The sequence below is a fragment of the Shewanella sp. SP2S2-6 genome, assembly GCF_031931965.1.
GTDB classification, from domain to species: Bacteria; Pseudomonadota; Gammaproteobacteria; order Enterobacterales; family Shewanellaceae; genus Shewanella; species Shewanella baltica.
Map to the genome: position 1 here is coordinate 1 of NZ_JAUOEQ010000019.1, position 57,671 is coordinate 57,671.

At 44.1% G+C, this 57,671-nt stretch carries 45 protein-coding genes; 16 read left to right on the forward strand and 29 right to left on the reverse strand.

The annotated features are described in order from the left end of the window. On the forward strand, positions 1–264 hold a 264-nt coding region (locus Q4Q57_RS13600), incomplete at its 5' end, for a transposase (protein WP_311891126.1). A gap of 601 nt (positions 265–865) precedes the next feature. Here Q4Q57_RS13600 and Q4Q57_RS13605 read toward each other — a convergent pair. After that, the gene (locus tag Q4Q57_RS13605) at positions 866–2,362 is read right to left on the reverse strand and encodes an aldehyde dehydrogenase (protein ID WP_311891127.1); all 1,497 of its coding nucleotides are present in this window, start codon (positions 2,360–2,362) and stop codon (positions 866–868) included. 279 nt (positions 2,363–2,641) lie between these two features. Here Q4Q57_RS13605 and Q4Q57_RS13610 point away from each other — a divergent pair, with 279 nt between their 5' ends. The 4 genes from Q4Q57_RS13610 to Q4Q57_RS13625 all read left to right on the forward strand — a co-directional run bounded on the left by Q4Q57_RS13610 (position 2,642) and on the right by Q4Q57_RS13625 (position 6,868). Beyond that, complete coding sequence (locus Q4Q57_RS13610) at positions 2,642–4,006, forward strand: aspartate aminotransferase family protein (protein WP_311891128.1); 1,365 nt, start codon at positions 2,642–2,644, stop codon at positions 4,004–4,006. Positions 4,007–4,075: 69 nt separating this feature from the next. Beyond that, the gene (locus Q4Q57_RS13615; protein WP_259527130.1) at positions 4,076–5,566 is read left to right on the forward strand and encodes a CoA-acylating methylmalonate-semialdehyde dehydrogenase; all 1,491 of its coding nucleotides are present in this window, start codon (positions 4,076–4,078) and stop codon (positions 5,564–5,566) included. Positions 5,567–5,596: 30 nt separating this feature from the next. Next, positions 5,597–5,962 (forward strand): cupin domain-containing protein, encoded by a 366-nt coding sequence (locus Q4Q57_RS13620; protein WP_006085005.1) that lies wholly within the window; start codon positions 5,597–5,599, stop codon positions 5,960–5,962. 183 nt (positions 5,963–6,145) lie between these two features. Next, positions 6,146–6,868 carry a TorF family putative porin gene (locus Q4Q57_RS13625; RefSeq protein ID WP_311891129.1) on the forward strand — a complete coding sequence of 241 codons (723 nt, stop codon included), beginning with the start codon at positions 6,146–6,148 and terminating at the stop codon, positions 6,866–6,868. Between the two features lie 102 nt (positions 6,869–6,970). Here the strand turns inward: Q4Q57_RS13625 and nagP are convergent, their stop codons facing one another. The 8 genes from nagP to Q4Q57_RS13665 form a co-directional block, all read right to left on the reverse strand. Beyond that, positions 6,971–8,269 (reverse strand): N-acetylglucosamine MFS transporter NagP, encoded by a 1,299-nt coding sequence (gene nagP / locus Q4Q57_RS13630; RefSeq protein ID WP_311891158.1) that lies wholly within the window; start codon positions 8,267–8,269, stop codon positions 6,971–6,973. Positions 8,270–8,877: 608 nt separating this feature from the next. Next, entirely contained in the window at positions 8,878–10,032 is a 1,155-nt protein-coding gene (nagX, locus tag Q4Q57_RS13635) for a transmembrane glucosamine N-acetyltransferase NagX (protein WP_311891130.1), read from the reverse strand. A 163-nt stretch (positions 10,033–10,195) separates the two neighbouring features. Then, entirely contained in the window at positions 10,196–11,332 is a 1,137-nt protein-coding gene (nagA, locus tag Q4Q57_RS13640; protein WP_311891131.1) for an N-acetylglucosamine-6-phosphate deacetylase, read from the reverse strand. Positions 11,333–11,507: 175 nt separating this feature from the next. Next, on the reverse strand, positions 11,508–12,506 hold the full coding sequence (nagB-II, locus tag Q4Q57_RS13645; RefSeq protein WP_006084998.1) for a glucosamine-6-phosphate deaminase NagB-II: 999 nt from the start codon (positions 12,504–12,506) through the stop codon (positions 11,508–11,510). A 17-nt stretch (positions 12,507–12,523) separates the two neighbouring features. Beyond that, positions 12,524–13,459: an N-acetylglucosamine kinase gene (gene nagK / locus Q4Q57_RS13650; RefSeq protein ID WP_006084997.1), complete on the reverse strand. Its 936-nt coding sequence runs from the start codon at positions 13,457–13,459 to the stop codon at positions 12,524–12,526. 223 nt (positions 13,460–13,682) lie between these two features. Then, positions 13,683–16,481 carry a family 20 glycosylhydrolase gene (locus Q4Q57_RS13655; protein ID WP_311891132.1) on the reverse strand — a complete coding sequence of 933 codons (2,799 nt, stop codon included), beginning with the start codon at positions 16,479–16,481 and terminating at the stop codon, positions 13,683–13,685. A 28-nt stretch (positions 16,482–16,509) separates the two neighbouring features. Next, positions 16,510–17,997: a methyl-accepting chemotaxis protein gene (locus tag Q4Q57_RS13660; RefSeq protein WP_063883413.1), complete on the reverse strand. Its 1,488-nt coding sequence runs from the start codon at positions 17,995–17,997 to the stop codon at positions 16,510–16,512. Further along, a complete protein-coding gene (locus tag Q4Q57_RS13665; protein ID WP_311891133.1) occupies positions 17,997–19,070 on the reverse strand; it encodes a transporter substrate-binding domain-containing protein in 1,074 nt (357 codons plus the stop codon). Before Q4Q57_RS13665 ends, Q4Q57_RS13660 begins: the two co-directional genes overlap by 1 nt. Before the next feature lie 497 nt (positions 19,071–19,567). Here Q4Q57_RS13665 and Q4Q57_RS13670 point away from each other — a divergent pair, with 497 nt between their 5' ends. Next, positions 19,568–20,485 carry a sulfite exporter TauE/SafE family protein gene (locus Q4Q57_RS13670; protein WP_311891134.1) on the forward strand — a complete coding sequence of 306 codons (918 nt, stop codon included), beginning with the start codon at positions 19,568–19,570 and terminating at the stop codon, positions 20,483–20,485. Between the two features lie 14 nt (positions 20,486–20,499). Continuing rightward, the gene (locus Q4Q57_RS13675; protein WP_311891135.1) at positions 20,500–22,017 is read left to right on the forward strand and encodes a tryptophan halogenase family protein; all 1,518 of its coding nucleotides are present in this window, start codon (positions 20,500–20,502) and stop codon (positions 22,015–22,017) included. Between the two features lie 54 nt (positions 22,018–22,071). On the opposite strand, the gene Q4Q57_RS13680 is transcribed toward Q4Q57_RS13675, so the two are convergent. The 3 genes from Q4Q57_RS13680 to Q4Q57_RS13690 form a co-directional block, all read right to left on the reverse strand. Then, positions 22,072–23,613: a tryptophan halogenase family protein gene (locus Q4Q57_RS13680; protein ID WP_311891136.1), complete on the reverse strand. Its 1,542-nt coding sequence runs from the start codon at positions 23,611–23,613 to the stop codon at positions 22,072–22,074. A 20-nt stretch (positions 23,614–23,633) separates the two neighbouring features. Continuing rightward, positions 23,634–24,338 (reverse strand): SapC family protein, encoded by a 705-nt coding sequence (locus Q4Q57_RS13685; protein WP_311891137.1) that lies wholly within the window; start codon positions 24,336–24,338, stop codon positions 23,634–23,636. Positions 24,339–24,434: 96 nt separating this feature from the next. Further along, entirely contained in the window at positions 24,435–27,113 is a 2,679-nt protein-coding gene (locus tag Q4Q57_RS13690) for a TonB-dependent receptor (RefSeq protein WP_006080652.1), read from the reverse strand. 386 nt (positions 27,114–27,499) lie between these two features. Here Q4Q57_RS13690 and Q4Q57_RS13695 point away from each other — a divergent pair, with 386 nt between their 5' ends. Continuing rightward, on the forward strand, positions 27,500–28,516 hold the full coding sequence (locus tag Q4Q57_RS13695) for a LacI family DNA-binding transcriptional regulator (protein ID WP_283629787.1): 1,017 nt from the start codon (positions 27,500–27,502) through the stop codon (positions 28,514–28,516). A 47-nt stretch (positions 28,517–28,563) separates the two neighbouring features. Here the strand turns inward: Q4Q57_RS13695 and Q4Q57_RS13700 are convergent, their stop codons facing one another. Both Q4Q57_RS13700 and glnB read right to left on the reverse strand, forming a co-directional pair. Continuing rightward, on the reverse strand, positions 28,564–29,853 hold the full coding sequence (locus Q4Q57_RS13700) for an NAD(P)/FAD-dependent oxidoreductase (protein WP_311891138.1): 1,290 nt from the start codon (positions 29,851–29,853) through the stop codon (positions 28,564–28,566). A gap of 185 nt (positions 29,854–30,038) precedes the next feature. Further along, positions 30,039–30,377: a nitrogen regulatory protein P-II gene (gene glnB, locus Q4Q57_RS13705; RefSeq protein WP_012088533.1), complete on the reverse strand. Its 339-nt coding sequence runs from the start codon at positions 30,375–30,377 to the stop codon at positions 30,039–30,041. Positions 30,378–30,614: 237 nt separating this feature from the next. On the opposite strand from glnB, the gene Q4Q57_RS13710 reads away from it, so the two are divergent. Together Q4Q57_RS13710 and Q4Q57_RS13715 are read left to right on the forward strand one after the other, a co-directional pair. Then, the gene (locus Q4Q57_RS13710; RefSeq protein WP_311891139.1) at positions 30,615–31,127 is read left to right on the forward strand and encodes a GspH/FimT family pseudopilin; all 513 of its coding nucleotides are present in this window, start codon (positions 30,615–30,617) and stop codon (positions 31,125–31,127) included. Between the two features lie 180 nt (positions 31,128–31,307). Further along, positions 31,308–31,835: a GspH/FimT family pseudopilin gene (locus Q4Q57_RS13715; protein WP_107946756.1), complete on the forward strand. Its 528-nt coding sequence runs from the start codon at positions 31,308–31,310 to the stop codon at positions 31,833–31,835. Positions 31,836–31,839: 4 nt separating this feature from the next. Here Q4Q57_RS13715 and Q4Q57_RS13720 read toward each other — a convergent pair whose 3' ends face one another. The 12 genes from Q4Q57_RS13720 to murJ all read right to left on the reverse strand — a co-directional run bounded on the left by Q4Q57_RS13720 (position 31,840) and on the right by murJ (position 45,607). After that, positions 31,840–32,139, reverse strand: coding sequence for a TapY2 family type IVa secretion system protein (locus Q4Q57_RS13720; RefSeq protein ID WP_107946755.1), 300 nt, complete (start codon positions 32,137–32,139; stop codon positions 31,840–31,842). Next, the gene (locus Q4Q57_RS13725; RefSeq protein ID WP_107950146.1) at positions 32,136–32,528 is read right to left on the reverse strand and encodes a type IV pilin protein; all 393 of its coding nucleotides are present in this window, start codon (positions 32,526–32,528) and stop codon (positions 32,136–32,138) included. Before Q4Q57_RS13725 ends, Q4Q57_RS13720 begins: the two co-directional genes overlap by 4 nt. 7 nt (positions 32,529–32,535) lie before the next feature. Beyond that, entirely contained in the window at positions 32,536–36,045 is a 3,510-nt protein-coding gene (locus Q4Q57_RS13730) for a PilC/PilY family type IV pilus protein (protein WP_311891140.1), read from the reverse strand. 2 nt (positions 36,046–36,047) lie between these two features. Then, positions 36,048–36,479, reverse strand: coding sequence for a pilus assembly PilX N-terminal domain-containing protein (locus Q4Q57_RS13735; RefSeq protein WP_311891141.1), 432 nt, complete (start codon positions 36,477–36,479; stop codon positions 36,048–36,050). 12 nt (positions 36,480–36,491) lie between these two features. Continuing rightward, complete coding sequence (locus Q4Q57_RS13740) at positions 36,492–37,475, reverse strand: PilW family protein (RefSeq protein WP_106651781.1); 984 nt, start codon at positions 37,473–37,475, stop codon at positions 36,492–36,494. 23 nt (positions 37,476–37,498) lie between these two features. Beyond that, a complete protein-coding gene (pilV, locus tag Q4Q57_RS13745) occupies positions 37,499–38,104 on the reverse strand; it encodes a type IV pilus modification protein PilV (protein WP_199908792.1) in 606 nt (201 codons plus the stop codon). Positions 38,105–38,289: 185 nt separating this feature from the next. Beyond that, positions 38,290–39,219, reverse strand: coding sequence for a 4-hydroxy-3-methylbut-2-enyl diphosphate reductase (gene ispH, locus Q4Q57_RS13750; RefSeq protein WP_170927454.1), 930 nt, complete (start codon positions 39,217–39,219; stop codon positions 38,290–38,292). Between the two features lie 28 nt (positions 39,220–39,247). After that, positions 39,248–39,670: an FKBP-type peptidyl-prolyl cis-trans isomerase gene (gene fkpB / locus Q4Q57_RS13755; protein ID WP_006080638.1), complete on the reverse strand. Its 423-nt coding sequence runs from the start codon at positions 39,668–39,670 to the stop codon at positions 39,248–39,250. Then, positions 39,667–40,182: a signal peptidase II gene (gene lspA, locus Q4Q57_RS13760; RefSeq protein ID WP_106649741.1), complete on the reverse strand. Its 516-nt coding sequence runs from the start codon at positions 40,180–40,182 to the stop codon at positions 39,667–39,669. The genes fkpB and lspA overlap by 4 nt, the downstream gene beginning before the upstream one ends. A gap of 9 nt (positions 40,183–40,191) precedes the next feature. Continuing rightward, positions 40,192–43,014 carry an isoleucine--tRNA ligase gene (gene ileS, locus Q4Q57_RS13765; RefSeq protein WP_311891142.1) on the reverse strand — a complete coding sequence of 941 codons (2,823 nt, stop codon included), beginning with the start codon at positions 43,012–43,014 and terminating at the stop codon, positions 40,192–40,194. A gap of 32 nt (positions 43,015–43,046) precedes the next feature. Beyond that, complete coding sequence (gene ribF / locus Q4Q57_RS13770) at positions 43,047–43,982, reverse strand: bifunctional riboflavin kinase/FAD synthetase (protein ID WP_311891143.1); 936 nt, start codon at positions 43,980–43,982, stop codon at positions 43,047–43,049. Positions 43,983–44,047: 65 nt separating this feature from the next. Then, positions 44,048–45,607, reverse strand: a complete 1,560-nt coding sequence (murJ, locus tag Q4Q57_RS13775) for a murein biosynthesis integral membrane protein MurJ (protein WP_012196768.1) — start codon at positions 45,605–45,607, stop codon at positions 44,048–44,050. 252 nt (positions 45,608–45,859) lie between these two features. Between murJ and rpsT the strand changes: the two genes are divergently transcribed. Next, entirely contained in the window at positions 45,860–46,126 is a 267-nt protein-coding gene (gene rpsT, locus Q4Q57_RS13780) for a 30S ribosomal protein S20 (protein ID WP_006080633.1), read from the forward strand. A gap of 63 nt (positions 46,127–46,189) precedes the next feature. Here rpsT and Q4Q57_RS13785 read toward each other — a convergent pair whose 3' ends face one another. Next, positions 46,190–46,486: an ArsR/SmtB family transcription factor gene (locus tag Q4Q57_RS13785; RefSeq protein ID WP_006084975.1), complete on the reverse strand. Its 297-nt coding sequence runs from the start codon at positions 46,484–46,486 to the stop codon at positions 46,190–46,192. A 136-nt stretch (positions 46,487–46,622) separates the two neighbouring features. Here Q4Q57_RS13785 and Q4Q57_RS13790 point away from each other — a divergent pair, with 136 nt between their 5' ends. Next, the gene (locus tag Q4Q57_RS13790) at positions 46,623–48,029 is read left to right on the forward strand and encodes a M28 family metallopeptidase (RefSeq protein ID WP_311891144.1); all 1,407 of its coding nucleotides are present in this window, start codon (positions 46,623–46,625) and stop codon (positions 48,027–48,029) included. A 70-nt stretch (positions 48,030–48,099) separates the two neighbouring features. On the opposite strand, the gene yaaA is transcribed toward Q4Q57_RS13790, so the two are convergent. Together yaaA and Q4Q57_RS13800 are read right to left on the reverse strand one after the other, a co-directional pair. Continuing rightward, positions 48,100–48,873: a peroxide stress protein YaaA gene (yaaA, locus tag Q4Q57_RS13795; protein WP_311891145.1), complete on the reverse strand. Its 774-nt coding sequence runs from the start codon at positions 48,871–48,873 to the stop codon at positions 48,100–48,102. Between the two features lie 129 nt (positions 48,874–49,002). Beyond that, the gene (locus tag Q4Q57_RS13800) at positions 49,003–50,445 is read right to left on the reverse strand and encodes a sodium:alanine symporter family protein (protein WP_259513075.1); all 1,443 of its coding nucleotides are present in this window, start codon (positions 50,443–50,445) and stop codon (positions 49,003–49,005) included. 433 nt (positions 50,446–50,878) lie between these two features. Between Q4Q57_RS13800 and Q4Q57_RS13805 the strand changes: the two genes are divergently transcribed. From Q4Q57_RS13805 to pgi, 4 genes are all read left to right on the forward strand, one after another. Then, positions 50,879–53,245: a phosphoketolase family protein gene (locus Q4Q57_RS13805; protein WP_311891146.1), complete on the forward strand. Its 2,367-nt coding sequence runs from the start codon at positions 50,879–50,881 to the stop codon at positions 53,243–53,245. A 239-nt stretch (positions 53,246–53,484) separates the two neighbouring features. Then, the gene (locus Q4Q57_RS13810) at positions 53,485–54,594 is read left to right on the forward strand and encodes an OmpA family protein (RefSeq protein WP_311891147.1); all 1,110 of its coding nucleotides are present in this window, start codon (positions 53,485–53,487) and stop codon (positions 54,592–54,594) included. 251 nt (positions 54,595–54,845) lie between these two features. Then, a complete protein-coding gene (gene tal, locus Q4Q57_RS13815; RefSeq protein ID WP_259513070.1) occupies positions 54,846–55,802 on the forward strand; it encodes a transaldolase in 957 nt (318 codons plus the stop codon). A gap of 19 nt (positions 55,803–55,821) precedes the next feature. Beyond that, complete coding sequence (gene pgi / locus Q4Q57_RS13820) at positions 55,822–57,459, forward strand: glucose-6-phosphate isomerase (protein ID WP_220592250.1); 1,638 nt, start codon at positions 55,822–55,824, stop codon at positions 57,457–57,459. Positions 57,460–57,671 lie beyond the last annotated feature (212 nt).

The window sequence follows — 57,671 nt, forward strand, 5'->3', positions numbered from 1 at the left end:
CCCAAACAACACAGCAGCGGAGGTAAAGAAAACCTCCTTGGGATAAGCAAGCGGGGAAATGCGTATTTACGCACCCTGTTCATCCACGGCGCCAGAGCGGTGTTGCAACACAGCCAGAATAAGCAAGATAAGTTTAGTTGCTGGGCAATCCAGTTAGCAGAGCGCCGAGGTTTTAACCGAGCCTGTGTGGCCGTCGCCAATAAGCTCGCGAGAATGGCATGGGTTATCGCGGCACGTAACGAAGAGTATCGGCTTCCAGTATAGAACTGAATTTATTTTTAATGATTAACCAACCAGCAAGTTGCTATAACACTTGATTTGATGATGAGACAGTCAGACTGATCTACTGAAAACCTTACGGAGGCATAGGCTCATTACGAAGCCGCAAGGATGATAAGGACAGTAGAAGCAGATATCCATCAGGGCCAGAGGCATACCTCAATAACAGGCCGAATATATGGGTGCAATGAACTCTTCTCAAAATCGCTATCGAATGTCTTGCAAACCGGATGGGTCCATATATGCCGCCGTCGAGCCTATAGGGATACTCTTTATTTAATAAAGGGGCGGCGAGTCACTGGGAAAGCAATGACAATTAATGTTGCACCTGTGACCTTCTAAAACATGAATGTTTTAGAAGAGCCCTCAGGGATACTTCTTGTGAAATAAAGGGAGGTGCCGAGTCACAGGGAAACAATGGCAATAAATGCAGCACAACTGACGATTCAATAATCTTGCTTTGGGGCAAAACCGCCCTAAAAATAAAAACCTCTTTCCATGTAATATGAAAAGAGGTTTTAGTATTGAGCGAAAGCGGCTCATTCTCTTATATAGACAAAAAAGAGCGGCTATAAAAACAGAACGCTTATAGCACGATCCAAGTCGCTTTTAGTTCTGTGTATTTGTCGAAGGAGTGCAGAGATTTATCTCGGCCATTACCTGACTGTTTATAGCCACCGAATGGCGCTGTCATGTCGCCGCCATCGTAATGGTTGATCCACACCATGCCAGCGCGCAGGGCTTTGGCGGTTTTATGGGCCTTGCTAATATTCGATGTCCACACGCCAGCGGCTAAACCGTAAATAGTATCGTTGGCGATTGATATCGCTTCTTCCATGCCATTAAATTCAATGACAGATAACACAGGGCCGAAGATCTCTTCACTGGCAATCTTCATCTGATTGTTTACGTTAGAGAATACCGTTGGCTGCACATATACACCGCCCGTATCGGCCATGACTTGGCTGCCACCGTGGACTAAGGTCGCGCCTTCATCTTTACCTGCTTTAATGTAACTGAGTACTGTGTCTAACTGTTGTTTATCAACAACGGCGCCGCTCACAGTCGCTGGGTCGAGTGGATGACCCGGATGCCACGAGGCTAGCTCCTCTGCAATAAACGCGATAAGCTCATCTTTCACCCCAGATTCCACCAGCAAACGCGAACCTGCGGTGCAAACTTCACCTTGGTTAAAGGCAATCGCTTCGGCCGCAGCAACAGCAGCGGCTTTCAGATCTGGTGCGTCATTAAAGACGATATTGGGGCTCTTGCCTCCGGCCTCTAACCACACGCGTTTCATGTTCGACTCGCCAGCGTAAATCATTAATTGCTTGGCAATTTTTGTCGAACCTGTGAACACCAGCGTATCCACATCCATATGCAGGGCTAAGGCTTTACCTACGGTATGGCCAAATCCTGGCAATACGTTTAGTACGCCTTGTGGGATCCCAGCTTCGATAGCCAGTTGCGCCATACGGATAGCCGTTAAGGGTGACTTTTCAGAGGGTTTTAATACCACACTGTTACCCGTGGCAAGTGCAGGCCCGAGCTTCCAACACGCCATCAGCATAGGGAAGTTCCACGGCACAATCGCAGCGACAACACCGACTGGTTCACGGGTGATCATGCCTATTTCATTGTGAGCGGTTGGTGCAAGTTCATCGTAAATTTTATCAATCGCTTCGCCAGACCAGCGAATCGCACGGGCGGCGCCCGCCACATCCACCGCTTTAGAGAAACGAATAGGTTTACCCATGTCGAGGGTTTCTAACAATGCGAGTTCATTGGCATTTTCTTCGAGTAATTCGGCGAAACGTATCATCACTTGTTTGCGCTTTACTGGAGACTGCTGCGACCAAACACCGGAATCGAATACGCTGCGGCCATTGGCAACCGCAAGATTGGCATCCGCAAGATCGCAACTCGCCACTTTTACCAGCAAGCGGCCATCGATAGGGCTAATACAATCAAAGGTGTTACCCGAAACGGCATCTTGGTATTCGCCATTGATAAACGCCTTCCCATTAATAGACAGGCTGGCAGCAAGACTTTCCCATTCGCTGCGTTTCTTCGGTGTGCTCATGATGACCTCTTAATAGTTCGCATAGGTGTGGTTTATCGTTCATCGACAAGAAATAGTGATATGTGACGACATTAGCGCAAATGCTACACATCATCACAGTCGTAATCCGAGCTTCAGATTACGCTGTTTGAGCAATAAAATTCAATATTTTTTACAAAAATAGCTTTTTTGCCACAAATAACTGCACACAGCTCTTCCATGTTCATTATTTCTAACATAGCATAGCAAATATTAGCCACCCTAAAACAAGACCTGAAAATACAGGACAAGGTAGACACTATGGCCGATTTGCCGCTCAATTCCTCAAGTGATGCTTCACATCAATCTTCAACTGAGCATCCCTCACTTGAACATTTCTGGATGCCTTTTACCGCCAACCGCCAATTCAAAGCCAACCCGCGGTTACTCACCAAAGCGGAAGGCATGTATTACACGGATATTGATGGCAATAAGGTATTAGATGCTACCGCCGGTTTATGGTGTTGTAACGCAGGCCATGGTCGCAAAGAAATCAGCGAAGCGGTCAGCAAACAAATTAAAGAGATGGATTACGCGCCCTCCTTCCAAATGGGTCACCCTATCGCCTTTGAACTTGCCGAGCGCTTAGTCGAGCTAAGTCCTGAAGGATTAAACAAAGTCTTCTTTACTAACTCAGGTTCTGAGTCAGTCGATACAGCACTTAAGATGGCACTTTGCTATCACAGAGCCAACGGTCAAGCCTCACGCACTCGCTTTATCGGGCGCGAAATGGGTTACCACGGTGTCGGCTTTGGTGGCATCTCTGTGGGAGGGTTAAGTAATAATCGCAAGGCATTTAGCGGCCAATTACTGCAAGGCGTCGATCACTTACCGCACACCTTAGATATCCAAAATGCGGCATTTACCCGTGGACTATCGCACTTTGGCGCAGAAAAAGCCGAGGTATTAGAACAACTAGTGACCCTGCATGGCGCCGAGAATATTGCCGCCGTGATCGTTGAACCAATGTCGGGTTCTGCAGGGGTGATATTGCCGCCACAAGGTTACTTAAAACGTCTGCGTGAAATCACTAAAAAGCATGGCATCCTACTGATTTTTGACGAAGTCATCACCGCTTTTGGCCGCGTTGGCGCCGCCTTTGCGAGTCAGCGTTGGGGCGTTATTCCAGACATTATCACCACGGCTAAAGCCATCAATAACGGCGCGATTCCTATGGGCGCAGTGTTCGTGCAAGATTTTATCCACGACACTTGCATGCAAGGCCCCAATGAACTGATTGAGTTCTTCCACGGCTACACCTATTCCGGTCATCCAGTAGCCGCGGCGGCGGCGCTTGCCACCCTATCGATTTATGAGAATGAGCAATTATTCGAGCGCAGCTTTGAGCTTGAGCGCTACTTTGAAGACGCCGTGCACAGCCTCAAAGGATTGCCGAATGTGATTGATATTCGTAACACTGGGCTAGTCGCTGGGATTCAATTCTCCCCTAACGCTCAAGGCGCGGGTAAACGGGGTTACGGCGTGTTTGAACACTGCTTCCACCACGGCACTTTAGTGCGAGCCACGGGCGACATTATTGCTATGTCACCACCACTGATTGTCGATAAACGCGAGATAGACCAAATGGTTAATAGCCTAAGCGATGCCATTAACGCCGTTGGATAATAGCGCCAGTTGTTTGCTCCACTCTCACATTTAACACCCCGCTGCGGCGGGGAACATCAAAGGTTAACTATGCTCAAGATCACTCACTTTGTTAATGGTCAGCACACTCCTGCCAGTACCAGAACCCAAGATATTTTTGAACCCGCCACGGGTGAACTACGTGGCCAGGTCTCACTGGCAAGCGAAACTGAAGTCGGTGAAGCCATCGCAATCGCTAAAACCGCCTTTGAAACATGGTCACAAGTCACGCCGCTCAACCGTGCTCGAGTGCTATTTAAATTCAAAGCCTTAGTTGAGCAGAACCTAGATGAAATGGCGCAGCTTATCACCCGCGAGCACGGCAAAGTGATCGACGATGCTAAGGGCGAGTTAATCCGTGGTCTCGAAGTGGTCGAATTTGCCTGTGGTATTCCGCACTTGCTAAAAGGTGAACACACCCAGCAAGTCGGTGGCGGCGTCGATTCTTGGTCAGTTAATCAAGCTTTAGGTGTTGTCGCAGGCATAGCGCCCTTTAACTTCCCCGTGATGGTTCCCATGTGGATGTTCCCAATCGCGATTGCCTGCGGTAACACCTTTATTATGAAACCCTCGGAAAAAGACCCAAGCTCGGTGATGCGTATTGCCGAGCTGCTTAAAGAAGCGGGTCTTCCCGATGGGGTGTTTAACGTGATTAACGGCGACAAAGAAGCCGTCGATACCTTACTCACCCATAAAGATGTGCAAGCGGTGAGCTTTGTGGGCTCTACTCCGATTGCCGAATACATCTACAGCACAGCCTCTAAACATGGCAAACGCGTGCAAGCCTTAGGCGGCGCGAAAAACCATATGTTACTCATGCCAGATGCGGATTTAGATCAAGCCGTTAGCGCCTTAATGGGCGCAGCTTATGGCAGTGCTGGCGAGCGTTGTATGGCGATTTCAGTCGTACTAGCGGTAGGCGATGTGGGCGACGCGTTAGTGGAAAAACTGCTACCGCAAATCCAAAGCTTAAAAGTCGGCAACGGCCTGACGCCAGAGATGGAAATGGGTCCGCTGATCTCAAAACAGCACCTTGCCAAGGTCACCCAATATGTTGAAGCCGGTGTGCAAGAAGGCGCAGCGCTGCTGGTCGATGGCCGTAAACTGAGTGTTGAAGATCATCAACAGGGCTATTTCCTTGGCGCCTGTTTGTTCGACCACGTCACGCCTGAAATGAGCATCTACCGCGAAGAAATCTTTGGCCCAGTGCTGGCGATTGTGCGCGTGAAAGATTACCCGACGGCGCTTGAGCTGATTAACCAACACGAATTTGGCAATGGCACGGCGATTTTCACCCAAAGTGGTGAAGCGGCGCGGCATTTCTGCCACCACGTACAAGTTGGTATGGTTGGGGTGAACGTGCCGATCCCGGTACCAATGGCGTTCCACAGTTTTGGCGGTTGGAAGCGTTCATTGTTTGGGCCGCTGCATATGCATGGTCCAGATGGCGTGCGTTTTTATACCAAGCGTAAGGCAATTACTGCCCGCTGGCCCGTGGGTAAACAGACTCAAGCCGAGTTTGTAATGCCTACGATGAAATAGCCGAATGTCAGCTCAACAAGGAAATCGCAAATGACTGTGAGTATCAACGCCATTATTCGGTTTGCTACGGCGCAAACACCCATCGAAACCTATCAGTTACCGACGGAAAAGTTGTTAGCAGGCAATCCGACTCAAGGGCTAGAGAATCATTATTCTAGTCCTTGTGATCAATTTCACAGTGGAATTTGGCAAAGTGAATCAGGCGCTTGGAAAATAAACTACACTGAATACGAGTACTGCGAAATCCTCGAAGGGATAAGTGTTATCACTGATCTTCAAGGTCAATCGCAGACGTTCACTGTGGGTGACAGGTTTATTATACCCGCGGGTTTTCAAGGCACTTGGGAAGTTGTGGAACCCTGCCGCAAGGTTTACGTCATTTTCGAACAAAAGTGAGATCAACGAGGCTGATGTTAGCCTCAAAAAAGCTAAGTTATCTTAGCAATAACTCGCCATGAGGTCACAGCAACGGGTTTTCCTAGGCTGTTGTTTGGCAAACCAACGGATGCACTGGCGCGATTGAATAATCATAGCCGCCAGTAACACGTCCGAGTCAACAAAGAAAATGGGAGAAATACCGTGTATAACAATCTGAATAAAAAACGGCTGGTACAGCTTGTCGGACTCGCGCTAACCACGACCCTATTCTCCGGCATGGCCGCCGCCGAAGTAACAGGGGAAATTAGTCTCACTAACGACTATCGTTTCCGCGGCGTTTCACAAACCGCTGGCGATCCTGCCCTGCAAGGCGGTATTGATTGGAGCTTCGACTCAGGTTTCTCTGTCGGCGCTTGGGCAAGTAACGTGGATTTTGATGAGCCAGGTTATAACGGCCCTGCGATCGAATACGATTTCTATGTCGCCTATGGCGGTGAGATCAACGAAGATCTGACCTACGACATTACCCTTAACCGTTATAACTACTCAGGCGAAAGTGACATTGGCTATTTTGAAGTTACAGCTGGCATGGATTATAAAGGCTTTCGCGCTGCTTACTGGTACACCAATGACTACGGCGGTAGTGATTTAGACTATCACTATGTTGAGCTTAACTATTCCTATGAATTTGTTGAGAACTGGAGTCTCGATCTGCACTACGGCTACAACGTTGGTGATGCTTTGGATGACGGTGAAGGCTTTGATAGCTACTCAGATTACTCTGTTGGCGTATCGACTGAACTGTCAGGCTTTGGGCTTTCTCTCGCTTGGTTAGGCACAGATCTTAGCGGCGACCAAAAGGTCTCTGATGGTGCATTCAAAACCTCAGATACCGTGCTTGCGAGCGTAAGTTACGCGTTCTAATTTGGCCTTAGTATAAAGTTCGTAACAACCGCTTAGATAAACTAAGAAACAAAAAAGCCCTCATCATCGAGGGCTTCTTTTTAGCAACTCAAGCTTACTTGTCTACCAACTACGCATCTTATGACCTTTCACCGCGTAGAACAGGATGAACAGATAACAGGGCAACATCACAATATAACCACCCTGCATGCCCATATCAGTCGCCGAGCTCATTAAGCCCCAAGACACTGGACCAAAGGCGCCACCAGCAATCCCCATGATGAGAAGCGCTGAACCTGTACTGGTCAATTTGCCCATACCAGACAAGGCTAGCGGCCATACTGCTGGCCAAACGATCGCATTGGCTAAACCAAGTAAGGCAATCATCAACAGGGTGTCAGGCAGCGCAACGCCACCAAAAGGCACTAACACAACATTGGCGATAGCGTAGGAGTTATTGTCGCCGAACAAAATCCCGCATGTCAGTAACAAACCCAGAATAGCCGACACCATCAAAGCCTTAGGCTGTGAAATAAAGCGAGGAATTAATAGGATACCGAGCGTGTAACCTAGCACCATACACACCATAGTATAGGAGGTCATCACCCCGTAATGTTCAACCCCGAGTGATAACGCAAAAGTGCCGATAGTGTCACCGGCGATCACTTCCACCGCCACATAAACAAACAGTGCCAACACGCCAAAGGCTAAGTTAGGGTGAGACAGCGCCGCTTTAAGTTGGCCTTTATCGGTATTTTCAACAGCTTCATCTTCATTGGATAATTCTGGTAATGGGGATTTTTTTACCGCTAACGCCAAAATGCCGATAAAAATCGCCATGCCTAAATACGGCAATACTAAACCGTCTGCCATTTCATCAATTTGAATTTGAGTCAGCTCAGTACCGATACGGTCTTTAAAGCTGTCTAAAATCAGTGCAGAGAACACCACAGGCGCAATCACACCCGCACCTTTGTTCAAAATGCCCATCACGCTCACACGGGCAGCGGCGGATTCTTCAGGGCCTAAACGCACCACATAAGGGTTAACCGCAGTTTGTAATAGGGTTTGGCCTGCACCCATCACTAATTGGGCCAATAGGAACAAGGCAAATATTTGGGTTTCCGCGGCGGGGATAAACAGTAAACCCGCCAGCATCATCACGCCCATGCCGATCGCCATGCCATTCTTATAGCCGACTTTGCGAATAAGCCAAGCGGATGGCAAGGCAGTAAAGGTCACTGCGATATAAAAAGAAAACAGGATCAACGACGCTTGAAAGGGATTGAGTTGCAATATTTGTTTTAAATAAGGCATCAAAGAACCATTCAACCAAGTGGCGAATCCGAGGATGAAAAAGAGAGCGGCCACTATGGCCATGGGGAGAAAGCTGCTTTTTTGCTGGCTTTTATCGAGTGTCATTTCCATAAACCTGCTTCTTATAGTAATTAATTATTGAGGTGATAACGGGGTTTAAATTAATGCCTAAGTTCCCGAATATCCGTATCGCGACTCGTCCGCAATGGCTAATGTTATCATCCAAACGCACCATTGTTTCAGTGATGTTAAAACAAATAACACAAAAAGACAACGCTGTCATTTAATAAATTCTCGCGAATATTCCCTCGTAATCATCAATTGTCCGATAGCTAGTAGTCATACCAATCACATTAAATATCTAATCAGGTTCAGAGCCTCACAGGCATCTCAATCCAAGGCGCATTGACGCAGAAATGGTTATTCCCTTTTAAGTCAATGCAACACCGGAGTGGGATGCCTGTGTGGCTCCCGAAGGGCGACTGAAGTTAACGGCATGGCAACGCGTTTTATACTGCGTTTAAGGCTTTCGACAGAGCACCGCTATGTCTTCAAGCCTTCGCCTTGTCTAAAGCGCGTTGAACTCCCGCTGAATGAACAGATATTTAATACGATTGGTATAAGTAAGTGATGACTCACATCCATAAAATAATGTAAAAAAAGCCGCAGACACTGAGTGCGTGCGGCTGATCTCAAGCGATTAAGCCAACTGACTAAATTCTGACAAAAATATTGCGGCGATACATCCAATATAAAACCAGCCACTGCACCGCAAGCAAGCTGATAACCGCAGCTAACGCTTGAGCGCTTTCAGGCAAGGCCAGCACTAAGCCGCCAAACACGCTTTGAGCGATATATTTCCAATCCACTAAGCTCGACGCTAAGTAAATAATGATGGCGTTCGTGCCTATCACCACGAAGAAAAATGCGGATTTTTGCCACTTAAGCACATCGACTAAGGCATAGAATACCGCCAGCAGTATCATGCTCCAGCCCGACGTCACCAGCACAAATGAACTGGTCCACAGCTCTTTATTGACCGGAATAACAAGATCTAACAGCCAACCTAAGACTAAGAAAATGCCACCCGCAGCAGCGAGCACCCCCACTTTAGCCCACTCACCTTTAGGATGGGATTTAACAATAAAGTGGCCGACAAACACACCCGTTAACGCATTGACTATGGCGGGAATAGTCGACAGTAATCCCTCTGGATCGGGCGTGCGTCCCTGATAGCTAACGCCGGGTAATAAAATCGAATCGACATAGGCATTGATGGATTCCGTTGGCGAGAGCACGCCGGCCTGTCCACCAGGGAAAGGCAACCAAAGTTGCATTGCGCCATAACCGAGCAAAATGCCCAAGGCGACGATAATTTGGGTTCGTAGACTCGTGTGCCACACCAATAATGCGGCAAAAAACCATGCAAAGGCGATTCGACCTAACACACTGGCATAGCGAATTTTTTCAGGATCGGCAGGCGCGCCAGTTCCCCAACCGTGATTGTATAAAATGCCTAGTAACAGCAATAAAAAGAGTCGTTTAATCCCGTGACGATACACAGGTAATCGCTCACTCATGGGTAATTTATCTAAACGTTTGGGAGATAAACCTAAGGCCACACCAGAGAGGAAAATAAACAGCGGAAAAATCAAATCGTAGAAGTTAAAACCATGCCATTGGCTATGGTGCATTTGTTCATCACCCCATTGCCAACCAGCCCAGCCCGTTAGAATAAGCAAGCCACCAAACAGAGCCTCACCGCCCAAAATCCAAAACATATCGAAGCCGCGCAGTGCATCCAGCGACATCAACCTAGGTTTATTCACCTTTACTGGCGCAATTGCGTTTGTCTGTGTCGTCCCCATGCCATCATCCTTTATTATTGTTATTAAAAGCTTTTATAAAAGTTGAGCAAAACTAATACTGTTTAAAATTAGTGCTGTACAATAAAAAAACTTAGCCCCTGTCATCAAAATACGACAAGGGCCAGATGTTAAAAATCACCTAAACTGCAAATGTAAATGCAATTTAAGGGTGTGTATAAACGGCTTGTCCCGCAATGTAGTTTGCCTGCACTTTGTTCTGCACATCGAGCAAGACAAAGTCAGCCCTGTGTCCCAGTGCTAAACGGCCAGCCTTATGGTCAATCCCGAGGAACTGTGCGGGATATAACGCCGCCATTCTCAAGGCTTCCGCCAAAGGTAAACCCAACAAGTTCACAGTATTATTGACCGCAGTTGCCATATCGAGCACACAGCCCGCCAGCTCACCTGTCACAGCATTTAATCTGTCGCCGACTCTTAACACTCGAGTACCAAAGAGCTCGAAGCTAGTCTCATCGTCCATACCAACTGGCGGCATAGCATCCGTGACTAACATCATCTTGCCCCTAGGTTTTGCCCGTAGTGCAACCTTTGCCGCAGCGGGATGCACATGGTGACCATCGACAATCAAACCACACCAAGCGGTTTCACTCTCAATCGCCGCGCCAACCATGCCCGGCTCACGGGAACCGAGTGGTGACATTGCATTATAAAGATGGGTAAAGCCCGTCGCGCCTGCCGCTAATGCCGCAACAACAGTATCGTAGTCAGCATTAGAGTGGCCCAAACACACCTTCACGCCCGCCGCGACGAGCGTGCGGATCACCTCTGGCGACACATTCTCAGGCGCAAGCGTGACAACTTTAATACCCAGATCTTGGCGACAAAATACTGCGAGTTCAGCATCGGTTATTTCACGAATAAAACCCTGCGGATGTACACCTTTTTTAGGCACAGATAAATGTGGTCCTTCAAAATGCACCCCTAAAACGCCAGCGCTACCTTTGACTAAAGCCTCGGCCACTGCATCGGCCGCATTGGCCATCACGCTGACATTATCGGTGATAAGCGTAGGTAAAAATCCGGTCGTGCCAAATCGCGCATGGGCACGGCCGATAGTTTCAATGCAATTAACACTCGGATCGGCATTGAATAACGCCCCGCCGCCACCGTTCACTTGTACATCGATAAAACCTGGCACCAGCGTTCCGACTTGGCGGATTTCCTTCGCGCCAACAACCGTATCAAACGCCAGAATGTGCCCGTCTTCAACAGTTACAGGCACATCTTGATGGAAATATTCACCATCAAAAATACGCTCGGCGATCAAGGTAATTTTCATCGCAAACCTCTTTCAATAAATAACACGAGTGACTTAGGTCTTAAATTAAGTTACTGCGCGGGCTTAGCTGAACAGGTTTAATCATGCAGCTGCTTAATCGTGCAGCTAAAAGTCCGCTAAGTCTAATCCGCAGCACCTAAACCTCTAAAACGTTGGCCGCTTAAAGCTCGGCGGCTTAGAGCGTTTGGGTCACTTTTTTAAGGCCAGCAGGTTGATCGGGATCAATACCGCGGGCAATCGCAACCGCAGCCACATCGATATAGAAACGTTGTAATAACGCTAACGGCGCCACACGTGGGTGAATGTCCGTCGAGGTTTGATTCAGATGCACTAAATCGGCGCCGCGTTGGCTCACGTTTTCAATCTGTTCTATGTGGCTAGCGTAGGATTCATCGCCAATACACACATCAACGATAGTGAGTTTTTTCTCAACTAAGGTCACAGGACCGTGGAGGAACTCGGCGCTACTGAATGCTTCAGCATGGATTGAACACACTTCTTTTAACTTAAGCGCGATTTCCTTAGATACCGCATAACCTAAACCACGGCCAAGTACGACTAAGTTCTTCACGTCGGCAACGGATTCTGGCGTGAGTTGTGGCTCAGCGTCCACCGCCGTTTGCAGCGCTTGGGGTAAAGAAGCGACGGCGCTAGCAAGCGATTCGCTTTGAGTCCAAGCGGCGGCAAGCTGTAAAATCGCTGACAACGTTGCGAGGTAACTCTTAGTCGCGGCAACCGCCTTTTCTTCGCCGGCACGTAAAGGTACAACAACATCGACGATATCTTTAATCGGTGCGGTTTCATCATTGACTAAGGCAACACAGAAAGCGCCGGCATTTTTTGCCATACGCGCCTGCGCCAAAATATCAGGGCTACGGCCAGATTGCGAAATCACAATCACTAATGCGCCTTCGAGTTTCAAGGTCTTACCATACACACTCGCCACTGAAGGGGCGGCGGCAAACGTCGGTACGCCCGCTTCGATTTCAAATAAGTACTTAGCAAAAACACCCGCATGATCCGATGAACCACGACCAACGATCATTACAAAACGGGGATCGAAGGCGCGCAGCTTTTCACCTAACTGCTGCATGATTTCAGCGTTAGCTTCTAACTGGCCAGCGATTTTTTGCGGTGCGGTGCGAGCTTCTTGCTCCATAATAGTGTTTGTCATGTCTTTTACCTTCACGTTCAAATACAGGATTTGGCTTCAGTGCCTATTTGCACTGACAACGACTTATTAAATTCTTGCTGGGCGAAATACATAGCACCGAGTTCGGGTGGTGCTAAGGTTTCTGAAATTTTGGCGACCACATCGGCACCGAGCCAGGCTTGTAAAGGCTCTGCAAGGCCACCGATCATCGAAAAACGCACCGGATTTAGGCTAAATAGCTTACGCGCCATGTCGCTAATATAATCTGCGCCTTCTTGCACTATGGCCGTCGCGACCGCGTCACCTTCATTGGCGCAATCGAGTACGCTTCTGGCTAATGCGGCATAGCAACTTGATGATTTACCGGCTAGATTTTCGACAATGCCGAGCGCATCGGTGACGTTAAAGTAGCTCAGTAGCATATCGGTTAATCGGGTTGGTACGGCAAAGCCATCGAGTGCTAACAACACGTGTTCGGCGGCTTTTAATCCCAGCCAAGCACCGCTGCCCTTATCACCTAATGCAAAACCATAACCGCCAATACTCAAGCTGGTATCACCAACATGGGCATAACCGCAAGAACCTGTGCCCGTGATGATCACAGCACCATCGGCACCGCGGTGTGCACCAATACAAGCGGTATGCAGATCTGTGGTGACATACATGGCCGCAAAAGGATGCTGCCAGTTGATCACGTCTTGATATAACCTAGGGACATTTACGCCAGCAAGACCAAGACCCGCCACCAGCAAGTGACTATCGCTCTCGTTCATGCCCGCATCCAGCAACGCCAGGCGAGTCGATGCTTCAATGGATTCAAATGTTTGTGTGAGACCATGCAGTGGATTTGCACGTCCTGCAACACCTGTCCCTAAAACGGTACCGTCTGCGCAGTAGATGGTGGCTCGACATTTACTGCCGCCGCCATCTACACCTATAAACAGTTGTTGATCTTTTGTCTGGACTAACCCCATGACACCCCTCTTCACCTATCAATGCAGCGCTACCGTTGCTTATTATTTGCCGTTAATACAGCGCTCAACTTTAGTTAACTCAATGTTACAGCAAAAATGACAGCGTTGTCATTTACTTTTTTAAGTGATTTATGATCTAAAATCAAATTTAGGCCATCATTGACACAGAAAAACAAAAAGGCTGTATTTTATCTTTAAAATACAGCCAGATATAAAAACTGATTTAGTTAACGATTAAACTTCGGCCTTTACGAATACCATCGGCAGCTATGGCACGGACCTCAATCGGTGCAGTGACCGCCTGCCCCGCTTGATAAGCTTGCCATTGGCCATTTAGGCTTCGGTATTCCAGTTTGAGTCCGGGATAGGCGATATTAGCAAACAGTTTACCCTCACGGATCTCGGCGCCGACCGTCGGTACGCGATAATCAATCCCCGCTTTATCTAACTTAATAAACTCTTTGTGGCCAAAAGTATTCGCAAGTTGTTGCCAATCCTTTGCCTGTGCATCACGCATGGTCAAAGTAAAAGCACCCGAGCTTTGGTTATACACAGCGCCTTGATATTGATAAGGCACTTCCCACGCGGCTTGATGCCAAGCACGCTCGGCCAACATCAACAAACGCGGGAACACCATGTATTCAATCGTATCGTCACTGCGAATCGACTCACTCCAAACCTGCCCTTGCAAGCCAGTAAAAGGTTTGCCTTTCTCCCTTGGACCCGAGATTTTGTTACCCGCCTCATCAAGTTTTATTCTGTCGTCCGCTTCGAACGGCTGATTTTGAATATCGGTCCATTGCTCGGCATTGGCGGCCAAGTTATCTGGCATAAAGCTAAAGACTTTATGGCTGTTGGTCGCGCGACTCGCCCAGTAATAGCCATGCTCCTTAGGATCGGCCTCATAGGGGAAATCAAAGTACAACACCTCAGGATTAGAGAGCACGGTTTCCCAACCAAGATTCGCCTGCTGATTGGCGCGCTCATAGCCTTTATGGGCAATCACATCCCAAATATTAGACTGCACTTTAGCGGGCATATTCTCAGGGCGAACATGGCTCATGCCATCGCTCCACCCCGCAGCTTCAATGCCTTTGGCCGCTAACATAGTCGAAATTCGTTCAATAAAATAAGCGCCTAAGTCATCTATCGACTTAACGCCTTTATCGTTATTGGCAACAAATGCTAAACACTGGGGTGATTGTTTCCAAGCTCCCGCCGTTTCATCGGCACCAATGTGGTAACGCGTCAATGGTTGACCCGCGGCTTGGTGTAACTTGGCAATTTCATCAATCACTTTATCGACAAAGTGATAAGTCGACTCCATACACACGTTAAGCGTATTGTCGTCGTAATATTGCACTGAAGAATAAACCGTTTTGTCGTTTGCATCGGATAACAAATATTGCTCAGCTGCAGTGGTTTTCCCTTCAGCTTGTAATTGACGAGCGCCCGCATCTAACGCTTTTACCGCTGTGCTAGCTTGATTTGCCGCTTCCTGCACAGGGACAACCTGCACTTTGCCCGTATTTTGCAGCTCTACGTCTTCAGCCTGTAATCGACGAAAACGCGCATCCATCGCTTTAATCGCGGCGCGGCTATGACCCGGCATATCCATCGACGGGATCACCTGAATTTGACGCGCCTCGGCATATTTCACTATGTCGATATAATCTTGTTTGGTGTAATAGCCATTAACACTAGTATCGCCAAACGGCCCACTGCCTAACTGCGGTAATAAGCAGGTATTTTCATCTAAATCATGACAACGTTTACTACCGATGTCAGTCAGCTCTGGTAGACCATCGATTTCTAAACGCCAACCTTCATCGTCAGCCATGTGTAAATGCAGTTTATTGAGCTTATAAGCCGCCATTTGGTCGAGCAAATCCAGCAACAATTGTTTGCTGTGGAAATTACGTGCCACATCAATGTGCATACCACGGAACGGATAACGTGGGGTGTCTGCAATGGTCATGGCATTCACTTTCAGCGAATTCACATCCACAAGGCTTGCTAATGATGACAAACCGTAAGAGAAGCCCGCCGCATCATTGGCAGCGATCACAATTTCAGTTGGCTGAATATCTAAGCGATAACTGCCCTCATCCCCTTTTTGGCTGGCAAATTTCACCGTAATGCCACTCGCAGATTCAGCCACACCCAGGCGAGCTAAACGTGCCACCGCCGCCGCAACTTGACTCTTTTGCTCTGGGTTATCTTGCTGATATTCGAGCTTAATACCACCAGCAAGGGATACTGGTGTATCGGTTGAATGGATCTTCACCTTTTGTGGCGTTGGGATAATGGTATCCACAGCCAAGGCGGCATCTTCACTCACGCTTTGATTGGCTTTAAATAATTGCGCGGCATCGGCTGGCGCGAGTTTATCCGTTTCAGTGCGTTGATATTGGGTTTTAAAATTCGTAAACCCTTCAACATACGGACGCGTCTCTAAACCCGTTTCGGCATCTTTCCCTACCTGAGTGCTGGCGATAATGACGGGTTCTAATCCTTTTGCTGCGAGGTAATAGTTTGGCATAGCGTCGGTTTCAGCCAATTGCCACGGCTCACCACGGAATGTCAGTTGCTTTTTCTCGCCCTTAACAAATCCCTTAAAAGCAGCCGTTGGCGTAATACGATGTAAATCGCCTTTAACGTGCGTTATCGTCAATTCACCGCTTTCAACCGATTGCACTGGGCGCATTTGGCTTAAATAAATTTCCCAATCCTGGCTGGCTAAATCCATACCGGGCACGAAATCAATTTGAGCGACAAAACAGCGACCATCGGCTTTATCTTTTAGGCACTTATCGTCTGGCACATTGGTCACAACACGGTAAGTTACGACTAACGAATCCCCGAGTTGTTGTAACTGCGCTTGAGTTAATACGTCCTGAGCTTGCTGTGTTTGAGCCACAGCCTTATCGGCTGACGCTGCGGAAGGCGTCACAGGCGCCTCGGTACAGGCCGCTAATCCTAAAGCCAGTAAAATGGCGCTTGCTGAAAGTGTTTTATTCATGATTATCCTTATCTAGCTCCAGAAATGGCTACAATCTGAAGGAAGTTACTAACGTCCGCAGTCTTTCCCCTTGGTGAAACAGTCGCTCGCTCGAGTGCGCTAAGTGCTCGCTATCGAGTGAGGCTGAACCTGAGACATTGGCAAGATCATTTAACGTACGAGAAATCGCTTCGGTGACGCAGGTTTGCTCCTGCGCCGCATGGGAAACTTCGATGTTCATATTACTGATATTTGAGACTAAATCAGTCACTTTAGTGAGTACTAACTTAATTTCTTCCGAGCGGTTAACGCCCTGAGTCGAGAGGGCTTGGCTCGCTTGCATCACAGTAACCGTTTCTGCCACTCGGCTCTGAACCTGCTGGATCATTTTCTGTATTTCACCTGTGGCTTGTTGAGTTCGGCTCGCCAGCGTGCGCACTTCGTCGGCCACCACAGCAAAACCGCGCCCTTGTTCACCCGCCCTTGCCGCTTCAATCGCAGCATTAAGCGCCAGTAAGTTGGTCTGCTCGGCAATACTGTTAATCACTACGACCACTTCATCAATCTTTTGGGTTTCTTGCTGTAACTGTGAGACGGACAATGCCGAGCGAGCTAATTCAGATGCCAGCTTGCGGGTAATGTCTAATCCCGAATCAAACTGACGCTGACTGTCATCGACCGCTTTATCGGCCTGACTCGCCGCATCTGCGGTGCGCTTGGCATTAATCGCAACTTCGTTAGCACTGGCGCTCAGCTGAGTTACAGCCGTTACTGCGGCCTCGGTTTCTTTTAGTTGGGTTTGCACGCGATCATTGTTGGTTTGCGACAATGATCCAAGGGCTTTGGCATCGCCCAGTAATTGCCCTGAGGTTTCGTGCACTCTGGAAATCGTGGCGTGAATTTGCTCTACAAAACCATTAAATGCCTTGGCAAGCTGACCAATCTCATCCTGACTCTCAACCGGTAATCTGTGGCATAAATCACCGTCACCACTGGCAATTTCTTCCATGGCGCGGACAACATTCTCCAGTGGATTAATCACTAAACGTTTAAGAATGATAAAGATAACAATTAAACTGCCACCGAGAATTAACAGCGCCTGCAAGAAATAACCTAAGAGTAAATCTGACAACTGAGCGCGAATTGGCAACATAGAAAACTGAATGGCCAATTGGCCCGTCGGATTACCTTGGTCAGCAAAGTGAATTTCACGTTTTACCAGATACTCATCGGCTACCGTTTGAGTTTGTTGACTCTCGGCCAACACTTTACCGCGATGGTCGCTCACCACGATATGATAAATCTGCGCAGATTTAAGCATGACAGATAACACGGCTTGGATTTGTTCATAATCGTAGGTGAAGATGGGCTGCGCCATAGTGACTTGCAAATTGGCGACGGTATTGTCTTCAAACTCAGTTTCACTGGCGGCCAATTTATCGCTCGCCAACCAATAAGATGCGCCGAACAAAACGCTGACTATCATAAAAATCGCTGCCGCTAACCCAATCTGTACTTTTAAGGCTAATGTTTTCATTATTTTGCACCTTGCATACTAAAGAGATCTAACCATAATTCTTTGCGTTCTATTGGCGTTAACGGGCTTAAATCAGGCGTATCGAGGCGGATAATGACCCTTTGTTCAAACTTAGCCTCACGGTATAGTTGCTCAATTTTTAGCTCGCGATTGAACATCTCATCAAAGGAGCCGTCACTGACCATACTTTCAAGCCCAGCTAAAATGGCCGCCGCAAGTTCGGGGCGCTTAGGGGACACAAAGAAATAAGCCGGCGAGCGATATTGCAGCAGAATATGGCTATCAACCTTAAGTGCAGGATCGGGGTGACTAGCAAGTTCTTCACCAATTTCCTGGGCGCCGAGGGCAAGATAATCAAAACGCCCGCCTTCTAACATGGGGTATAAATTGGTGTACTGATAACTCGTCACGACGGGTAATCCATTAGCTTCTAAAATCGTGGCATCGGGCCAATAACGATTTTGCCCCGCCTTTAACTGCCTAAAATCCGCCATGGTTTTCACCTTGGCAAATCGCGTTTCATCCGCTTTGCGGATAATTAGCAGTCGATTACCGAGTAATCCTTTAAACAATGGAATGCGCACGGGTAGCACAGTTTCTTCTAATTCTTTTGAGGTCATGCTCCAAAACACATCGACCGTTCCAGCCAGTGCTTCTTCGACCTTGCGTTTTTGATTCATCTGAGTCGACATTTGCTGCACTTGATAGCCGCTATCCGAGCGGCGCAGTGCTTCCTTAAGCAAATTTAGCTGCCAAGTCTGCGGTATGGTGGTGACGATTGTTTTTGAAATCGGCGCCTGAATGTGAGAAACGTCAGACGTAATGACGTCTGAGGAACCGGAATTAGAGTTTGAGTTTGAGTTTGAGTTAGCGGCAAAATGACTTGAGGCAATATCGGCTGCAAACACAGCGAAGGATGAGGCTGAAAGCCCCGTCAGAGCCATGATAAGCAGTGACCAGCAAGCTGCTCGTTTAGTGATGATAAGTGTGGTCGTTAGTGTAAAAACATAACGAATGACACTCATCATGCCCGTCGCAATGACGCGCATCGCAGCCGTTAAATGAATCGCCATAAATTGCAGCCTCTTTTTATTATCTGGTTTTTACCAGTGAGTTTTATTTATCTATGCCGCTAACGTTCAAATGCTGAGGTAGGCATTGAAGTCATATTGTAAAAATACCCTAAAAAAATGGCTGGGCACTGCTTACAGTACCCAGCCCACGCTAGTTTCTGGGGAGAGACTATCAAAATATCAAAGACAAACGTATCGCCGCCCGACAGCAATACTCCTGCCAAACACATGATAAGGAGACCTCATCCTCTCATGCAGACCTTACAAACAACGTATCACACAAGCAGATGACAGCGTTGTCATTATTAAAGTACACAAGAAAGAACAGGATTTCTACATTTTTTTGACAATTATTGTTGTTTTTTATGAAAAAAACATACTTAACCATTATTATTCAATCACTTAAAATGTTTAATTTATTTATTCAAGCTTATGTGACAACGTTGTCTTTCATTGGTAACATGGCGATAACATGACAAAGATCACGGTAGCTATCGATGAGTCCCCTTAACACATTAGTGCCCAGTAATACCCAATCTGCTCCGCGCTTAACTCGGCACTACCGAAACCTCAGTTTGATATTGCTACTTTGTGGAGCTTGGCTATTTTGGGCGAGCCATTTTCATTCGCCATTTGATCTTATCCAAGAATATGGCCGCTTTATTTTTCTGGGTATTACAGGAGCGATATTTGCCAATTCGACGGGAGCTGGCGGTGGCGTCATCTTTATTCCCGTTTTTTCGAGCCTCAACTTTAGTGAGTCTCAAAGCATCGCGACTTCATTTATGATCCAATGCTTTGGTATGACAGCAGGCGCGATTTCATGGTCACTGCATTATCAAAAACGTCACCGAGAAGATGTCGCCTGGTCTGGTTTTGTGAAAGCAGCATTACTTGCCGCCTTCTTTTCAGTATTAGGTTTCTGGAGTAGCCAATTACTACAGCTCAGTTCGCCCTCTTCGCTACACACAAGTTTCAGCATTTTCTCGATAATACTCGGTATTGCCATCATTCTCAGTAGCAAAAGTAGTACGCAAATAACTCGCGCTATAATGCCGATTGATTCTCTATCGCTCGCTCTCATTGGTTATTTCGGCGGTATTATCACAGCTTGGTTATCGGTAGGCGTCGGAGAATTAGTCGTCATTTATCTGATGTTACGGGGACTATGCGCCAAAATGGCAGTCGCCACCGGCGTTGTTGTCTCTGCGATTACCGTTTGGTCGGCAAGCCCTATTCATATCTTTTCAACAAATAGCCAAGCCCTCTTTGAGTTAGTGTTATTCGCAGGCCCAGGCGCCGTTATCGGGGGATTACTTGCTCGCAAATTAGCGCTTTATCTCCCAGTAAAAGTATTAAAACTCTTTTTCTCCATTTGGATCATTTTGACGGGTAGCGTCATGTTGGCGAGTTAATAGGAAACATTAAGATGAATAATTCTCCGCTAAAAAGTATCACTATTGTCGGTGGCGGTAGCACAGGTTGGATGACAGCTCTCTACTTGAGTAAGTTATATAACCATTCGTCTAATATCATTGATATTAGACTTATCGAAAGTAAAGAAATTGGTATTATTGGCGTTGGTGAAGCTACCGTTCATAGTCTACGATTCTTCTTTGCGGCTATGGGATTAGATGAAAATGAACTACTTAGAGAAACTAACGCAACATTAAAGACCGGCATATTATTTCGTAACTGGATGAAAGCAGTCGATGGTAAAATGCATGAATATTTCCATCCATTTGAGCAACAAAAACCATCTGGAAAAATTGATAATGCAAGTGCTTGGATTTTAAATAATCAGATTAATGAATCAAACAGCACTCCCTTTGCTGAAGCAACAAGTCTTTCATTTAGCTTAATGCAAAATAACTTAAGCCCTAAAACGCAATACTTGAACCAATATCAAGGTATTGTCCCCTATGGTTACCACTTAGACGCGACGCTCATGGCGGCCTTTTTAAAGCGTAAAGCCACCCAAGCAGGTGTAGAGCATGTAGAAGCAAATGTAACGGACGTTCTGGTTAATGATGGCAACATCACTGAGGTTGTAACTGACCTAGGCTCATTCAAGAGCGACATATTTATCGACTGCACAGGCTTTAAAGGGCTTTTAATTCAAAGCTTAAAGAATGATAACTGGCAATCATTCGAAACAGAATTACCTTGCAATAAAGCCGTTGCAATGCAGCGGGAATATCTGCCTCACCAGCTACCAAGAGCCTATACGACAGCAACAGCGCTTAGTCATGGTTGGGCTTGGGAAATTGACCTAACGAATCGTCAAGGAACGGGTTATGTCTACGATGGCAATAGTCTAACGAGGGAACAGGCTGAGGCTGAATTAAAAGCTTATCTTGGCGATGAACAAGAGATCATAAGAACTGTTCACTTAGATATGAAGATAGGTTGTAGACGTGAATTTTGGGTTGGAAATTGTATTGCAATGGGTCTCGCAGGTGGATTTATTGAACCCTTAGAATCGACAGGCTTGCATCTTATAAACTTAGGGGCAAGATTGCTAGCGACACATTTAACGTCATCAAATCCCTCCCAAGCAATAAGGACGTCATATAATACCGCAATGAACGGCTTGTATACCGATCTTAGACAGTTTATCGTACTTCATTACTGCTTAACTGATAGAAATGATAATGAATTTTGGCAAAAAGCCGCACAAAGCTCAGCATTCATCCCTGCTCTAGAACAAAAAATAACACTATGGAAAGACAAGGTTTGTGAGTATGTCGATCTTGCCAATGGCTATAGTTCAGTTTTTACAGATGAGAATTATCGCTACGTACTTTATGGTATGCAGCATATTCCTGAAATCCATATACCTTGTCCCAAAACTGAAATAACAAAAATACTCGACAACTTAAAAACACAACAGTTTAGAGCCAAAGAGCAATCTTTATCACATCAAGAATTTTTAGCAAAAATTTAAAACAATAAAGAGCAAGATTAACAATCTTGCTCTACATGCCGTTTAATTAAACCATTAATTAAGTTGGATGCCATACAACTTGATGCGTTCAATTAACTCCCTATGGGGTAATAATTGCGATTTGAGTAATGTAACCTGCTTGTCTAGTTTGTCGGTCATTTCCGAGAAAAGCCGTTCCTCTTCATCATTTAATGTCATCTTTAATTTTGACTCAAAGTCTGAGCCATAGAGTACATATAAATAGTTTTCTAAATTGAAAAATTCTAGCGTAGAAGTAAAGTCATAGGCAGTCGGTATGTGATAGCGCCACAATTCTAGATGTTCTTTTAATGAGTCTGGAATACTTATTTCATTTTTATTATCAACCCAAAAAGGCGTATCCATTCGTTTGGCTGTGACATAGTGAAGTTTAATAAAGTCAATCACCCGATTCCAAGCATTCGATACCCGCTGATTATAACGATTAGCCACAAGTGGCATAACGTCAGTATTAGCAGGAAAACATTCGGCTAACATTCTGGCTGTCGCATCAAACATAAGAAGACCAGTCGCCTCTAAAGGTTCAACAAAACCACTCGACAAACCAATCGCAACACAGTTACCTTGCCACGATTTCTCTCTATACCCCACCTTCATCGGTATGTGTCGAAACGAGATTTCTTCAGCTGGTTTACCAAGATATTCCCGTAATACACTCTCAGCTTGCTCTATTGATGAATATTGACTGGAATACACATAACCAACACCACGACGTTCAGACAAACCGATATCCCATATCCAGCCAGCCTCTTGTGCTGTTGATTTAGTGAAACAAGGGATAGGCGTATATTTATCTTCATAAGGAAGCTGCACAACTAATGCTGAGTCAACAAACAAAATGTCACTCTTATCAACGAAGGGAACGTTACATGCGTTGCCAATGAGTTGAGCACTAAATCCAGTACAATCAACATACAAGTCCGCAGTCAATACACCAGCGTTATTAGTATGTAACTCTAAGATATTTCCCTGAGCGTCTATTTTTGTATCAATAACTTCTGCAAGCAGATGTTTAACGCCTAACCGTTCAACACCAAATTCGGTCAACAACTTGGTAAACTTTGCTGCATCGAGATGATACGCGTAATGCATAGCCCCTCGATATTGAGGCTGTGTCATCGCTTTAGGACCATATCCCGCATCAATTAAATGACCTTGAACTGACACAAGATCAGCGTAGCGGCCTCTATCTGAAAGAGATTTATTGAGCCAAGTTGAAGTGAAATCTTTAAAGTAGGGATAATCAAATAAATGGTGATAGTACTCCCCTGAATTTGGTTCATTCCAATCAATGAATTTAACACTCTGTTTAAATGTTACATCACAGCGACGAATAAAATCATCTTCTCGAATACCAAAATACTTTAATGTTTCTCGTAAAATAGGCACTGTCCCTTCACCAACGCCTATAGTAGGAATGTTCGGGGACTCAACTAACATAACTTGTATTTGAGGTGTTCTAGCATTCAACTTTTTAGCTAAATGACAGGCAGAAATCCAACCTGCAGTTCCGCCACCCACAATGACGACACTCTTTATATCTTTTCTTGAAGTCATGACCTATGCCTGCTAATTACTTAAACGCTCAACTCGATTTCTTCTTTCGCTAGGCGATTAATTTGATGCAATGAGTTCAAATGGCTGTAAATTGGAGCTAAAAGGCCTCGTTGCTTGATATCTAAGAACTCATCTGAGCTGAGTTGATTTAACTTAGCTTCATCGATGAAATAGATACCATTTATGCCGCGTTTTTCGCCTTTGATGTCAACGGTAAGACTTTGGGGAGAAAATAATTCTTTTTGAGCCAAAAATGCAATAATTGCCTTACTCATTTGTTCTTGTTCAAAGTTTTTTATAATACTTTCTTTACGCAATCTTAAAAACGCCGTTTCCTCTCCTCCTTCAAATAATGCATTTCCGTCGTCAGTACTCACATAAGCGCTTTCTTCACGTATCCCCACCCATACTTTATCCTGTTGTTCAGCACTCAGTATTAACCCAAACGGATAGTTTTTAAGTACATTTGGAATATACAGCCCTAACCATTTACCATCTTTTTGCTTCAAATTCTGTCCAGGTTTTAATCCAAGCATAATTACGGACTGGTATTCTCCTGTTTCACTATTCTTAACAAAAACAACAGGTGAATCTACAGCAGCAAAAGCAAACTCATAAATTGAAATGGGTAGTAAATGTTGCTCAGCTACATGTTCATAAGTGGTAGGAGTCACTTTAAGGTGCGCATGTTTTGCTGAGTCAAGTGGGGTGATTGAATTAGTCATATGAGCTCCTTGAGGGCTTCTTCTGATTGAATATTATTGAGATATAAAAAAAGGGAGCAAGCTCCCTTTTTCATTTATACATGAGTTAAACCGAGATTAGAATCGTACGCTAGCACCTAATGTAATTCGGCGGGCCATATTGTATTCAAATACAGGGAAGCCATCCGTAAAGCCACTTAGATTAGATTGGAACTGATTGTTACCAAACTGACGTGAACCTTCTTCTAACAGGTTATTACCATCAAGCTTAATATCCATATAATCAGTAACATGCCAAATTGCGCTCAAGTCCAAGCTACCAAATGCATCGTGTAAACGATTACCGTATGAACCAGTTTCACGGATCATATACTCACTACGCCAGTTATATGCTAAACGAACTTGGAACAAATCGTTTTCAAAATAACCAGTTAAGTTATATGAATGCTTTGAACTATCGCTTAAGAACGGGTTGCGATCTGTATATGTATTTTCACTCGTTTCGCTATCAGTATAAGTGTAGTTAACAATTGAGCCGAAGCCGTTACCAAAGTCTTGTTGATATTGCAGTTCTAAACCTTGGATTGTCGCAGACTCGCCATTGGCTTTCTCTTGCACAGTCCAACCACCAGCAACTTCATCAGGCTTTAACGTGCCAGTAAATGGGATATCGGCGCTATCTGCATGATACTCGCTAAAGGTTACGAAGTTTTTAACATCCTTCATAAACAAAGCCGCAGAAAGTAATGACTCTTCATTGAAATACCATTCAATACCTAAGTCTATTTGATTAGCAATAAATGGTTTTAACCCGATATTGCCAACAACCCATTTTTGGTTATTAGGCACATCATCATTCGCACCTAAAACGTTAGGGTTAACATACATGTCATCATACTGTGGACGAGCCATAACTCGAGCTGCAGATGCGCGCAATATGAGATCTGGTGCTAAGTCGAATGCAACGTTCAAGCTTGGTAACCATTCCCCATAATTAGCCGAAGAATCGGTTTTCTTGCCATCAACATAGTAAGTTGAAGTTGCTTCAGTACCCGCATAACGCACGCCAAAGTTACCTCGTACACCTTCTGATGCAAAGTTAGCCATCACATAAGCAGCATAGTTATCTTCGTCAATTTCACGGTATGAACCAAAATCTTCTGTCTCACCTATGATGCTCGATTTGGCCCAATCTTTTAGTGCATCTGGATCAAAACGAATAATATCGTATTCACTTGTTCCTACAGCAAAAGTACCAGTATTTAAGCCTGCTGTTGATATGACGGGATTAAAGTCATCGGCTTGTACAAAGTCAAAACGGCGACTCGTTGTATTATGCTTCGCATATTTCAGACCCGTTTTAATGGCATTAACCACACCTAGATCTACATCAAACTTAATATCGGCTTGAATATAAGTTTCATCATCCGTTTTGGGTGTTTTATTAAAGTTACTGCCAGTACCCATTACAAGTGAACCAGGATCATAAGTAGCTGTATCAAAACCATTCAAATCCCAAGTTTGATGACCATTGGTAAAGTTGTAAGTCGCACCATTTAATGCTGTGCCACCCAGACCATCTTCAACAACCATTTCAAAATCGGTACCACCAGTAGAGCTTGTATCACCGATTTGAGTCGTAAACTGGTATCCATCGCCGCTATATTCCATCTTCAGGTCGAAAACTTGAGACTTCATTGTCGCTTCACGAGGGCGAGCTTGCCAATATGCTAAGTTAACAGGACCTGCAACTTGAGAACCTGACTGTGATGCGTCTGGCTTATCACCACCACATAAACCGCAGCCACCTAACCATTCCGTGTTATCCCAAGCACCAGAACCTGGAGCTCCTGACCATGAGGTGTCAGCTTGCGTAAACCATAATGCGTAGTTGGTGTTGTCCGCGGCCATTTGCATGTCCATCGCATTAAACACAAAGTTTAATGAATCAGATGGCGCATACTGGAATGTTGCAGCAATAGCGGAACGCTCACGCTCTTGTTCAAATGCAACAGGGCCTGCACCCCATTCCCAAAACGCTTCATCGCCTTGACGCTGTAAGCTACGATTTTGCATAACGCCAGAAACTAATACACCAAAAGTTTCATCATCATTCTTCCAGCTACCTAAGCCTGAAAATTGTGGATCCGTTTCACCCGAATCGCTTTGATATTGAGCTTCAGCAGATGCAAAGAAAGTCATTGAATCCATATCCAATGGCTTACGAGTATTAACTACAACAGTACCACCCACACCACCTTCAGCTAAGTCCGCCTGAGATGATTTATAGACTTCTAAGTTACCAACTAATTCAGATGGTAATAATTCATAGTTAAATGAACGTTTTGCAGGCTCAAGAACAAACCAACCTGTTGAAGCCACGTTTTGTCCATTTAGAGTAGTCAAAGTCAAATCTTGACCTGCACCACGAATAGAAACACCTGCGCCTTCACCAAATTGACGCTGGATCGTGACACCTGGAATACGTTGCAGCGATTCTGCAACGTTTTTATCAGGGAATTTACCAATGTCTTCAGCAGTAATCGCATCCACAGTACTGTCTGAGAAGCGTTTGGCATTTAAGTTAGCTTGCTGGGAAGCGCGAATACCGCGAACTTCAATTTTTTCAATATTTTCAGGCGCTGCGGTGGTTGCCGCGGCATCTGCAGCGACAGCGCTGATGGATACAGCGCTGCCGAGTAGGATAGCAATATTTGTTGCTAGTACAGTTTTCTTAAAGATTGATGGTCGCATCTCGTTTCCCTTCCATAACTTTATTATCGTTTTAGTATTCATAACCATTCCCTGCGGAATGACAACGCTGTCATGTCTAGTGCAAACATTACACAATAATTAACAGCCTTGCCACAACAAAATAACGATGGAAGCAAAAAAATGTCATAAAGCAGAATTTTGAATCAGTGATTTTATTAAAAATCATTATAAAACATGAGCTTTAATATTATGACGTAAATTTACAACTCCAAGCATAATTGTAACAACGATAAATTAACGCCAATTTGTAACAATTCAGGATTGCTAAGCACATCAAAAGCTCGCACTATAAGACGCATAAGTAAGAAAATACTGATAAAAATGTAAGCTTGTAAATTGCTGGTAAAGAATTTACGTTCATAGAACAGTTAACCCTTCGCGACCTTAGACAAAGAGTTTTTACATCAATGAAAGTCACTATCAACGACGTAGCTAAATATGCTGGAGTGTCTATCAAGACAGTATCACGTGTCACCAATAACGAACCTTCAGTGAAGCAGGCCACAGTTGACAAAGTGAATGAGGCGATAAAAGCACTTAACTATCAACCTAATTTAGCAGCGAGAAACCTTGCGGGCACAAAATCCTATGCTATTGGTTTTATTTACGATAATCCAAACGCATACTACATTATTGATATGCAAAATGGGATCTTGGCAGCCTGTAAAGACAAGGGCTATGAACTTGTCATCCACCCTTGCAATGCCAAATCAGAGACCATTTGTGATGAGCTTACAGCACTAGTCAAATATTCTAGGCTAGCGGGATTAGTACTGACGCCTCCCTTGTCAGAAGATCCGAAAGTACTCAAAGCGCTTACTGAGATTGATGCTAACTATGTGCGCATTATTGCAGGTGAAAAGGACAACGATCAGAATGGATTGACTATTTTAGTCAACGATAAATTTGGTGCAGTTGAAATCACCCAGCATCTGATTGACTTAGGCCACAAGCATATTGCTTTTTTAAGTGGGGATTTACACCATGAATCCACCAAAGAACGGTTACTTGGTTTTAAACAAGCATTAACAATAAATGGCCTAAAACTGGATGAAAACTACATAATTGAAGGGAAGTACTCATTTGAGTCTGGTGTTGACGGTGCGAATAAGCTTATTAAACTAAAACATCGTCCGACTGCGATTGTGGCTTGTAACGATGAAATTGCCGCTGGTGCACTTTTTGCTGCTCGTTTAGCGGGTTTAGATATCCCAGTAGACTTATCGATTGTCGGTTTCGAAGATAGCCCATTCTCACGTCAAACCTGGCCTAAACTCACCACAGTACATCAGCCAAACGCAGAAATAGCGCAAGTCGCAACGGAATTATTAATCGCAAAACGTCGCGAGCAGGATGCGATATATTCTAAGACCTTTACACCTGAACCTATCATTCGTGACTCGTCGGCAATTCCTAAACAATAAAAAAGAGAGCATATTTGCTCTCTTTTTTGCCCTAAATTACATAGAAATCAATGTAATTTGAGCTTTGGACGCTGCCACCTCAATAACTTTTGTGCCACTCGATACACTATTGCCGAAAACCAACCGTAAAGGCTGGCTAAATGCCTCTGATACAAAGAGATATACATCAATCTTGCTATATGCCCTTCAACAAAGAAAGTGCCAGAGCGTAGGTTCCCCATCAAATTGCCTACCGCAGAGAAGCGGCTTAAAGACACTAATGAGCCGTAATCTTTATAAATAAAGGCCTTTTCAGGCTTACCTTGTAATCGATTAACGATATTATCAAACAAGGTATCAGCCATCTGTGCCGCAGCTTGCGCCCTTGGTGGAACAGGCTGACCAGAACTTTGGATCAATAGAGCGCAATCGCCAAGGGCGTAAATATCTTGATGGTCCTTGACTCGCATGCAGTCATCAACTTCAACTTGATTTCGCGGCGTAATGGGTAATTTTGTAAAGTTCTGAAACGCTTTTGGCCCTTTTACACCTGCCGCCCAGACTTTTAAGCCCGCTTTAATCACATCCCCATCTTGGGTAATAAAGCCATCACGAGTCACTTCTTTTACTTGAACACCGATATGTAAACGTATACCTATCTGATCAAGAACTGCCTGCGCCCTAGCGCTCACACGCTCAGGTAATTGGGGGAGAATTTTGGGTGATGCTTCAATCAAATGCACATCAAGATGATGTTTAGCAATATTCAGATAGCCATACTCTTTAACGGATTCAATCACATGATGAAGTTCTGCCGCTAATTCAACACCAGTCGCACCAGCACCAACAATGCCAATACTGACTCTTTCTTGTGTTTCGTTTAATTGGAGTAATGCGTCGAGTAATTTATGATGGAATAGATTGGCATTTTCGAGGCTATCTAAGAAGATGCAGTGTTCATCAGCTCCTAATGTATTGAAACTATTAGAAACACCACCAAGAGCAAGGACTAAAAAATCATAATCGATTTGTCGCTGCTCTAAGAGTAACTCGCCTTCGTCATTATAGACGGCGGCTAACTGAATCGATTTAGCGTCAGGGTCGCACTGCTCTATCTCACCGCGAATATAGCGGTAACCATTCTTAAGCCCATGATCGCGGTAGAGTAAACCTTCAATAGATTGATCGATCACGCCAACAGCAACTTCGTGTAATTTAGGCTTCCAAATATGAATAGGACTTCGGTCAATTAAGCACACATCGACGACATCACTACCGCCCCATTTACGACCCAACTTAGATGCAAGTGCTAAACCAGCTGCACCACCACCCACGATCACTATTCTTTTTGTAGCCAAAATGACAACCTCATAAACTCATTTGCGAGGCTCAGTTATACCATGTTACAGATAAGAGATAACTACATTAGTTCAGTAAAACTGACGATTTTGCATTAAAGATATTTCAGAAACTCAGCCGTACTTCCATCAGCTTAGCCAACAAAAAAGGGCCACTAGGCCCTTTAGAATCGTTCTTAAGCAGCTTATACCGCTTCTTCGTTTTCTTCACCAGTTCGAATACGGATAACACGTTCAACATCAGTGACAAAAATTTTGCCATCACCAATTTTTCCTGTGCGGGCAGTTTCAACGATCACATCAATAGCTTGGTCGAGCAGATCATCCTGGATCACTAATTCTATTTTCACTTTTGGCAGAAAATCCACCATGTATTCAGCGCCACGATAGAGCTCTGTATGCCCTTTCTGACGACCAAAACCCTTGACTTCAGAAACCGTCATACCGGTAATGCCAATCTCAGCAAGGGATTCTCTTACGTCGTCTAATTTAAATGGCTTAATAATGGCTTCAACTTTTTTCATTAAAAATTCCTCATCCCTTGCAATAACATAAACAAACAGAATAACACTAGCTTACACGGGGTTAGGTCAACATTGAAGTGAATGTAGTGCTTTACTCATAAAACACAGTTTCTACAAAATCGCTTTTAGCACATAAAAGTCTAAAAAAAGCACTATAACTATAGCGCCAGACTTTATACTTACATTCTAGCCAAAACTCGCTCGCGGGATGCAAGCGCAAAATAACAGGGATTTGTTATGAACACTCATCAAAAGGGCTTTAGCCTGATAGAACTTCTCATTTCACTTGCCGTCTTAACCATCTTGCTTACTGGAGGAGTGCCATCCTTAACTGATGTTTATACCCAATATAGAGCTGATAGCAGCATACGAATTATCCAACAAACGCTACAATTTGCACGTAACCAAGCAATTACTCTTAATAGAAAGGTAACCGTTTGTGCTGTTATCGACCAGAAATGTGAGCAAAACTGGCAAGCTGGGCTAACTGTTTTTATTGATACTAACAGTAATAACCAACTAGATGACAGCGATAAAAAACTTTATATAACAAATGCTTTTGATTCAAAAGACATAGTTAAATACAATCGTACGGCAATCCGGTTTCAACCTGACGGGCTGGCATCTGGTACAAATGGAACACTCAAATATTGTCCCTCATCAGCCACAAGCCCTTATTCTAGAGCTGTTATTGTTAATCAAGCTGGACGTGTACGTCTATCAAAAAACAGTAATATAAATTGCTCATAATCGAATAACAGGAAAATGATTAAATTAGACTAACCTTTTAAAAATATCGCAAACAACATATCTTTCTAAAAGTTATAGTCATAAAAGTCAAAAGATTGATTGTAAAATGACTTATCTATTTATGCTGAAACTAGCAACGTTCTCGCTTATACTTTACAAAGAATAAGCGAGGATGATGATATGTGTAAAAAAAAGCTGGGCTTTACATTAGTGGAATTGATGGTCACTATCGCAGTTGCAGCAATATTACTGACTATTGGTGTACCATCAATGATATCACTCTACGAAGGTATCCGAGCAAATACTGAAATTGAAAGTATACAAGAGTCAATATCATTTGCTCGCAATCAAGCAGTAAGCTATGGCAATACAGTTAGTATATGCCCTCTATCAGGTTCTAGCTGTGGCAATGATTGGAGCAAAGGATTTAAGGTCTTCATTGATAATGGTACTCTTGGCACTCTTGATTCAACTAATGGTAGAACCGATAAAGTCATCAAAGTAGTTGATGGTTTTAATGATAAAGATTATGTTGAATATGATAAATCCTCAATTAGTTTTAATGCTGAAGGCCTAATCGTTGGTTCATTAGGTACAGGAAAAATAATTTACTGCCCAGGTAGTAAAACAAGTACTCAGTCAAAAGGTATACAAATAAGTTCATCTGGTCGAGTACAATCCTTAGCAACGACAGCCAACTGCAATTAACTATTTATTTTAAGTGCTTTCTATCAAGTCCTCTTGCGATTAGTGATTTAAAATCTCGATTGTCAGGGATGCACTCAATTACATTTCTAACATAGACTGATTGATTATCGAGAATACCTACCTCTGTAGATATAAGGCTTGCAGCTCTAAGGTCCGCTTCCTCCTTTAGCCAACTAAAATAAGCAATCTGCTCTCCTCTAGAGGTATCAATATAACATTTATAGGTTTCATCTAAAGAACCTGCAATTGCATGAGCAGTAACAAAACTCAATCCAACAACGACAACACTCGTTAAATTCTTCATTTCCAACATTCCTTAGGTGTTTTTTCACCAATTGAATTCATGGATATTGTCACGCATGGCGCGTCTCGAGATGCTTGAATACCTTGAGCGGTTGCAGTTACGGTAAACGCTCCAGAGCTTACGGATGAATCCACTTTATAAAGTTGATTTTCAACCACAAAAGGGTCCACTTTTAAACCCAACTTAACCATATCAGCAGTATATTCACGATTATCGAGATAAAACTGCTCTTGAAGATTAACAATACGCATAACTGCAGCGATTCCATCTCCGCGAGCTCCTTTAGCAAGATACGCAGTATAAGATGGATAGGCAATAGATGCTAAGATACCTATGATAACCACTACAATCATTAGCTCAATTAACGTAAAACCTTCACTTTGCTTCATACTTAAGTTACTCATCAATGTGATAATAAATTCTATTAACTCCTAAGCCGCCACCAACACATTTTTCATCTCCATCTTTACAACCGTCATCGCCATCGATCTTTTCCATTTTGTCACCAGCTGCACCAATTCCAATAAGATACATATAGCTTTCACTTGCTCCATTAGGTGGAATAACAAGTTGTGGAGTATCCGGAACTCGCTCCCCCATTTCAAGATAATCTTTATTATTGATTGACTTGTAGGCGCGAGTCCCTTTATGCAGGTCAAAGCCATAAAGTCGCCCTAATCCAGAGACTAAACATTGATTCTCTGCTGAGTTATCACCAGGCACATATGAAGTAAAAAATACCCTTCCTTGAATAATTGTCGCACCAGCTAAACTCTTCTCACCAATACTTCCAAATTTATAATACCAACCACGTTTCTTACCAAAAGCAATGTTGTCAACTTCAGTTTCAGGAAGTGGTGAAGATACATTATATAAATCATTTAAGACCAAAGCATTTGGAATTTCGTTACCCTTTGTCCCATTAAATGATTTGGTTACTACATTGCGATCTTGCAATGTAAAAAACATATCTGAGCGCCACTTATCTGTTGGTATAGGTCTATGTCCACTACCAATAACAACAGCATCATATGGAACACTCTGATAAGTTTTAGTTACTTTTGTTTGGCCATTTTCGGTAACTGAAACCTCAGTTAAATTACTAAATGATGTTTGGGCTACTACAGGCTCAGCAAAAAAACGTCTATCTGTTGCGACGGTAGTTCCACCTAAGTCGGCGAATTTAAAGGCTGTCCAAGGCCTTACAGAGTCTTTTGGATTTGCACTCGGTAAGTCAATTCGCCAAATATTAGCACCAGTATCCGTAGCATAAATCCTATCCGTTAGCCTGTCTCCATTAGAATCTAACACAGCAACTGAATTAGGAATACTGTCTGTAATGCCTGGCATAAGTGTACTATTCCCTCCAGAGCTTGATCCGAAGAAATGAACTAAAGTTCCAGTTTCAGCATCAACGATAAACACTCCACGCCCTTCAGTATCAGTCTCACCCACTCCACTACCATCTTTTGTTGTTGGGGTATAACCAGCACCAAATATCAATACAGGCTTAGCACTTGAAGGGCTAGTATTTCCTGATGGCCAGCCTGGAATCGTTGTGATTACCGGTTCCGACCAGCTTTGCCCCATTTCAGATATACCTAAGGACGCAGCATCTATCTTCCACATAAACTTAGGCGAGTCAGGAGCCGTAATATCCAGAGCATAGTATGACTTACCGCCCCGTCTCATACCGACAAATACCCATGCCTTTTCAATCGATGTAGAACCGGTCTTAACATAAGCAACGGGTGGACTGTCTAACCCGTATACAGAATGCACGCCGGTTGGAACGTTGGCTCTTAATTCTCTTAAATTTGGTAAGAGCTCATAAGGCATAAAAGCCCAACTTTCATTAACAGCAGTTCCCTCATCTTTAAACATATGTAAGAAACCATGATTGGTCCCCATTAAAATACGGATATCAGGAGATGTCTTAGTACCAAAATTAATAGCGAGTGGTTTAGAATGTAACGGATCACCTAAAATATCCTTACGTTTGTCTGTTACATTGTTATCACCATCATCATCATCTACATCTGCCCCTTTAGCCCAATCAAATAGCTTAGTCAGTTGCGCCTTCTCAACGCCAATATAATTAGCCAGAGCGGTTTCACCACCAGCTTTATTTTCAGCATTAGTTTTCGTAAAATCCGTTAAACCAGAACCAAAATTACCATAAAGTTTACGACTACTGGTACTTCTTAACACCTGTGCAGCGCCACCTAAGCCAACATCATTACCATCCCCCCCCGCACTAGTTGACGCACAAATTGCATCATCGGTCCAAATTGAACAAGCAGAAGACTTAATGTTTCCATCTAGACCAATAGCCTTATCGCCATTTTTATCAACTATGTCACCATTTCCTGTGACGGTAAATTTTTTAAGATTCCCCTGCCAACGAGGCCCCTTATTTGGTAAAAACATTGCGTAATAAACTGCATCGAAAGTTTGAGTACGATCAAAGTTATTACTGGCGATCGATGGTGAAGTAAAGCTTGCATTCACCTCAAGAATATTTGAGAACACCTTTTGAAGTGCCGCTTGTAGTTGCATAGCATTTCTTGCAGCGAAGTATTGTCCACCGCCTCGAGCGGCAGTTTCTTTCAATAAAGGCTCAGCATCATTAGCGCCAGAGCTAAAACCAATAGTATAAGTACTGATTGTTTGAACGTCTTCTATCTCACTATTAACATCATTTTTATTCATCCACCCAGCAAGGGCTGCCAAATAACTATTTTCATATCGATTAGAACTGCTAATACCGGGCAAGTTTTTTACATAACCATCTGCTGCAGTATCAGATGTAGGTTCGCCATCCGTCATATATACTACATAAGCTTTGTTCTGGCACTTCTGCAATGATAGTGGTGATTTATATTTCCCATCTTTCTCAATAGAAGTATCACGACTAGGACTTAATTTTGGGTCTCTATTTTCATAACCATACAAAACATTACCACCAGAATAATAACGATAAGCTTCATAGAGTGTTTCACACAATGGAGTATTCCCCCCTGCGACTAAATCCGGAACGATATCAAGTAAAGTTGACTTTGTTGTTTCATCAGTTCGCTTTATTCCATTTATAATGCGACCTCCATTGTTTGAATCACTACCTGAACCATCATTATTTCGGTTAAAGACGGCAATACCAAAATCAACTCCAGGAGTTGTAACTATGGTATCTCCCACAACCCGTTGCGCGATTGCCATTCGAGTGTAATATTTTTTTGCTTTAGTAGAATGATACCAATTAATATATTTTTCGGTGTAAATGGTAACAGGCTGACCTGTACCTAGACCCGTTAACTTAGATTTATCTATTGCTACATTAATTTGCTCTTGGGTCGAGCTAGCATTTAGAACGGCATAAGGCACCGGAGATGCTTGAGTACCTTCGCCGTCGATAGGAAATCCGGTTGGTTGTCCTTTCGCATTTTTAATATTCTTAGAATCTATGTCTTCAAAGCAGTCGATAAGATGGATATTTGTGCCTTCAACAGGCAAATCCTCCCAACTCCCCGTTTGGCCAGAAAAACTATACTCACGTAGAAAGCCTGTAAACATGCCATAATCTTTTAAATATTCTAATGACGTAGCACAACCATTTAGTGAGTTTATGAAAAAACGTTGACTACTACTCTCAGGAACATCCGAGCTACTGCGACTAAAATAGAGTTTTGTGCTATCAGTGATTACATCGCCCCTTTGATAAAAAGTATCTGTATACTCATTAGTTCCCATACTTCCTGACGTATCAAAAATAATTAACACTTGCGGACGAGAACCTGAACGTGCTGTAGATTCGAAAACATATAATTCGGTATCGTCCGCAAAGCTCAACCCAGAAAGAATGACCAAACAAAACAATATAGAGACGGTAATTTTTTTAGCCCACATAATTAACTCCCGGTTAATACTTCTTGCTCGATACCAGCAACGACGGTCAACCGCCCCATGTCATCTCGGCCAAACTTTGCTTCACTACTCACTTCAACACGACGACACATAATTAAACTTGAAGAGCTCGCTTTTGAACTACGTTGACAAGTAACATCACCAGAAACCATCGGGGTAAAAGTATTAATTACACCAAAAGCCGCATCTTCAACTGTAGTAACAGCTGACATATTTGCCATGATTTTACCTTGCTGAGAAACGATTACTTTATCTTGAGCACCTATCGCTGAGGCCATCGCTCCAATGCGATCAGACCCAGCGCCTGACATTCGCATTGACTGAGTCGAATTCACAGCCAAAGCTACCCCGATAACAGTCATGAGTATAAGTACGATCAAAGAAAAAAATAACACTATCCCTTTCTGCTTTTTCATTAACTAACCCAGTTACTGTCTAATTAATACAGGATTCTCGAGAACTATTGTTGTCGAGACTACTTTTCGTCGAAAATGATCTTGAGTTGCAGCAATTTTTTTGTCACCTAATACATATTTCGTGTCATTGGTATAACTTGAATCTTCATCTGTCGAACGTACTAAAAGAAATATTCGAATAGCTACTAAACGTTGAAACTGTTCGTTATCCCACATTAGTGAAGTGACATTTTGTGCTGGCATAAATATATCAGCTGTATCATTACCATCATTATCAAAACCATACAATATCCGCATATTTTCAATACCCTCCACCAACTGCTCATAACTACCAGAGGTATTCATTCCACCATTTAATAATAAACGTCTACGAAGTACCGGTATCGAACCATCATTTTGAATGTAATAAACATGATGGACATATTCCCAAAATCTTCCATTGTCCAATGTAGGTGTGGGTTGCGAACCACTAAAAATGATTGCTTGATTTGCCGTTGCACCAATATAGTATCGATTAACATCATTGGGATTAGTCGTAGGCGGGCCTGATAAACGCTTGATTTGTATTACATCGGTATTCTTAACTACATTAGTTAAACACGCTAAGCTTTCTGTTCCAACACCCGCTTCATAACCCCATAGCTTACGAAAATGGCTTGAGGTTGTATTAGGAAACGATGCATTATTAATCCCACCACCAATACAATCATCTCCAGTAGGGATAATGGCAGCCAACAATGTTGTATTTACACCTCTAACCAACTCTGTGCCAGTAATATCCCCCATGAAACCTAACTGGCTAATATCCCTTTCCATAAGTGCTAAGGCGATACGCCCATTTTCTTGCAACTGATTAAATTGACTCGTAGTGGTGACATTAGAGGAGGACATACTAAACATGGTAAATACACCCAGAGTTAAAAATAACCCAATGATCATGGCTACCATTAACTCGACCAATGAGAAACCAGCATGATTTGATAAGCCTTTACGCATTAACTTCACTTAATCAACTCCACCTAAAGGATTATTGTCGTAATAGTCAAAACTCGTCGACGATCGCTACTCGTACCACAAGATTGTACGAATGAATTGGCTTTGGCTGCACCGTCACTCAGTGCTCGAATACCTCGCCAACTCATGACAACTGTAACCTCTCCAGCTAAAGATGCCTTGATACAAGCGGTTGGTAGATCTAACCCGCCAACATTATGACCACCAACTTGTTCTGAAGCACCAAGAAACAACTGCTCCCACTGATACAAATCAGAAGCTGAAGTCTGAACATCTGAGCATACGTCATTTACATCATGCCCGACCCCAACATCACAAATCTTCTCCGGAGCAGTTAAATTACCTTTATAGGTGCCAACATAATTTGCTAGCTGCCCTCGATTTAATCTCATTCGATTAATAATATCATCGATATAATAAGAGGCTTGGGTTTGCTGAAATGACTCGAAGCTGCCACGCTTTGCAACGATATGCAGATTAAAAATACCAATTAAGCCAATGACTAAGATCACCAATGCAACAAGCACCTCAATTAATGAGAAGCCTCGTTGAAAGTCTTTTTGTGTCAATCGTTCGAATTTAGCCATATTTTTGACAAGCTTTTCAGCCATTTACCCTTTAAAAATCTTAGTCTTACGACAAAAAATTACCAACAGTTAATAATAGATGAGTAAAATGTAAGTAGCCAGTAACAATAGCATATAAGCATTGACATCATTATGCCTTGAATGAATTTGAAGCAATAAAAAAGAGGCTTATCGCCTCTCTTTTATAAATAACTTAACATCACATAGATTTAGCGCAGTTCGGCAGGCACCGCAAAGACAGTGTCTTCCTTACGTCCTTCGACTTCAGTCACCACGCTAGGGGCAAGTTTTGCAATCGCTTGGACAACTTGTTGAACTAAGACCTCAGGTGCAGAAGCGCCTGCGGTAACAGCAACACGCGAAACATTATCGAACCAGCTTGATTCAACATCGTCAGCAGTATCCACCAGATAAGACTGGGTTCCGGTCTTCAATGCGAGCTCGCGTAACCGATTAGAGTTAGAGCTGTTTTTTGAACCAACAACAATCAACAAATCCACATCTGCAGACAGATTACGTACCGCATCTTGACGATTCTGTGTTGCATAACAGATATCGTCTTTACGAGGTCCTTCAATTGAAGGAAACCTTTTTTGCAACGCGGCAATAATGTCTAACGTATCATCGACAGATAAAGTTGTTTGGGTCACGAAGCAGAGATTGTTAGGGTCGCGCACTTCTAGCGCATCCACATCAGCAGGCGATTCAATCAGATAAACGCCGCCGTTAGGATTATCGTATTGACCCATAGTCCCCTCGACTTCAGGGTGGCCCTCGTGGCCAATCAAGATACATTCAATACCTTTACGGCTTGCACGCGTCACTTGAAGATGCACTTTGGTCACTAAGGGACAAGTCGCATCGAAAACTCTCAACCCTCGCGCCTTAGCTTCTTGTCTCACCGCTTGAGATACACCATGGGCACTGAAGATAACAATGTTGTTATCCGGCACTTGATCTAACTCTTCCACAAAAACCGCACCGCGATCCTTCAAATTCTGCACGACATAGCGATTATGTACGACTTCATGTCGAACATAGATAGGCGGTGAAAACAATTCCAACGCCCGTTCAACAATACTGATAGCACGATCAACACCCGCACAAAAACCACGCGGGTTCGCGAGCATAATATTCAAACTTGGGCTGGTAGGATCGAGTTTCATCTTAAAGTACCTTTACAACGTCCAGTTCAAAAGTGATCTTGTGCCCTGCCAGAGGATGATTCAGATCGACTGTGATGGAATCACCCGCTACATCACGGACAATACCCGGGATTTCACTGCCACCTGGGCCAGCAAAACTGACAATCACGCCTGCTTCTAAACTCATGTCTGCCGGAAAACGGCTTCTGTCTAGATAGTGAATAGCATCAGGATTTGATTCACCAAAGGCATCAATCGCTTCAAGGGTAAAACTGTGTTTATCACCTTCAGCAAGCGTTGCCAATTGCGCCTCAAATGCTGGACTTAACGTACCGTCACCCACATTTAATCGAGCTGGTTTACCCGAAGCTTTAGTGCTGTCTGCGGTTGAACCATCAGAAAGCACAATGTTCATATGGCATAGTAAAGATCGCGTCACAGTCACTTCTTAACCCCTTCGGCGCTATCTGTTTCAGATTTACCGCTTAAAAATGCATCCCAAATGATCAACGCAGCACCAATACAAATCGCCGAATCAGCGATATTGAAAGCTGGGTAGTGGCTTTTACCCCAAAAAAAGTCGATAAAATCAACCACAAAACCGTGCATTAATCTGTCGACTAAATTACCGAGAGCACCACCAATCACTAAGGTGTAAGCCAGATTCAGTTTCAACAAAGAAGCAGATTGCTTACGCAACCACACTGTTAATAAAGTACTGAATCCAACCGCTACAATCGTAAATAACCAACGCTGCCAACCACCGGCGTCACTTAAAAAACTAAAGGCCGCCCCGTAGTTACGTACATAAGTGAAATTAAAGAAAGGCAATAAATTCACTGATTCATACAAATCAAAATTGGCTAAGACCCATTGTTTAGATAGCTGATCGGCGAAAAACACCAATACAGCTACCCAATACCAACGTAAGCCACTGTCTTTCCAAGTTAATGGCATACAGATCCTTTACGCAAACAGACGAACTTCGCCGTCACCTTCAATGTTTGTTACGCAGCGAGTACAGAGTGTTGGATGGGCCTCGATGGTGCCAACCTCTTCTCTGTGGTGCCAACAACGCTCACACTTCTCAGCAGTGCTTGAAGCAACCACTAATTTCAGTGACGCCAGCTCAGTTTCAACCGCTTCTGATGTCGCATCCGCTAAAGGCAAGACTTTGGCTTCAGAGGTCAATAACACAAATCTTAGCTCATCGCCGATATGGGTTAATTGTTCAGTCAACGCTGCATCAGCAAACAAGGTCACTTCCGCTTCTAATGAACCACCAATACGTTTATCACGGCGAGCTTGTTCAATCACTTTATTGACTTCGTTACGCACAGTCAGCAGTTGCTGCCAATAGTCGTCGCTCAAATCCGTCGCTAAGGTGACTGATTTCAAGCCTTGATACCATTCTTGAGTAAAGACATAGGCATCACGCTCGCCAGGCAATAGTTGCCACACTTCGTCGGCTGTGAAGCTTAGAATTGGCGCAATCCAACGCACCATGGCCTCAGAGATCAAATACAACGCAGATTGACAGCTGCGACGCGCATGACCTTCTTGCTTAGCCGTGTATTGGCGATCTTTGATGATGTCCAGATAGAAACTGCCTAACTCAACCGAGCAGAACTGCATCAGTTTTTGAGTCACAATATGGAAGTTATATTGTTCATAGGCTTCAATAATTTCCTGTTGCAGCGCAGCAGCGCGGCGCACAACCCAACGATCTAACGCGACCATATCTTCAACGGCCACTAAATCCTTTGCAGGCTCGAAACCGTTTAAGTTGGCTAATAGGAAACGGGCAGTGTTACGAATACGACGATAGGCATCGGCGCTACGATTTAAGATTTCGTCAGAAACCGTCATCTCACCGCTGTAATCTGTTGCCGCAACCCATAAACGCAGAATGTCGGCGCCTAATTTGTTGGTTACCGTTTGCGGCGCAATCACGTTACCGATAGATTTTGACATCTTGCGGCCTTTACCATCGACGGTAAAACCGTGAGTCAGCACTTGCTTATACGGAGCTTTGCCATTCATTGCGGTTGAAATCATCAAAGATGACATAAACCAGCCGCGATGTTGGTCGCTACCTTCAAGATACAAATCAACGCCGTGTCCGTGGAATTCAGGACGAGCCGCAACCACTGACGAGAAAGTTGAACCTGAGTCAAACCAAACGTCTAAGGTATCGGTTACTTTGCGGTATTGATCTGCTTCGTCACCCAACAATTCGGCTGCATCGAGATCCCACCAAGCTTGAATGCCTTGCTGTTCAATACGGCTGGCAACACGCTCCATTAGCGACACGCTATCTGGGTGCAACTCTTCAGTTTCACGATTCACAAACAGCGTGATAGGCACGCCCCAAGTACGTTGGCGTGAGATACACCAGTCAGGGCGGTTTTCAACCATTTTTTCGATACGACTTTGGCCCCAATCAGGGATCCACTGAGTCTGTTCGATTTCTTTCAATGCTTGCGTACGCAGGCCATGGTTATCCATAGAGATAAACCACTGCGGCGTCGCACGGAAGATGATCGGTGTTTTGTGGCGCCAGCAATGTGGATAGCTATGACGGTAAGCCACGTGATTCAGCAAGGCGCTCTTTTCTCTCAGTAAAGCAACCACGTTATCGTTGGCTTTAAAGACATGTTGGCCAGCAAAATACTCAGTATCTGGCTTGTATACACCGTTGTCGCCAACAGGGTTTGCCACTTCTAAACCGTACTTTTGACCAACCACAAAGTCGTCTTGACCGTGACCTGGGGCAGTATGAACGATACCAGTACCGGCATCAGTCGTGACGTGATCGCCTAAAATTGCCGGAACATCAAAATCTAAGAACGGGTGATTAAAGCGGACAAGCTCAAACGCTGCGCCTTTGACAGAGCCAAGCACGGTATGGCTTTCTACGTTATAGCGAGTCAGGCAAGACTCGACTAATACTTCAGCTAAAATAAGCGCTTGCGTAACACCGTCTTTTTCGAATTCAACTAAGCTGTAATCTAACTCAGGGCTTAAAGACAAGGCACGGTTCGCAGGCAGAGTCCATGGCGTGGTAGTCCAAATCACCATAGAAACAGGATGTGAGTAATCGCTTACCCCAAACTTAGCCGCAACGGCTTTACTATCGGCGGCCACAAATGCTACATCAATAGCAGGTGATGTTTTGTCTTCGTATTCCACTTCAGCTTCAGCTAAGGCAGAACCGCAATCAGTACACCAATGCACTGGCTTAACGCCTTTATGTAAGTGACCACTCTCAATCACTTTCGATAAAGAACGCACGATATTAGCTTCGGTTGAAAAATCCATTGTCAGGTATGGATTTTGCCAGTCGCCTAATACGCCTAAACGGATAAAATCTTCACGTTGACCATTAACTTGCTCGGCGGCGTATTTACGGCATTCTTCGCGGAATTCTGCCGCAGAGATTTTTTGACCTGGTTTACCCACTTTTTGCTCAACTTTCAGCTCGATAGGCAAACCGTGGCAATCCCAACCTGGCACATACGGTGCGTCAAAACCAGACATGGTTTTTGACTTAATAATAATGTCCTTGAGGATTTTATTAACTGAGTGACCAATATGAATACTGCCATTTGCATACGGTGGGCCGTCATGCAAAATGAAGGGAGTACGGCCAATTCGGCTATCACGGATCTGCTGATACAAACCGTCTTTTGTCCAGCGCTCTAACATCTCTGGCTCGCGATTTGCCAAATTACCACGCATCGGAAACTCTGTTTCCGGCAAATTCAAAGTAAATTTATAGTCGCTCATTGATCCTATACCGTTAATTAAACTGATAAATTTCAGCCTGCATCATTACCAAATAAAGCTCTGGCTTCATTTGCATCATTTAAAATCTGTTGCTTAAGCGCATCCAATGAGTCAAAAGGTTGCTCATCACGGAGTTTAGCCACCAACTCGACCTCAACATGTTTGCCGTAAATGTCACCTTCAAAATCAAAAAGATGCACCTCAAGCTGACACACTTGACCGTTCACTGTCGGGCGGAACCCAATATTGGCTACGCCCTCATAAATACCGCTGTTATCCCAATAACATTTGACCGCAAACACACCGCGTACAGGCACAACATTGCGCTTTAAAGCGATATTGGCTGTGGGGAAACCAATGGTGCGGCCAATTTTTTGCCCATGCGCGACACGACCACTCAAGGTAAAAGGATGACCTAGCAAGCGCCTTGCTTGCTCAAGATTACCCTTAGCCAATTGTTCACGCACGGCGGTTGAGCTCACTCTTTGCGAGCCCAGCATAAAACTTTGGGTGCTGACCACAGTAAAGCCATATTGAATACCTGCCTGCACAAGCATCTCAAAATTGCCTTTACGGCCCTGACCAAAACAAAAATCATCGCCGACCACTAGGTATTTAACACCGAGTTTGCGGACCAACAATTCTTCAATAAAATGCTCAGCAGGTTGATTGGCAAAAGTGCGATTAAAGTTAACACACACTAACCGTTCAACCCCAAGTTCATCGAGCAACATGACTTTATCACGTAATAAACTTAAACGAGCTGGCGCATTGTCGCCGCTAAATAATTCCTGCGGCTGAGGTTCAAACGTCATCAACGTAGATGGCAGCGATAACTGCTTCGCCTTCTGCACTAAGTTCGCAATCACTTGTGCATGACCACGATGGACGCCGTCAAAATTACCTATAGTCAATACACACCCGTGGTGGGATGACAAAATGTTATGTATACCGCGGATTAATTCCATAACTTTAGACAACTGCCAAGCGCAAATCGGCTGATTATATAACAGCTAGCGATGAGAATCAGCAATCAAACTCCCCGTTTAATTGACCAAGGACGAATTCCGAGCAAAAGCAGTCCCAACAAGTAACTGACTGCCCCTGCTAAAATCAAGCCTATCAAGGCTTTTGCACGCTCGAACAAATGCCAATCTAACCAAATTTGTTGCGAAGGTAAAAAGTAATACAAGACTACCACCATCAAGGCGGTAGAGACCACGGCTTTAGCAAAAAACACCATAGTCGGCCTAGAAACGCGATAAACGCCGGCTAAATGCAATCCTCGATAAAGTAAAGTGGCGTTGAGCAATGCTGACATTGAAGTCGCAATCGCTAATCCAACATATCCAAAAGGAATAGCAAACAATAAGTTAAAGCCCATGTTGGTGATCATGGCGATAATGCCATAACGCACAGGAGTTTTGGTATCTTGGCGGGAGTAATAACCTGGAGCGAGTACTTTAATCAGCATAAAACTGAGTAAACCGCTACCGTAAGCCATCAAACTATAAGAAGCCATTTCAACATCATGCATCGAAAAAGCGCCGCGCATAAATAACACCATCAGCATAGGTTTGGCGAGCACGATCAAACCCATCATGGCAGGAAGACCTAGCAGCAGAATCGCTTTAACCCCCCAATCCATCGTCAAGCCAAACCCCGCACCTTCAGCATTGACATGGTTTCGTGACAACGCAGGTAAAATCACAGTACCAATCGCGATCCCAAACAATCCTAGGGGAAACTCCAATAAACGGTCGGCATAGTAGAGCCAGCTTATTGAGCCCGTCATCAAAAAACTGGCGATAAAGGTATCAAATAACAGGTTAATCTGTGAAACCGATACGCCAAATAGCGCCGGGATCATCAAGGTTCTGATTTTCACTACTCCAGGGTGATGCCAACCCCACGAGGGTTTAACGAGCGCTTTTTCACGCAACAAAAAAGGAATTTGAAATAAGAACTGGATTAATCCGCCACAAAAAACGCCCCAAGCAAGGGTGATTTCGGGTTGAGTCGATGTTGGCGCATAAAATATGGCCGCGGTAATAATCGCCACATTGAGGAATACAGGGGTAAACGCCGAAACCGCAAATCGGCCTCGGGTGTTTAAAATCGATCCAGCCAGTGCGGTAAAGGTAATAAACCACAGGTAAGGGAAAGTAATCTTAAGCACAACGGTAGCGAGTTCAAATTTAGCGCCATCGGGCTCATTATTGAGCCAAGCAATAAACCAACCACCGCCAAATAAGGCTGATAACACGGGCGAAGCTACCACGCCCACAAGCGTCACAATCGTCACTAACAAACCTAATGTGCCTGCGACTTTACTCAACAGGTCACGGGTTTCTTCCGCGGTGTGTTTCTCTTGATACTCAGTTAAAACAGGCACAAAGGCTTGTGCAAAAGCCCCTTCTGCAAACAAACGACGTAAAAAGTTAGGAATTTTATTGGCGAAGAAAAACACATCGGCACTTGTCCCGGCCCCCATCAAGTTAGCAACGACGACGTCCCGAACAAGACCTAACACACGGGATATCAATGTCATAGCACTAACAATCAGACCAGATTTTAATAATTTTCTACTCAAACGTCCCCCAGACCCATATCGAATTGATTAGGTGATACATCTCAAAAAATCGATTCAGGCTCTGTCACACTGCGGTAATAGCTGCTAGAATTGCGCCACATATTACACGAGTTGGGTCGAAGATAGCCAAGGCAGGTTGGATTAATTTATCTTTATGATGAATATTCAATCATAGTCATTGACAAAGTGACTAAATGCAGGCATATTCCTCGGCCTTTAAAAGTATCAAATCCAGTTTTTAGGAGTTGCACCTTGGCTAATAGCAAGTCTGCAAAGAAGCGCGCGCTTCAATCTGAAAAGCGTCGTCAGCATAACGCCAGCCGTCGCTCAATGTTACGTACATACGTTAAAAAAGTAATCGCTGCAATTAAAGCAGGCGATCACAAAACAGCAGCAGAAGCTTTTGCTGTTGCACAACCAATCGTTGACCGTATGGCGACTAAAGGTCTTATTCACAAGAATAAAGCCGCTCGTCAAAAGGCACGTTTGAACGCTAAGATCAAAGCAATCGCTGCTTAATCTATAAAATAGCAAATGAAAAAAACCGGCAATTGCCGGTTTTTTTATATCTGAAAAACACTATTAATGACAATAAATGTTGTTCAATAAGTGGATCATCTCCCGAACTTCATCACTCTTGAGTGAATAAAATACCGTTTGCGCTTCTTTGCGTGTGGTTACTAAATTATCTTTGCGTAACCAAGCAAGGTGTTGTGACAGTGCCGATTGACTTAAGCCTAATTTTTTATTCATTTCGCCAACGCACATTTCTCCTTCATTCAATAAATAACAAAGAATAAATAAACGGCGTTCGTTCGCAAGTGCCTTTAATAGCACTACGGCATGATCGGCTCGCTCCTGCATTAATTCAATATTCATTACGCACTTTCTCTCCTAAAACTAACCCCTGCGCTAATATAGCGTCGCCTTACGGATATAGTCGGGACATAAAGCACACTTTTTGCTAGATTGTTTTTAAAAATGGGACATGCTTAATAAAAATAAAGGAAATCTAATGAAGCCCTATCGAACTACACTTCTCTCGAGTCTTTTAATCGGGAGTTTAAGTGCGTGCCAAACCCAAGTAGAAACAGCCCCGACAAGTGAAGTCATTAAATTACAACAGACAGCATTAGCTTCACAATTAGGTTATGACATAGTCGAATCTCTCACGGTTGAAGTAGGTCCAAGACTAGCTGGAAGCCCAAAAGATATCATCGCCGTTAACTGGGCGATGAATAAACTGACCAGCCTTGGATTTGACCGCGTTTATAAAGAACCAGTACAAGTACCCATTTGGGAACGCGGTGAAGCCAAAGCCAAAATAACCTTCCCTGTCGAGCAGCCGCTGGTCATTACTGCGCTTGGTGGCAGCGTTGCGACACCAGCAGGTAGTTTACAGGCTAAAATCGCACGTTTTGATAGCCTAGAGGCACTACAACAAGCCAAGCCTGAAAACGTAAAAGGTAAGATTGCGTTTATTGACCAAAAAACCGAGCGCCACATTACTGGTGAAGGCTATGGCAAAAGCGTTGGCGGCCGCTCAAAAGGTGCCGTCGCAGCAGCGCAAAAAGGCGCAGTTGCTATCGTGATCCGCTCTATTGGCACAGATCATGACCGCATGGCCCATACAGGTGTTATGCGCTACCAAGATGACGTGCCTAAGATCCCTGCGGCAGCCATGTCAAACCCTGATGCCGATTTGGTCGATGCATTACTAAAACGCAATCCTGATGCTTTACTTGAGTTGCAGATGTCACCAAAAAACGCAGGCTTTAATACGTCTTACAATGTCATTGCCGAAGTAACTGGCAGCAGTAAGCCCAATGAAATCGTGCTCATTGGCGCTCATTTAGATTCTTGGGATGAAGGTACGGGGGCGATTGATGATGGGGCGGGTGTCGCGATAGTGACAGCTGCAGCTAAGCACATTCAAGATCTTCCAGTAAAACCCGCTCGTACTGTCAGAGTGGTGCTATATGCCGCTGAAGAAATAGGGCTTGTGGGCGGTAAAGCCTATGCTGAAGCTCATAAATCGGAATTATCACTGCACTACATAGCTGCGGAATCCGATTTTGGAGCAGGCCGAATTTATCAAATCGATACTAAGGTCAATGAGAGCGCATTTGCAGAGGTACAGCATGCACTTAGCCCTATGTCATTCAATGGTGTCGCACTCGGCAACAACCAAGCTTCTGGCGGGCCTGACGTGTCTATGCTGCCGGCTCTAGGCGTACCAGTTGCATCATTAAGGCAAGATGGTCACGATTACTTCGATTACCATCACACACCGAATGATACCTTAGATAAGATTGACCCCGCCGCATTGGCTCAAAACGTCGCAGCCTACGCACAATTTGCTTATATCATGGCAAATGCAAACACGGCATTAACACCTTTGGCCACTCAGTCTGAAAAATAGATAATCGATAAAATAATTGAGAGAACAGCATAAGCTGTTCTCTCTCAATTAACATCTTATCGATATTTCGCTATTGCTCTGCACGTAAAAATGTTGGATTTGTCGGTGAACTTTGCTCTTCACTATAGTAATAACCCGCGAGATTAAATGCTTTTAACTCAGCTAACGTATTCACTTTATTGGTGATGATATATCTCGCCATCATGCCCCTAGCACGCTTAGCAAAAAAACTGATCACTTTATATTGACCATTTTTACAATCTTTAAATACGGGTGAAATTAATTGCCCTTGCAGTTTTTTAGGCTTTATCGCTTTGAAATACTCATTAGAAGCAAGATTGACAATAATATCGCTACCACTTTCTGCAAGCGCTTCATTTACCGCTTGCGTTAAGGTATCACCCCAAAATTCATATAAATTTTTACCTTTTGGATTCGAAAGCGCCGTTCCCATTTCTAAACGGTAAGGCATGATTAAATCCAGCGGCCTTAGCAAACCATAAAGACCCGATAGAATACGCAGCTGCGACTGAGTCTGGGCGATTTCATCCTCAGATAAGGTGTCAGCATCAAAACCTGTGTACACATCCCCTCTAAAGGCAAAAATGGCCTGTTTAGCATTATCTAAACTAAAGTCTGGCTGCCACTCTCCGAAACGCGCCGCATTTAAACCCGCAATTTTATCGCTCACCTTCATCAAAGTCGCGATATCTGAAGGAGTTAATTGCCGACAAACTTGGATCAACTCCTGACTATGAGTTAAGAAATCAGGCTGTGAATACACCTGAATCAGTGGCGGCTGTTCAAAATCTAAGGTCTTCGCCGGCGAAACCAATATCAACATCAAAAACTCCCAACAGAAACAAAAAGACATATCTATGATACTGAACGAACATAAAAAAACCACGCTTTAACGGCGTGGTCTTTTCGATTACGACAATCAGAAATCTCTGTCGTCGACTATCTGGGTTACCTAAGGCTTTTTAACCGATGTAAGGCTGGCATCTTGCCAAATATCATCATCGAGTTGATCCATTAATTCAGGGAACTTACTGCGATCAAACTCAGGAGACTTACCCGCTTTAACCTGCTCGCGATAATCATTGATGACGCGAATGGCCAAACCTGACAACAGTAAGAGCGCAATAATGTTCACCGTCGCCATCAATCCCATAGAAACGTCGGCTAAGTTCCACACTAGACTTATCTTCGCCACGGCACCAAACATTACCATGCCCAATACACACAAACGGAACAAAGGCAGTAATTTAGTACTGTTACCCATTAAAAACATCACGTTTGTTTCAGCGTAAGAGTAATTGGCTATGATGGAGGTAAAGCAGAATAAGAAAATCGCCACTGCAATAAACGCACCGCCCCAGTCTCCGACATGAGATGACATGGCATTGATAGTTAAACGAATACCATCGTCACTCGAACCCACATCCCCTGATAGCAGGATAATTGCAGCCGTTGCAGTACAAATAACGATAGTATCCGCAAATACCCCCATCATCTGGACAAAACCTTGGGATGCAGGATGGTTCGGATTAGGCGATGCACTGGCCGCGACATTCGCCGCACTGCCCATACCCGCTTCATTTGAGAAGAGTCCGCGTGCAATACCCGCTTGCATAGCCTGTGCGACGGTATAAGCCACGCCGCCAGCAGCCGCCTCTTGCCAACCAAAAGCACTCTTCACAATTAAGCTAATAATTGCAGGCAGTTGATCTAGGTTGAAAATAACGATAATGAAGGCAACGAGAATGTAGGCTAATGCCATGATAGGGACGATAAATTCAGAGACTCGTGCGACTTTACGCAAACCACCGACAATCACAAATCCACTGGCAATCACCAGTCCAATCCCGACATAAGTAGGATTAAACCCAAATACTCGCTCCATGGCTCCGGTAATCGTATTCGCTTGTACCGCGTTGAATACCAGACCAAAGGCAATGATCAGAAAGACGGCAAACAAAATACCCATCCAGCGCTGACCCAAGCCTTTTTCCATGTAGTAAGAAGGACCGCCACGGAACTGACCGTTATGATCTCGCACTTTGTATACCTGCGCTAAGGTTGATTCAACCATAGCGGTAGCCATACCTAAGATAGCGATAAGCCACATCCAAAATACCGCACCAGGACCTGCAGCACCAATAGCGACTGCAACACCGGCCATATTACCGGCACCGACACGGGCCGCCATACTGGTACAAAAGACTTGAAATGATGAAAGACCGCTATCGCAACCTTGGCGACTCATGGTCATGACTTTGATGGAATGTTTAAAGTGGGTTAACTGGATAAAGGCAAGTCTTATGGTGAAATAAAGACCAGCTCCTACCAGTCCATATACTAACAACTTACCCCAAAGTAGCGCATTCAAAAAATTAACTATGGTTTCTAACATATTATTTTACTTCTTCCCGTAGCAAATGCTCCTCTAATTGAATGGCAATTAGAGGTACAACATCTGTGGTGAATGAATCCTTCCAAGTTAAAGGTAAGAATTTCGGTAGATTTATTTTTTCAAATTATCCTTCCGTGAATTTACAACATCACGGCTACCGAATTCAACGCAGCAAAATAGCACAGTATTCGAAATTGCTCATGTGATCAAGCTCGCGTTTGAACAGTTAAACGCCATCAACATCACGCCTCACAACATAAGCTAAGTCACTGTTAAAACTGTATTAACAAAATCACGAAGTTACTCCGTTATTTTTAACAGTAAAAACAACTTTTAAAATTTGGATGTAGGGCACATTTTTGTAATAAAACTACAAATATAGTATCCACATAGAAACTTCAATCATCTCTTGTTTGTTTTAGTGAGGCTTTATATGACACAAATACATGAAATCAATGCTCTGAAAAAATATGTCAGAGCGACTAACTTTCTTGCGACCTCGCAGATTTATCTCAAACAAAACGTCTTACATAAACGTCCACTTGCCCATACTGATATCAAACCACGTTTACTTGGCCACTGGGGTACCTGCCCCGGCATTAACTTTGTTTATGCCAACATTAACCGATTGATAGTGAAACATAATCGCTCGTTCATCTATTTAGTTGGTCCTGGTCATGGTTTCCCAGCAGTACAAGCTAACTTATTCATGGAAGGTTCATTAAGTCATTTCTATCCAGAAACGATCCCCTACAATGAAACCGGTATCGAAGATATTTGTAAGAAGTTTTCCGCCGCTTATGGCTATCCTTCACATGCAAACCCAGAAGCTCCAGGACAAATTCTTGAAGGTGGCGAACTCGGCTACTCACTTTCAGTAGGCTGGGGCGCTGTTCTCGATAATCCAGATCTGATCGCCACCGTCTTAATTGGTGACGGTGAAGCAGAAACTGGGCCATTAGCCGCATCTTGGTACGCAAACCGTCTAGTCTCTCCTGCGACAAGTGGTGCAGTATTACCGATTGTGCATATCAATGGCTATAAAATTTCAGGCCCTACCCGTATGGGACGCATGAGCCATGAAGAACTGGATCTTGAATTCCGTGGTCTTGGCTACTTCCCTATTATCGTTGATAACGAATTAGAAGAAGATATCTATGTGCAAATGACAAATGCCATGGATACCGCTTATGCCATGATCAATGATATCCAACGTCGTGCCCGTAGCGGCGAAGATGTGGTTAAGCCTAAATGGCCAGTGATTTTAATGCGCACCGCCAAAGGTTGGACGGGTGTCAGTGAGTATAAAGGTAAGAAATTAGAAGGTAACTGCGAATCACACCAAGTGATCGTCAATAAATGTGCCACAGATAAAGGTCATCTGGATGCACTTGACAATTGGCTTGCCAGTTACAACTTCCAAGAACTTTACCAAATGAATGATAAAGGCGAGCTGATTTTTGATGCCGACATTTGCTCATTAATTCCACCTAAGCAACTTGCCTGTGGTCGTCAACATCTCACCTATGGTGGTGAAGTGGTTAGAGCGTTAACGAACCCTGATCTCGAGAAACTCAGCTACGGCCCAGAAGTACCACGTGGTCACCGTGGTTATTCAATGCTGAAAATGGGTGAATGGATGCGTGATGCATTCAAGTTAAACCGCGATCAACGCAATCTACGTATTTTCAGCCCTGACGAAACCTATTCAAATCAGTTACAAGCTGTATTTGAAGAAACCGATCGTGCATGGCAATGGCCAATTGAGAGCTGGGATGAAGACATGTCCCGCGAAGGACGAGTGATTGAGCTCCTTTCTGAAAACTTGCTCTTTGGTATGTTGCACGGCTACACAGTCACAGGCCGCCACGGTATGTTCCCAACCTATGAGTCATTCTCACAAGTGATCTCATCGATGGCCGACCAATACTGTAAATACGTCTATGCAAGCCAAGGTGTGCATTTCCGTAAGCCGCTGCCTGCATGTAACGTCGTATTATCTTCGCTGCTTGAACGCCAAGACCATAATGGCTACTCGCATCAAAACCCGTCTTTCCTTGGGGCGATGCTAGAGAAGCATCCAAAAATTATCTCTGCTTATTTACCAGCAGATGCTAACAGCACCTTGGTTTATACAGAAAGAGCTTACGCTGACCGCGACAAACTCAATATTCTTGTTGCAGGTAAGAAAGAGCTACCACAATGGCTGAGCTTGGAAGAAGCGCGTAAACAAGCAAAAGATGGCGTAATGGTGTGGGATTTCGCCTCTGATGAGAATCCAGATATTGTCCTAGCAGGTTGTGGTGATTACGTCACTCAAGAATGTATGGCTTCATTAGTATTGATCAGAGAACTCCTTCCAAGAGTCAAAATTCGCTTCGTTAGCGTCACCGAATTAAGCAGTGATGGCTTAGGAAGCCGCAAATTTAAAGAAAAACCATGGTTAATGGACGAAATATTTACCCAAGATAAAGGCGTGGTATTCAACTACCATGGTTACCCAAATACGATTAAAAAGTTAATATTTGATTACAAAGGCAGCCGTCGCTTCAGAATTAAAGGCTATGAAGAAGAAGGTTCAACAACCACTCCATTCGATATGGGCGTTCGTAACGGCACATCACGTTATCACCTAGTGATTGATATGGCTTACAAACTGTTCCAACAGGGCGTTATTGATGAAACTATGCACGTTTCAATCACCACAGACATGCTACAAAGATTAGTTGATCACCGCAACTATATTAAAGCCAATGGTGTCGACCCAGTAGAAATTGAGAATTGGGTATGGACACGTTAAAGTTTACGAAAAAATAACAAAATAATTCATTTTAAAGGCATTCCTCGGAGTGCCTTTTTTATGTTTAAAAAACAACTTACAGCACGAGTGACTATAAAAAGGAAACTCTTAACACTGGTAAAACTTAACAAACCAAGTGATAATTAACCGCTGGCTACAATACCAAAGGATCCCCACATTAAGTGCTAGCAATGTTTTGCACACATAAAGCAAGACATATTGGTGGAGAATCATAAATAATGGAATTGGAGAACATGATGAATCATAAATTAAAATTTGTACTGCTTGCCTCGCTATTACCTTTCACTGTATCAGCGGCTCAAGAACTCACTCCTTGGTATGTTGGCGCAGGTTTAGGCGTTAACAACTATGAACATATCGCGACCCAGAATGGTCAAGATGACCCATATGCATGGGATGTATTCGCAGGCTATATGTTCAATGATTACTTCGGCGCTGAAATCGGCTTCCGCGATTTGGGTAATGCTGATTGGACTGCAGCAGGTATCAGCAATGATGCTGGCGTGAAAGGTGGAACTTTAGGTTTAGTGGGTATTTGGCCTTTGGCAAACCGTTGGAGCTTATCAGCTGAAGCGGGTGCTATGTATTATTCACTTGAGAATAGCCAAAATAATGGCATTAAATCAAGCAAATACAGTACAAACGACTTTGCTCCATACATTGGCGCAGGTGTAGGTTACAACTTTACAGATAACCTGAAGTTACAAGCTAAATATCGTCGTTATGAAAACCTGAATGACGATTACAACATCGTTGAAGCTGATAGCAACTACTGGGGCTTAGAATTAAGCTACCGCTTTGGTTCTCCAGCAGTAGCAGCACCTGTTGCAGCAGCGGTTATCGCAGCAGCACCTGTTGACTCAGACAACGATGGCGTCTATGACGACAAAGACCAATGTCCAGCCACACCAGCAACACATAAAGTTGATTCTGTTGGCTGTACAATTTACGAAAACGTAAAAAATAAAGAAGACGTGGGTTCAATCCAGTTTGCTAACGATTCTGCTGTAGTTAAAAAAGTTTTCTACAAAGATATCGAAAGACTCGCTAACTACCTGAACAAAAACCCAGAGTTCACTGTTGAAATCGCTGGCCACGCCTCAAACGTAGGTAAACCAGATTACAACATGGTACTGTCTGACAAACGTGCTGACGCCGTTGCCAAAATTCTTGTTGAGAAATATGGTATCAGCCAAAGCCGCGTAACTTCTAACGGTTACGGTGTGACTCAGCCACTGGTTGCTGGTGACTCGAAAGAAGCCCATGCTGCTAACCGTCGCATCGAAGCCGTTGTGACAACTACAGCTAAACAACCTGTTCTTAAGTAATATTACTTATTGACGTAAAAAAAGTCGCTGCTTGCAGCGACTTTTTGTTTTTATGGGGTATACACTAGGAAAAGCGATGCCCTCTACCACAGCCAAGATGAGAGCCTGTATCTCAAGCCAAACCTAAATAGACATAAAATTGTCATTTTTGTAATTTTTTTACATTCAAGGTTGGAAAAGTTGGCAAAATCGCTTCTAATAGTCATCAGTGAATTCCGAGTTAAGACTGCTACCTGAGAAGGATGTTTTTCATGGCCAATACATTAGAGCAACTCAAGTTATATACCACTATCGTCGCTGACACTGGCGACATCGAAGCGATTAAACGCTACCAACCTGAAGATGCGACAACCAATCCATCACTCATCTTGAAAGCGGCTCAAATTCCTGAATACGAATCCCTCATAGATAATGCTATCGATTGGGCAAAATCACAAAGTGCCGATCTCGCGCAGCAACTTGATGATGCCAGCGATAAGCTCGCCGTTAATATCGGTGTGGAAATACTGAAACTCGTTCCAGGGCGTATCTCAACTGAAGTTGATGCCCGTTTATCATTCGATAAAGAACAATCAATTGCGAAAGCCCATAAGCTGGTTCGCCTCTACAAAGAAGCGGGCGTTGATAAATCACGTATTCTGATCAAACTTGCTTCAACATGGGAAGGCATTTGTGCCGCTAAAGAGCTAGAGAAAGAAGGCATCAACTGCAACTTAACTCTGCTATTTAGCTTTGCCCAAGCACGTGCTTGCGCCGAGGCTGGTGCTTATCTAATTTCGCCTTTTGTAGGCCGTATCCTTGATTGGTACAAAAAAGATACAGGTAAAGACTACGATGCCGTAAATGACCCAGGAGTCATTTCTGTTACCGAAATCTATAATTATTACAAACAGCATGGTTTTAATACTGTCGTTATGGGCGCAAGTTTCCGTAATATCGGTGAAATCATCGAACTAGCAGGCTGCGATCGTCTCACGATTGGTCCTTCTCTGTTAGAAGAACTGGCTAATTCGCAAGTCGACATTACTCCTAAACTGGTTCCGGCAAGCAGCACTGTCGCAGCCGAAGCTCCATTAACAGAAGCGCAATTCCGTTGGGACTTTAACCAAGATCCTATGGCAGTTGATAAGCTTGCAGAAGGCATTCGAAACTTTGCTATCGACCAGGGCAAACTCGAAGTGATGCTCACGGCTAAGCTAGCAAACTAAGCACTCTGGAGACGGCGAGATGACACACTTGACCCAAAGCTCAACATGGCAAGCTTTATCAGCACACAGTAAAAATGTACCGCATATGCGGGAATTGTTTGCCACTGACGCGGCACGTTTCAATAAAATGTCGCTAACTGCCTGTGGTTTATTACTGGATTACTCTAAAAACAGAGCAACGACGGAAACGCTTGATCTGTTATTTGCGTTGGCAAGCAATAGTCAACTTGAAGCAAAAATCAAAGCAATGTTTGCGGGTGAGATCATTAACACCACTGAGAAGCGCGCCGTTTTGCACACTGCGCTACGTAGCACTGCGGAACAATCGATTATTGCCGAGGGTCAAGACATAGTTCCTGAAGTTCAACAAACCCTGAATAAAATGCAAGGGTTTGTAAGTTCAGTGACATCGGGTCAATGGAAAGGTTACACAGGTAAAGCGATAACCGATATTGTCAGTATCGGTATCGGTGGATCTTTCCTTGGTCCAAAGATCGTCTCTCAGGCGCTACGCCCATATTGGAACCCAGAGTTAACGTGCCACTTTGTAGCAAACGTCGACGGTACTTCTATCAGTGAGAAGCTGAAGTTACTGGATCCTGAAACGACCTTGTTCATCATGTCGTCCAAATCTTTCGGGACACAGGAAACCTTAACCAATACCCTCACTGCCAGAGAATGGTTCTTAGCAAAAGGCGGTTTGCAGTCAGATGTGGCAAAACACTTTGTCGCAGTAACCTCAAACGTTGCTAAAGCGACGGATTTTGGGATTGATGCAGACAATATTTTCCCTATGTGGGATTGGGTTGGCGGTCGTTACTCACTCTGGTCAGCTATTGGTTTACCGATAGCACTCTTGATTGGCATGGATAATTTCAGAGCCTTGCTCTCAGGTGCCCACCAAATGGATGAGCACTTCGCCAATGCACCACTGACAGAAAACATGCCAGTGATCATGGGCTTATTATCCCTATGGTACGGTAATTTCTTCAATGCTCAGTCCCATGTTGTACTGACATATGATCATTATCTACGTGGTCTACCGGCTTACTTCCAACAGCTCGACATGGAAAGTAATGGTAAGTCTGTCACCTTAAACGGGACAGATGTTGACTACAGTACTGGTCCAGTAATTTGGGGTGGCGAAGGCACTAATGGCCAACATGCCTATCACCAGCTGTTGCACCAAGGTACTGCGCTGATCCCTGCCGATTTTATTATGCCACTGCAAAGTCATAATCCTATCGGAGAGCACCATGATCAGCTAGCATCAAACTGCTTTGGCCAGACTCAAGCCTTAATGCAAGGTCGCACTTTTGATGAAGCCTTAGCCGAACTCGCTAATAGCGCATTATCTGCGACTGAAAAGCAGCTGATCGCAAAACATAAAGTGATGCCAGGTAACAAGCCGAGCAACACCTTACTCATGGATAAGCTCACGCCGAGCACCTTAGGTGCTTTAATTGCCCTGTATGAGCACAGAACCTTTGTTCAAGGTGCAATTTGGGACATCAACTCCTTTGACCAATGGGGTGTAGAGCTCGGTAAGGATCTGGGGAACGATGTGTTAGCACGCATCGGTGCGACGCAAAATTGTGATGCCTTAGATGCCTCAAGTAACGCATTGATTAACCTTTATCGACAAGGCAAAATCTAATCGAACAAAAAGCCAGCAATCGCTGGCTTTTTTATTTTATCCTATTATTTCTATTCAACTTTTCAATTCCTCGCCGCTCTCAACCCACACTGAAGATCAACGACATATCACTCAAAGTTCATTTCAACTTAACACAATTGAAACATAATTCTTGCACCCTGTTTTAAAAATATGTTATTTAATCGCTGACAAAACATACAACAACAGGAGGT

Bases quoted from the DNA above. Each gene is read 5' to 3' on its own strand.
- Q4Q57_RS13605 (WP_311891127.1), bottom strand. From the start codon at position 2,362: ATGAGCACACCGAAGAAACGCAGCGAATGGGAAAGTCTTGCTGCCAGC.
- Q4Q57_RS13610 (WP_311891128.1), top strand. From the start codon at position 2,642: ATGGCCGATTTGCCGCTCAATTCCTCAAGTGATGCTTCACATCAATCT.
- Q4Q57_RS13615 (WP_259527130.1), top strand. From the start codon at position 4,076: ATGCTCAAGATCACTCACTTTGTTAATGGTCAGCACACTCCTGCCAGT.
- Q4Q57_RS13620 (WP_006085005.1), top strand. From the start codon at position 5,597: ATGACTGTGAGTATCAACGCCATTATTCGGTTTGCTACGGCGCAAACA.
- nagP (WP_311891158.1), bottom strand. From the start codon at position 8,269: ATGACACTCGATAAAAGCCAGCAAAAAAGCAGCTTTCTCCCCATGGCC.
- nagX (WP_311891130.1), bottom strand. From the start codon at position 10,032: ATGGGGACGACACAGACAAACGCAATTGCGCCAGTAAAGGTGAATAAA.
- nagA (WP_311891131.1), bottom strand. From the start codon at position 11,332: ATGAAAATTACCTTGATCGCCGAGCGTATTTTTGATGGTGAATATTTC.
- nagB-II (WP_006084998.1), bottom strand. From the start codon at position 12,506: ATGACAAACACTATTATGGAGCAAGAAGCTCGCACCGCACCGCAAAAA.
- nagK (WP_006084997.1), bottom strand. From the start codon at position 13,459: ATGGGGTTAGTCCAGACAAAAGATCAACAACTGTTTATAGGTGTAGAT.
- Q4Q57_RS13655 (WP_311891132.1), bottom strand. From the start codon at position 16,481: ATGAATAAAACACTTTCAGCAAGCGCCATTTTACTGGCTTTAGGATTA.
- Q4Q57_RS13660 (WP_063883413.1), bottom strand. From the start codon at position 17,997: ATGAAAACATTAGCCTTAAAAGTACAGATTGGGTTAGCGGCAGCGATT.
- Q4Q57_RS13665 (WP_311891133.1), bottom strand. From the start codon at position 19,070: ATGGCGATTCATTTAACGGCTGCGATGCGCGTCATTGCGACGGGCATG.
- Q4Q57_RS13670 (WP_311891134.1), top strand. From the start codon at position 19,568: ATGAGTCCCCTTAACACATTAGTGCCCAGTAATACCCAATCTGCTCCG.
- Q4Q57_RS13675 (WP_311891135.1), top strand. From the start codon at position 20,500: ATGAATAATTCTCCGCTAAAAAGTATCACTATTGTCGGTGGCGGTAGC.
- Q4Q57_RS13680 (WP_311891136.1), bottom strand. From the start codon at position 23,613: ATGACTTCAAGAAAAGATATAAAGAGTGTCGTCATTGTGGGTGGCGGA.
- Q4Q57_RS13685 (WP_311891137.1), bottom strand. From the start codon at position 24,338: ATGACTAATTCAATCACCCCACTTGACTCAGCAAAACATGCGCACCTT.
- Q4Q57_RS13690 (WP_006080652.1), bottom strand. From the start codon at position 27,113: ATGAATACTAAAACGATAATAAAGTTATGGAAGGGAAACGAGATGCGA.
- Q4Q57_RS13695 (WP_283629787.1), top strand. From the start codon at position 27,500: ATGAAAGTCACTATCAACGACGTAGCTAAATATGCTGGAGTGTCTATC.
- glnB (WP_012088533.1), bottom strand. From the start codon at position 30,377: ATGAAAAAAGTTGAAGCCATTATTAAGCCATTTAAATTAGACGACGTA.
- Q4Q57_RS13710 (WP_311891139.1), top strand. From the start codon at position 30,615: ATGAACACTCATCAAAAGGGCTTTAGCCTGATAGAACTTCTCATTTCA.
- Q4Q57_RS13715 (WP_107946756.1), top strand. From the start codon at position 31,308: ATGTGTAAAAAAAAGCTGGGCTTTACATTAGTGGAATTGATGGTCACT.
- Q4Q57_RS13720 (WP_107946755.1), bottom strand. From the start codon at position 32,139: ATGAAGAATTTAACGAGTGTTGTCGTTGTTGGATTGAGTTTTGTTACT.
- Q4Q57_RS13725 (WP_107950146.1), bottom strand. From the start codon at position 32,528: ATGAAGCAAAGTGAAGGTTTTACGTTAATTGAGCTAATGATTGTAGTG.
- Q4Q57_RS13730 (WP_311891140.1), bottom strand. From the start codon at position 36,045: ATGTGGGCTAAAAAAATTACCGTCTCTATATTGTTTTGTTTGGTCATT.
- Q4Q57_RS13735 (WP_311891141.1), bottom strand. From the start codon at position 36,479: ATGAAAAAGCAGAAAGGGATAGTGTTATTTTTTTCTTTGATCGTACTT.
- Q4Q57_RS13740 (WP_106651781.1), bottom strand. From the start codon at position 37,475: ATGCGTAAAGGCTTATCAAATCATGCTGGTTTCTCATTGGTCGAGTTA.
- pilV (WP_199908792.1), bottom strand. From the start codon at position 38,104: ATGGCTGAAAAGCTTGTCAAAAATATGGCTAAATTCGAACGATTGACA.
- lspA (WP_106649741.1), bottom strand. From the start codon at position 40,182: ATGCCATTAACTTGGAAAGACAGTGGCTTACGTTGGTATTGGGTAGCT.
- ileS (WP_311891142.1), bottom strand. From the start codon at position 43,014: ATGAGCGACTATAAATTTACTTTGAATTTGCCGGAAACAGAGTTTCCG.
- ribF (WP_311891143.1), bottom strand. From the start codon at position 43,982: ATGGAATTAATCCGCGGTATACATAACATTTTGTCATCCCACCACGGG.
- Q4Q57_RS13785 (WP_006084975.1), bottom strand. From the start codon at position 46,486: ATGAATATTGAATTAATGCAGGAGCGAGCCGATCATGCCGTAGTGCTA.
- Q4Q57_RS13790 (WP_311891144.1), top strand. From the start codon at position 46,623: ATGAAGCCCTATCGAACTACACTTCTCTCGAGTCTTTTAATCGGGAGT.
- yaaA (WP_311891145.1), bottom strand. From the start codon at position 48,873: ATGTTGATATTGGTTTCGCCGGCGAAGACCTTAGATTTTGAACAGCCG.
- Q4Q57_RS13800 (WP_259513075.1), bottom strand. From the start codon at position 50,445: ATGTTAGAAACCATAGTTAATTTTTTGAATGCGCTACTTTGGGGTAAG.
- Q4Q57_RS13805 (WP_311891146.1), top strand. From the start codon at position 50,879: ATGACACAAATACATGAAATCAATGCTCTGAAAAAATATGTCAGAGCG.
- Q4Q57_RS13810 (WP_311891147.1), top strand. From the start codon at position 53,485: ATGGAATTGGAGAACATGATGAATCATAAATTAAAATTTGTACTGCTT.
- tal (WP_259513070.1), top strand. From the start codon at position 54,846: ATGGCCAATACATTAGAGCAACTCAAGTTATATACCACTATCGTCGCT.
- pgi (WP_220592250.1), top strand. From the start codon at position 55,822: ATGACACACTTGACCCAAAGCTCAACATGGCAAGCTTTATCAGCACAC.